Annotated in this window: 46 protein-coding genes and 4 pseudogenes (1 of these 50 only partly in view); 22 read left to right on the top strand and 28 right to left on the bottom strand. The window is 57.8% G+C overall.

Features of this window, described 5'->3' with window-relative positions; genetic code table 11:
* Positions 1-315 precede the first annotated feature (315 nt).
* Both ACM6IR_RS06290 and ACM6IR_RS06285 read left to right on the top strand, forming a co-directional pair.
* Positions 316-1,146, top strand: coding sequence for an undecaprenyl-diphosphate phosphatase (locus tag ACM6IR_RS06290; protein WP_414906896.1), 831 nt, complete (start codon positions 316-318; stop codon positions 1,144-1,146).
* Positions 1,143-1,571: a DUF1294 domain-containing protein gene (locus tag ACM6IR_RS06285; RefSeq protein ID WP_414906895.1), complete on the top strand. Its 429-nt coding sequence runs from the start codon at positions 1,143-1,145 to the stop codon at positions 1,569-1,571. The genes ACM6IR_RS06290 and ACM6IR_RS06285 overlap by 4 nt, the downstream gene beginning before the upstream one ends.
* A gap of 11 nt (positions 1,572-1,582) precedes the next feature.
* Here ACM6IR_RS06285 and ACM6IR_RS06280 read toward each other — a convergent pair whose 3' ends face one another.
* Both ACM6IR_RS06280 and ACM6IR_RS06275 read right to left on the bottom strand, forming a co-directional pair.
* A complete protein-coding gene (locus ACM6IR_RS06280) occupies positions 1,583-1,942 on the bottom strand; it encodes an MmcQ/YjbR family DNA-binding protein (RefSeq protein WP_414906894.1) in 360 nt (119 codons plus the stop codon).
* Positions 1,939-2,847, bottom strand: coding sequence for a LysR substrate-binding domain-containing protein (locus tag ACM6IR_RS06275; protein WP_414906893.1), 909 nt, complete (start codon positions 2,845-2,847; stop codon positions 1,939-1,941). Before ACM6IR_RS06275 ends, ACM6IR_RS06280 begins: the two co-directional genes overlap by 4 nt.
* A 132-nt stretch (positions 2,848-2,979) precedes the next feature.
* On the opposite strand from ACM6IR_RS06275, the gene ACM6IR_RS06270 reads away from it, so the two are divergent.
* Both ACM6IR_RS06270 and ACM6IR_RS06265 read left to right on the top strand, forming a co-directional pair.
* A complete protein-coding gene (locus ACM6IR_RS06270) occupies positions 2,980-3,591 on the top strand; it encodes an FMN-dependent NADH-azoreductase (protein ID WP_414906892.1) in 612 nt (203 codons plus the stop codon).
* Positions 3,592-3,769: 178 nt separating this feature from the next.
* On the top strand, positions 3,770-4,807 hold the full coding sequence (locus ACM6IR_RS06265; RefSeq protein ID WP_414906891.1) for an alpha/beta hydrolase family protein: 1,038 nt from the start codon (positions 3,770-3,772) through the stop codon (positions 4,805-4,807).
* A 50-nt stretch (positions 4,808-4,857) separates the two neighbouring features.
* On the opposite strand, the gene ACM6IR_RS06260 is transcribed toward ACM6IR_RS06265, so the two are convergent.
* Positions 4,858-6,045 carry an MFS transporter gene (locus tag ACM6IR_RS06260; RefSeq protein ID WP_414906890.1) on the bottom strand — a complete coding sequence of 396 codons (1,188 nt, stop codon included), beginning with the start codon at positions 6,043-6,045 and terminating at the stop codon, positions 4,858-4,860.
* 274 nt (positions 6,046-6,319) lie between these two features.
* Positions 6,320-7,909 carry an ABC-F family ATPase gene (locus ACM6IR_RS06255; RefSeq protein ID WP_157713016.1) on the bottom strand — a complete coding sequence of 530 codons (1,590 nt, stop codon included), beginning with the start codon at positions 7,907-7,909 and terminating at the stop codon, positions 6,320-6,322.
* A gap of 496 nt (positions 7,910-8,405) precedes the next feature.
* Here ACM6IR_RS06255 and lpxO point away from each other — a divergent pair, with 496 nt between their 5' ends.
* Positions 8,406-9,305, top strand: coding sequence for a lipid A hydroxylase LpxO (lpxO, locus tag ACM6IR_RS06250; RefSeq protein ID WP_414906889.1), 900 nt, complete (start codon positions 8,406-8,408; stop codon positions 9,303-9,305).
* Positions 9,306-9,424: 119 nt separating this feature from the next.
* Here lpxO and ACM6IR_RS06245 read toward each other — a convergent pair whose 3' ends face one another.
* Positions 9,425-10,273: a Ku protein gene (locus tag ACM6IR_RS06245; protein ID WP_414906888.1), complete on the bottom strand. Its 849-nt coding sequence runs from the start codon at positions 10,271-10,273 to the stop codon at positions 9,425-9,427.
* 193 nt (positions 10,274-10,466) lie between these two features.
* Here ACM6IR_RS06245 and ACM6IR_RS06240 point away from each other — a divergent pair, with 193 nt between their 5' ends.
* From ACM6IR_RS06240 to ilvA, 4 genes and pseudogenes are all read left to right on the top strand, one after another.
* Positions 10,467-10,826: a hypothetical protein gene (locus ACM6IR_RS06240; RefSeq protein WP_414906887.1), complete on the top strand. Its 360-nt coding sequence runs from the start codon at positions 10,467-10,469 to the stop codon at positions 10,824-10,826.
* A 64-nt stretch (positions 10,827-10,890) separates the two neighbouring features.
* Positions 10,891-11,231 (top strand): annotated as a pseudogene (locus ACM6IR_RS06235) (RimK family alpha-L-glutamate ligase); the annotation flags it as partial.
* Positions 11,232-11,413: 182 nt separating this feature from the next.
* A pseudogene (locus tag ACM6IR_RS06230) lies at positions 11,414-11,905 on the top strand (ATP-grasp domain-containing protein); the annotation flags it as partial.
* 409 nt (positions 11,906-12,314) lie between these two features.
* Positions 12,315-13,310 (top strand): annotated as a pseudogene (gene ilvA, locus ACM6IR_RS06225) (threonine ammonia-lyase, biosynthetic); the annotation flags it as partial.
* Positions 13,311-13,341: 31 nt separating this feature from the next.
* On the opposite strand, the gene eco reads toward ilvA, so the two are convergent.
* Positions 13,342-13,824, bottom strand: coding sequence for a serine protease inhibitor ecotin (gene eco / locus ACM6IR_RS06220; protein WP_414906886.1), 483 nt, complete (start codon positions 13,822-13,824; stop codon positions 13,342-13,344).
* A gap of 282 nt (positions 13,825-14,106) precedes the next feature.
* Here eco and ACM6IR_RS06215 point away from each other — a divergent pair, with 282 nt between their 5' ends.
* Positions 14,107-14,376, top strand: coding sequence for a DUF1652 domain-containing protein (locus tag ACM6IR_RS06215; protein WP_414906885.1), 270 nt, complete (start codon positions 14,107-14,109; stop codon positions 14,374-14,376).
* On the opposite strand, the gene ACM6IR_RS06210 is transcribed toward ACM6IR_RS06215, so the two are convergent.
* The 13 genes from ACM6IR_RS06210 to ACM6IR_RS06150 form a co-directional block, all read right to left on the bottom strand.
* Positions 14,373-14,768 carry a hypothetical protein gene (locus tag ACM6IR_RS06210; RefSeq protein WP_414906884.1) on the bottom strand — a complete coding sequence of 132 codons (396 nt, stop codon included), beginning with the start codon at positions 14,766-14,768 and terminating at the stop codon, positions 14,373-14,375. The genes ACM6IR_RS06215 and ACM6IR_RS06210 overlap by 4 nt on opposite strands.
* Before the next feature lie 82 nt (positions 14,769-14,850).
* Complete coding sequence (locus ACM6IR_RS06205) at positions 14,851-15,117, bottom strand: DUF2790 domain-containing protein (protein ID WP_414906883.1); 267 nt, start codon at positions 15,115-15,117, stop codon at positions 14,851-14,853.
* Between the two features lie 180 nt (positions 15,118-15,297).
* Positions 15,298-16,251 carry a carbohydrate kinase family protein gene (locus ACM6IR_RS06200; RefSeq protein ID WP_414906882.1) on the bottom strand — a complete coding sequence of 318 codons (954 nt, stop codon included), beginning with the start codon at positions 16,249-16,251 and terminating at the stop codon, positions 15,298-15,300.
* 13 nt (positions 16,252-16,264) lie between these two features.
* Positions 16,265-17,761 carry a xylulokinase gene (gene xylB, locus ACM6IR_RS06195; RefSeq protein ID WP_414906881.1) on the bottom strand — a complete coding sequence of 499 codons (1,497 nt, stop codon included), beginning with the start codon at positions 17,759-17,761 and terminating at the stop codon, positions 16,265-16,267.
* A gap of 144 nt (positions 17,762-17,905) precedes the next feature.
* The gene (locus ACM6IR_RS06190) at positions 17,906-19,378 is read right to left on the bottom strand and encodes a mannitol dehydrogenase family protein (RefSeq protein WP_414906880.1); all 1,473 of its coding nucleotides are present in this window, start codon (positions 19,376-19,378) and stop codon (positions 17,906-17,908) included.
* Positions 19,379-19,393: 15 nt separating this feature from the next.
* On the bottom strand, positions 19,394-20,497 hold the full coding sequence (locus ACM6IR_RS06185; RefSeq protein WP_414906879.1) for an ABC transporter ATP-binding protein: 1,104 nt from the start codon (positions 20,495-20,497) through the stop codon (positions 19,394-19,396).
* 132 nt (positions 20,498-20,629) lie between these two features.
* Positions 20,630-21,460 carry a carbohydrate ABC transporter permease gene (locus ACM6IR_RS06180; RefSeq protein WP_414906878.1) on the bottom strand — a complete coding sequence of 277 codons (831 nt, stop codon included), beginning with the start codon at positions 21,458-21,460 and terminating at the stop codon, positions 20,630-20,632.
* A gap of 10 nt (positions 21,461-21,470) precedes the next feature.
* Positions 21,471-22,397: a carbohydrate ABC transporter permease gene (locus tag ACM6IR_RS06175; protein WP_414906877.1), complete on the bottom strand. Its 927-nt coding sequence runs from the start codon at positions 22,395-22,397 to the stop codon at positions 21,471-21,473.
* 156 nt (positions 22,398-22,553) lie between these two features.
* A complete protein-coding gene (locus tag ACM6IR_RS06170; protein WP_414906876.1) occupies positions 22,554-23,864 on the bottom strand; it encodes an ABC transporter substrate-binding protein in 1,311 nt (436 codons plus the stop codon).
* Between the two features lie 331 nt (positions 23,865-24,195).
* On the bottom strand, positions 24,196-25,101 hold the full coding sequence (locus ACM6IR_RS06165; protein ID WP_414906875.1) for an AraC family transcriptional regulator: 906 nt from the start codon (positions 25,099-25,101) through the stop codon (positions 24,196-24,198).
* Positions 25,102-25,217: 116 nt separating this feature from the next.
* Positions 25,218-26,114, bottom strand: coding sequence for a phospholipase (locus ACM6IR_RS06160; protein WP_414906874.1), 897 nt, complete (start codon positions 26,112-26,114; stop codon positions 25,218-25,220).
* Between the two features lie 67 nt (positions 26,115-26,181).
* Positions 26,182-27,483, bottom strand: coding sequence for a glycosyltransferase (locus ACM6IR_RS06155; protein ID WP_414906873.1), 1,302 nt, complete (start codon positions 27,481-27,483; stop codon positions 26,182-26,184).
* A 98-nt stretch (positions 27,484-27,581) separates the two neighbouring features.
* Complete coding sequence (locus ACM6IR_RS06150) at positions 27,582-27,947, bottom strand: response regulator (RefSeq protein ID WP_414906872.1); 366 nt, start codon at positions 27,945-27,947, stop codon at positions 27,582-27,584.
* Positions 27,948-28,209: 262 nt separating this feature from the next.
* Here ACM6IR_RS06150 and ACM6IR_RS06145 point away from each other — a divergent pair, with 262 nt between their 5' ends.
* The 5 genes from ACM6IR_RS06145 to ACM6IR_RS06125 all read left to right on the top strand — a co-directional run bounded on the left by ACM6IR_RS06145 (position 28,210) and on the right by ACM6IR_RS06125 (position 34,736).
* Positions 28,210-31,701 carry a response regulator gene (locus tag ACM6IR_RS06145; protein WP_414906871.1) on the top strand — a complete coding sequence of 1,164 codons (3,492 nt, stop codon included), beginning with the start codon at positions 28,210-28,212 and terminating at the stop codon, positions 31,699-31,701.
* A complete protein-coding gene (locus ACM6IR_RS06140) occupies positions 31,701-32,516 on the top strand; it encodes a CheR family methyltransferase (protein WP_414906870.1) in 816 nt (271 codons plus the stop codon). The genes ACM6IR_RS06145 and ACM6IR_RS06140 overlap by 1 nt, the downstream gene beginning before the upstream one ends.
* A complete protein-coding gene (locus ACM6IR_RS06135; RefSeq protein WP_414906869.1) occupies positions 32,513-33,106 on the top strand; it encodes a chemotaxis protein CheB in 594 nt (197 codons plus the stop codon). Before ACM6IR_RS06140 ends, ACM6IR_RS06135 begins: the two co-directional genes overlap by 4 nt.
* Positions 33,100-34,281 (top strand): ATP-binding protein, encoded by a 1,182-nt coding sequence (locus ACM6IR_RS06130; RefSeq protein ID WP_414906868.1) that lies wholly within the window; start codon positions 33,100-33,102, stop codon positions 34,279-34,281. The genes ACM6IR_RS06135 and ACM6IR_RS06130 overlap by 7 nt, the downstream gene beginning before the upstream one ends.
* Before the next feature lie 77 nt (positions 34,282-34,358).
* Positions 34,359-34,736 carry a response regulator gene (locus ACM6IR_RS06125; protein ID WP_010460444.1) on the top strand — a complete coding sequence of 126 codons (378 nt, stop codon included), beginning with the start codon at positions 34,359-34,361 and terminating at the stop codon, positions 34,734-34,736.
* Between the two features lie 99 nt (positions 34,737-34,835).
* Here the strand turns inward: ACM6IR_RS06125 and ACM6IR_RS06120 are convergent, their stop codons facing one another.
* The 4 genes and pseudogenes from ACM6IR_RS06120 to ACM6IR_RS06105 all read right to left on the bottom strand — a co-directional run bounded on the left by ACM6IR_RS06120 (position 34,836) and on the right by ACM6IR_RS06105 (position 38,980).
* Positions 34,836-36,506 (bottom strand): ATP-binding protein, encoded by a 1,671-nt coding sequence (locus tag ACM6IR_RS06120; protein WP_414906867.1) that lies wholly within the window; start codon positions 36,504-36,506, stop codon positions 34,836-34,838.
* Between the two features lie 23 nt (positions 36,507-36,529).
* Positions 36,530-36,679: pseudogene (locus ACM6IR_RS06115) on the bottom strand (circadian clock protein KaiC); the annotation flags it as partial.
* A 269-nt stretch (positions 36,680-36,948) separates the two neighbouring features.
* Positions 36,949-38,004 carry a tetratricopeptide repeat protein gene (locus ACM6IR_RS06110; protein WP_414906866.1) on the bottom strand — a complete coding sequence of 352 codons (1,056 nt, stop codon included), beginning with the start codon at positions 38,002-38,004 and terminating at the stop codon, positions 36,949-36,951.
* A gap of 76 nt (positions 38,005-38,080) precedes the next feature.
* Positions 38,081-38,980: a bestrophin family protein gene (locus ACM6IR_RS06105; protein WP_414906865.1), complete on the bottom strand. Its 900-nt coding sequence runs from the start codon at positions 38,978-38,980 to the stop codon at positions 38,081-38,083.
* A gap of 313 nt (positions 38,981-39,293) precedes the next feature.
* Here ACM6IR_RS06105 and ACM6IR_RS06100 point away from each other — a divergent pair, with 313 nt between their 5' ends.
* The 4 genes from ACM6IR_RS06100 to ACM6IR_RS06085 all read left to right on the top strand — a co-directional run bounded on the left by ACM6IR_RS06100 (position 39,294) and on the right by ACM6IR_RS06085 (position 47,084).
* Entirely contained in the window at positions 39,294-43,640 is a 4,347-nt protein-coding gene (locus tag ACM6IR_RS06100) for a hypothetical protein (RefSeq protein WP_414906864.1), read from the top strand.
* 148 nt (positions 43,641-43,788) lie between these two features.
* Complete coding sequence (locus tag ACM6IR_RS06095) at positions 43,789-45,924, top strand: FUSC family protein (RefSeq protein ID WP_414906863.1); 2,136 nt, start codon at positions 43,789-43,791, stop codon at positions 45,922-45,924.
* Positions 45,914-46,114 (top strand): DUF1656 domain-containing protein, encoded by a 201-nt coding sequence (locus ACM6IR_RS06090; protein ID WP_414906862.1) that lies wholly within the window; start codon positions 45,914-45,916, stop codon positions 46,112-46,114. Before ACM6IR_RS06095 ends, ACM6IR_RS06090 begins: the two co-directional genes overlap by 11 nt.
* Before the next feature lie 4 nt (positions 46,115-46,118).
* Complete coding sequence (locus tag ACM6IR_RS06085) at positions 46,119-47,084, top strand: biotin/lipoyl-binding protein (RefSeq protein ID WP_414906861.1); 966 nt, start codon at positions 46,119-46,121, stop codon at positions 47,082-47,084.
* A 319-nt stretch (positions 47,085-47,403) separates the two neighbouring features.
* On the opposite strand, the gene ACM6IR_RS06080 is transcribed toward ACM6IR_RS06085, so the two are convergent.
* Genes ACM6IR_RS06080 through mexE form a run of 3 tightly spaced genes read right to left on the bottom strand, consistent with a single transcriptional unit; the run spans position 47,404 to position 53,271 of the window.
* Positions 47,404-48,825, bottom strand: coding sequence for an efflux transporter outer membrane subunit (locus tag ACM6IR_RS06080; RefSeq protein ID WP_414906860.1), 1,422 nt, complete (start codon positions 48,823-48,825; stop codon positions 47,404-47,406).
* Positions 48,822-52,001 (bottom strand): efflux RND transporter permease subunit, encoded by a 3,180-nt coding sequence (locus tag ACM6IR_RS06075; protein WP_414906859.1) that lies wholly within the window; start codon positions 51,999-52,001, stop codon positions 48,822-48,824. Before ACM6IR_RS06075 ends, ACM6IR_RS06080 begins: the two co-directional genes overlap by 4 nt.
* A 16-nt stretch (positions 52,002-52,017) precedes the next feature.
* Entirely contained in the window at positions 52,018-53,271 is a 1,254-nt protein-coding gene (mexE, locus tag ACM6IR_RS06070; RefSeq protein ID WP_414906858.1) for a multidrug efflux RND transporter periplasmic adaptor subunit MexE, read from the bottom strand.
* Positions 53,272-53,820: 549 nt separating this feature from the next.
* Between mexE and ACM6IR_RS06065 the strand changes: the two genes are divergently transcribed.
* Positions 53,821-55,143, top strand: coding sequence for a DUF1329 domain-containing protein (locus ACM6IR_RS06065; RefSeq protein WP_414906857.1), 1,323 nt, complete (start codon positions 53,821-53,823; stop codon positions 55,141-55,143).
* 142 nt (positions 55,144-55,285) lie between these two features.
* Here the strand turns inward: ACM6IR_RS06065 and ACM6IR_RS06060 are convergent, their stop codons facing one another.
* Both ACM6IR_RS06060 and ACM6IR_RS06055 read right to left on the bottom strand, forming a co-directional pair.
* Entirely contained in the window at positions 55,286-55,960 is a 675-nt protein-coding gene (locus tag ACM6IR_RS06060) for a DUF3313 domain-containing protein (RefSeq protein WP_414906856.1), read from the bottom strand.
* Between the two features lie 37 nt (positions 55,961-55,997).
* On the bottom strand, positions 55,998-56,267 hold the full coding sequence (locus ACM6IR_RS06055; protein WP_414906855.1) for a hypothetical protein: 270 nt from the start codon (positions 56,265-56,267) through the stop codon (positions 55,998-56,000).
* Between the two features lie 237 nt (positions 56,268-56,504).
* Between ACM6IR_RS06055 and ACM6IR_RS06050 the strand changes: the two genes are divergently transcribed.
* Positions 56,505-57,215 (top strand): response regulator, encoded by a 711-nt coding sequence (locus ACM6IR_RS06050; RefSeq protein ID WP_414906854.1) that lies wholly within the window; start codon positions 56,505-56,507, stop codon positions 57,213-57,215.
* Positions 57,212-57,671, top strand: partial view of a sensor histidine kinase gene (locus ACM6IR_RS06045; protein WP_414906853.1) — the beginning only. 914 nt of this gene lie beyond the right edge of the window; only the first 460 of its 1,374 coding nucleotides appear in the window; it begins with the start codon at positions 57,212-57,214; its stop codon lies beyond the right edge, outside the window. Before ACM6IR_RS06050 ends, ACM6IR_RS06045 begins: the two co-directional genes overlap by 4 nt.

The raw sequence follows: 57,671 nt of genomic DNA, 5'->3' as shown, positions 1-57,671 counted from the left end.
AATGTCAGTTGAACCGCGTGCTCAGGGTTTACGACTGCTGCGCAGCCGAACGCAGCAGCTGCTACAGGTTGTAGTGCCAGGCGCTGGCTGCGCTTGATCGGGCCCACTCGACCCAAGTCACGGCAACAGTAATGAGACTTGTCTGATACGATTTCGTCCCCGCACGATAAACCTGAATCCAGGTTGATTTTTCACAGGTTTTTGACGGTTCTGTGTGGATCCTGTGCGCGGCGGACTTCAGCTACGCTGATCGCAGTGAACGCTCTACATAATATTAACGGGGCATGCCTGGGGGCATTGCTTCTTGGGGGATTGATGGATCTTTGGACCGCCTTGCAGGCATTGATACTTGGCGTTGTAGAAGGGCTGACGGAGTTTTTGCCCATTTCCAGTACCGGACACCAGATCATCGTGGCCGACTTGCTCAACTTTGGGGGTGAGCGGGCTATCGCGTTCAACATCATTATCCAGTTGGGGGCGATTCTGGCCGTGGTCTGGGAGTTTCGTCGCAAAATCCTCGACGTGGTGACCGGCTTGCCGACCCAGCCGAGTGCTCGTCGCTTTACCGCGAACCTGCTGATTGCGTTTATGCCCGCCGTGGTCCTCGGTGTGATTTTTTCCGATTTGATTCACCGGTACCTGTTCAACCCGATTACGGTCGCCACGGCGTTGGTCGTGGGCGGGATAATCATGTTGTGGGCCGAGAAGCGTCAGCATGAAGTGCATGCCGAAACGGTCGATGAAATCACTTGGCAAGATGCTCTGAAAGTCGGCTTCGCCCAGTGCCTGGCGATGATTCCGGGAACATCGCGTTCCGGGTCGACGATCATTGGTGGCCTGTTGTTCGGGCTGTCGCGCAAAACCGCTACCGAGTTCTCGTTCTTTCTGGCCATGCCAACCATGGTGGCTGCTGCGGTGTATTCGGGGTTCAAGTATCGCCACCTGTTCGTGCCGGCAGACTTCCCGGTGTTCGCTATCGGTTTCGTCACCGCGTTCATTTTCGCGATGATCGCGGTCAAGGGCCTGCTCAAGTTCATCGCCACCCACAGCTATGCGGCATTTGCCTGGTATCGCATTGCGTTCGGCATTGTGATCCTGGCGACCTGGCAGTTCGGTTGGGTCGATTGGGTTGCCGTGAAGCCATGAATGACTCCAGCACGCGCCACAATCCCGGGCGCCCATCCAGAGGAGAGACTCAGCATCTGCGGCTAAAGCTGGTGGTGTTTGCGGTCTTGTGCGCGCTGCCGCTGTTTGGCTCGATCTCGCTCTGGCTGCAGCGGGTTTCGGTGATCCCTTTGGCGGCGTACGGGATTGTCAGCGTGCTGGCGTTTTTTCTGTATTGGAGCGACAAGCGCAAGGCGCGCTTCGACCATTGGCGGACACCGGAGAACGTGTTGCATGCGGTGGAGTTCGCGGGCGGTTGGCCGGGTGCCTTGCTGGCGCAACAGGTGTTTCGGCACAAGACGCGTAAAGTTTCGTATCAGCTGGTGTTCTGGATCATCGTGCTGATGCATCAAGTGTTCTGGATCGACCAGCTGTTCCTCGGCGCACACCTGTTCGCTTTGTTCTGAAACAGCGGGTTCTATAGCAGCAGGCCGACCTGAGTGCGCTTGGGCAGCTTGCTCACTACCAGTTGATGGGAGCGCTGCAGTAAGCCTTGTAGCTCTTCGGCGGCCAAAGGGTAGGGCGTTTCCATGATGATCCACTGGGCTCGCGCCAGATAAGGCGCAGGATGGATGCCCGGGCGGTCGCAATGCCCGAGAAACAGGTCCTTGTCGACCTTGAACGCAAGGGACGCGCCGCGCAAGTTCTGCAAGGCGAACATCTTGTTCCCGGCGATCGAAAACACCCGCACACCTCCCCACTTGTAGTCTTCCCGCGCACCCGGCAGCGCGAGACAGAATGTTGCGACTTCCTCTTCGCTCATGCGTCCAGTCTTCATATCAGTCGGTCCCCACAGGCGTTGAATGATTCGATCAAATGGTCGATCCAGGCGCGCACCGCCGGCATCACTCCGCGGCGGTGAGGGTAGACCGCTTGCAACCAGCCGCCAGGTAACGACCATTCAGGCAGCATTTGCACCAGCGAGCCGTTTTCCAATTCCTGCTCGCAATACATCATCGGCAGCATCGTAAAGCCCAGGCCGGCGAGGGTGCAGGCCCGGCGCACGATGAAGTCGTCGATGCCCAGTCGCGCTTCCAGTGCCACGTCGAAGCTTTTGCCCTGTTGATCGAGCATGCGGATATGCACCATGCGGTCGGCTTCCAGTGCGCCGAGCACCGGCACGCCCTTGAGGTCCTCGGGATGATGGATCTCCCGGCCAAGGAGAAAGGCCGGACTGGCCACCAGGAGCGTCTGTGCCTGGCGCAGGCGCCGGGTCACCAGCAGCGGATCTTCATCGCCCGGTTCGCGAACCCGCAAAGCGACGTCGACACCCTCGGTCACCAGATCGACCCGGCGGTTGAGCAGCATGACTTCCAGTTGAACCAGCGGATGCTTTTCAAGAAATCTGCTGATCACCATCGGCAACATTTCGTGGGCCAACCCGACCGGGCAGGACACCCGCAAGCGCCCACGAGGTTCGCTGGACATGCTGGCCACCGCTTCATCGGCCATTTCGGCTTCCAGCAACATCGCTTGACAGTGTCGCAGGTAGCGCTCGCCCACCGCTGTCAACTTAAGTTGTCGCGTGGTGCGTTGCAGCAGGCGCGCGCCAAGGCGTTCTTCGAGTTCAGCGATGCGTCGCGAGAGCCGCGACTTTGGAATCCCCAGCAAACGCCCGGCCGCTGCAAAGCCGCCGGCTTCAACCACTTTGGCAAAATAGTAGAGGTCATTAAGGTCTTGCATGAGAGTGTCAGCCCGATTGTTCTATCAGTAGGACGAACTATCGCATTGTTGCCGTCTAATCAGCTATTGGTTTCGCCTGTAGGATTGTTTCCATCAGATCGCCCCGTGGCGATCCTCACCTGGAGATCCCACATGAAACTGTTGCATATCGATTCAAGCATTCTTGGTGACAACTCGGCTTCCCGTCAGCTGAGCAGTGAAGTCGTTAAAGCCTGGCACGCCGCCGAGCCGTCTGCCGTGGTGACTTACCGCGACCTGGCTGCCGATGCTATCAGCCACTTCTCCGCGACGACGCTGGTTGCCGCTGGCACCACCGCTGAACTGCGTAATGCCGCTCAACAACACGAAGCCGAGCTGAGTGCGTCGACCCTGGCCGAGTTCATCGCGGCGGATGCTGTTGTGATCGCCGCCCCAATGTACAACTTCACCATCCCGACCCAACTCAAGGCCTGGATCGACCGTATCGCCGTTGCCGGTCAAACCTTCCGTTACACCGAAGCCGGCCCTGAAGGCCTGTGCGGTGGCAAGAAAGTCGTGATCGTTTCGACTTCCGGCGGTATGCATGCTGGTCAGGTGACTGGTGTCGCTCATGAAGAGTATCTGAAAGTGTTGTTCGGCTTCCTTGGTATCACTGACATCGAGTTCGTCCGCGCCCACGGTCTGGCTTACGGTGACGAAGTACGTACCAAAGCCATGAGCGACGCGCACGCGCACATTAGCGAGCAATTGTTCGCCGCCGCATAAGGCTTGCGTAAAGTCGTCAATCGGCGCAGGCAACACCTCAAAAACTCTGTATTCTGAACACGCAAGTGTCAGATACGGAGTTTTTTTGTTTCCTGTCATTGCTGTTTGATGAATTGTTGGCCCGAGTTATGCAGTCAAGGGTTACCGTCTCCGGTCAAGTAACAAGGTGGGGCATCCCATGGTGCGTCTTTGTGCAACATTACTGATTTGCCTGCTCAGCAGCCTGAATTCAGTGCACGCTGCGCATGCGCTACGTCCTCAATGGAGCGTCGGTTTCCATGAAATGACCTTTCTCGACCCGTTGGATCTTCAACCCATGCGGGCCATCGCTTTCTATCCCTCCAACGACCGCGAACACACCAGCAAACTCGAGGGTTACTCGGTTGAAGCCGGCGAAGACACCCCCGTCGCCATTGGTCGCTTCCCGATGCTGATGCTGTCCCACGGCAACACCGGAACCCCGCTGGCCTTGCACGACCTGATGACCTCGCTGGCGCGCAAAGGTTTTGTGGTGGTGGCGGTGTTCCATCCCGGTGACAACTCCAAAGATCACAGCCGCCTCGGTACTTTGAGTAACCTTTACGGCCGACCGATCCAGATTTCCGAAGCCATTACCGCGACCTTGGGCGATCGTATGCTCGCACCTTTCGTCAATGCCGATCAGGTGGGCGTGATCGGCTATTCGGCCGGCGGAGAGACAGCGTTGATCCTGTCCGGTGCCACGCCAGATTTGGACCGCTTGCGCCGCTATTGCCAGGAGCGCCCCGATGACCGCGATGCCTGCAACACAAAAGGTGAGTTGATCGTCGACCGCGATGACTTGCAACCGATCGCCGACCCGCGTGTCCACGCGTTGCTGTTGATGGCGCCACTGAGCTTGAAGTTTGGCCGTTCCACGTTGGCCGATGTGCATGTGCCGGTGCTGCTTTACAGCGGTGATGGCGACAAACTGGTGGCGTTCGACAAAAACGCCGCAGCCCTGGCGCGGAAACTACCCATCGCACCGGACTTCAAGTTACTGGCCGGGGCAGGGCACTTCGTATTCATGGCGCCGTGCAACGAAGATCAGTTTATCGTCACGCCTGCGCTGTGCACTGATGCCGATGGCGTCGACCGCGAAGACATTCACCGCAATCTGATTTCCGAAGCCGGGAGTTTCTTTTCCCGCACGCTGGGCAAAGCCACCCGCGCCGGGATGCAAACCGCCGATCAATAAGCAATCCTTGTGTAGGAGCAAGCTCGCTCCTACACAAGGGATTGTGGATGTCAGGCCATTGCGCGACGTTTCAATAACAGGGTCAGGCCCAGCCCCGTCACCGACAGCAACGCTGCGCTGAAGAAAATCCACGAATACCCCAGGTTCAACGCCACCGCGCCCATCAACGGCCCGGCAATCGCCAGCGCCAGATCGAAAAACACGGCGTAAGCACTCAAGCCCGCCCCGCGACTGGAATTGGGTACTTGTTTGATCGCCTCAACTCCCAGTGCCGGATACACCAATGACAGCCCAAACCCGGTCAGCCCCGCACCAATCAGGGCATAGCCGGTCGAAGGCGCCAGCCACAGCAGCCCCAAGCCGACTGTTTCAATGGTCATGCAGGCGATGGCCGAGGTGAAGCCGCCGAAGCGACTAATCGCCGAGATGAACAGCAGTCGCGACAAAATAAAGCAGATCCCGAACACCGTCAGGCAATAGGCCGCGCCAGTCCAGCCTCGGCTGACGTAATACAAGGTAATAAACGTCGTCAGTGTGCCGTAACCGATCGAGGCGAGGCTCAGGCTCGCACCAAACGGCGCGATCCGCCCGAACACTGCCCAGAACGGCAGGCGCTCGCCGCGAATCACCGGCACCGAGGGTTTGTTGCGGATGAGCACCAGCGCCGCCAAGGCCAGCAGCGACAGTACGATCCCCAGGCTGGCAAAGCCATAGTCTGCGACCATCACCACACCCAGCGGCGCACCGATCGCAATGGCACCATAAGAGGCAATGCCATTCCACGAAATCGAGCGTGCGGTGTGTTCCGCACCGACCTGGCCCATGCACCAGCTGATGGTGCCGACGCCGATCAAGCCCTGGGCGACCCCGAGTAACAAGCGACCGGCAATCAGGATCAACAAACTCGGCAGCGCATAGTTTTGCAGCAGCGTAGAAATCAATGTCAGCACGCCGCTCAACACAATCCCCGATAACCCGTAAACAATCGCCCGCTTGGTGCCGATGGTGTCCGACATGCGCCCGGCCATCGGACGGCTGAGCAGCGTGGCCAGGTATTGAGAGCCAATCGTCAGCCCTGCAACAATCGCGCTGAAGCCCAACTGTTCGTGGACATACCCCGGCAACACCGCAATCGGCAGACCGATGCAGAGGAAGGCAACAAAGGTATAGAACACGATGGAGACAATCTGCAGGGTGATCGCCATGGAGCTTTGCGGGGGCAATTGCTGCACTGACATGAGGGCTCGTTCGCGGGCGGCGGTGGGAGAGCTGCATCATGGCTTGGGTGAGAAATAAAAGGAAGCAGGCTAACTATATTCGTTGAATTCGAGGGCCTCCTCGCGGGCAAGCCTCGCTCCTACAGAGTCGAGGTCGCTCACAAGGCTCGGGCACGACACATTTCCTGTAGGAGCGTGGCTTGCCCGCGAAGAGGCCTTTGACACCAAGAACATACGGTCCTGAAATGCAAAAAGCCCCGTCACCAGGACAGGGCTTTTCAGTTTCAGCAGACGCTTAGAACACTACACCCTGGCTACGCAGGTAATCATCATAAGTGCCGCTGAAGTCGATCACGCCGCTAGGGCTGAGTTCGATGATGCGGGTGGCCAGCGACGATACGAACTCACGGTCGTGGCTGACGAAGATCAGCGTGCCCGGGTAGTTTTCCAGCGCCAGGTTCAGCGCCTCGATGGATTCCATGTCCAAGTGGTTGGTCGGTTCGTCCATGATCAGCACGTTCGGCTTTTGCAGGATCAGCTTGCCGAACAGCATGCGACCTTGCTCACCACCGGAGATGACCTTGACCGACTTAAGAATCTCGTCGTTGGAGAACAGCATCCGGCCAAGGGTGCCGCGAACCAGTTGCTCGCCGCCCTGGGTCCATTGACCCATCCAGTCGAACAGGTTGCAGTCGTCTTCGAAATCGTGCGCGTGGTCCTGGGCGTAGTAGCCCAGCTCCGCGGCGTCGGTCCACTTCACGGTGCCGGCATCCGGGGTCAGTTCGTTGACCAGGGTACGCAGCAGGGTGGTTTTACCGATACCGTTCGGGCCGATGATCGCAACGCGCTCGCCAGCTTCAACAACGAAGCTGAAATCCTTGAACAGCGGCTTGCCATCGAAGCCTTTGGCCATGCGCTCGACGATGACCGCTTGACGGTGCAGCTTCTTGGTTTGTTCGAAACGGATGAACGGGCTCACACGGCTCGAAGGCTTGACCTCGGCCAACTGGATCTTGTCGATCGCCTTGGCGCGGGAAGTGGCCTGCTTGGCTTTCGAGGCGTTGGCCGAGAAGCGGCTGACGAACGATTGCAGTTCCGAAATCTGCGCTTTCTTCTTGGCGTTGTCCGACAGCAACTGCTCGCGGGACTGGGTCGCCACGGTCATGTATTCGTCGTAGTTGCCCGGGAACAGACGCAGCTCGCCGTAATCCAGGTCAGCCATGTGGGTGCACACGCTGTTCAGGAAGTGACGGTCGTGGGAGATGATGATCATCAGGCTGGAGCGCTGGGTCAGAATGTTTTCCAGCCAGCGGATGGTGTTGATGTCCAAGTGGTTGGTCGGTTCGTCGAGCAGCAACACTTCAGGGTCGGAGAACAGCGCCTGAGCCAGCAACACGCGGAGTTTCCAGCCCGGAGACACTTCGCTCATCGGGCCGAAGTGCTGCTCGATGCCGATACCCAGGCCCAGCAACAGCTCGCCGGCACGGGATTCGGCGGTGTAGCCGTCCATTTCGGCGAACTCGGTTTCCAGTTCCGCAACGGCCATGCCGTCTTCTTCGGTCATTTCCGGCAGCGAGTAGATGCGGTCGCGCTCGGCCTTGACCTTCCACAGTTCTTCGTGGCCCATGATCACGGTATCGATCACGGTGAATTCTTCGTAGGCGAACTGGTCCTGGCGCAATTTACCCAGACGCACGTTCGGTTCCAGCATGACCTGGCCGCCGGACGGCTCAAGGTCGCCACCGAGGATTTTCATGAAGGTCGACTTGCCGCAACCGTTGGCGCCGATCAGGCCGTAGCGGTTGCCCGCGCCGAATTTGACCGAAACGTTTTCGAATAGCGGCTTGGCGCCGAACTGCATCGTGATGTTAGCTGTAGAGATCAAAGGTTTTTCCTGCGAAGCATTCAGAGTAGCTAGGGTTGCGGCAGTACCGATTCAGTACCCGTTTCCGGTATTCGAACCACAGGAAATGCATCCCGGTCAGAAGCGGAAGGTCCATCTGGCAATAAGTGGACAGCAGCATGTGGAGCGCTTGGCCCGAGTCGAAGTGCGCTGAGACGGGGTTCATTCCCGTCATCAACCAAGGGGGGCGCGTAATGTTTGGCGGCGATTGTACTGGTCTGGCTCTTTAAACGATAGGGCATTGAGGCCACACGGACGTTTTGGCGGTATCAGCGGACAGATTTTCGCATCTGCAGGTTAACTATTGGTTACAAACTTTGGCTAAAATACGATCTATACGCCGCAGGCTAATCGTTGACGCAGACTCGACGACGCGCTTGCGGGACCGCTGTTTCGTATTTAGACGCTGCATAAAAACCCTGGGCCCAATGGCCGGCAGGGAACGCAGTTTGTTCACTTCTGACGTGTGACGACTTTTGTGAAACTCATCATCGCCGTTATTTACGTTGTATCCATTGCGTACGTCCACCTGCGGGGGCGGGTGCGCCATAAGCTGGGCCGCCAACTGAGTGATCACTCCACGTTTCTGGCGCCGGTCAATTGCTTCCTTTATATGTGCTCGAAAATCCCCAGCAAGCCTTATCTCGATCCTGTTGATTTTCCGGACCTGAGTCCGTTACAGGATCATTGGGAAGAGATTCGTGCCGAAGGTCAGAACCTGATCAAGGCCGGAGAGATCAAGCGCTCGAATCAATACGATGATGTCGGCTTTAACTCGTTCTTCAAGACCGGATGGAAGCGCTTCTATCTGAAGTGGTATGGCGACAGCCATCCGTCGGCGATGAAACTTTGCCCTCGGACCACGGAACTGGTGCAAAGCATCGGTTCGATCAAGGCCGCGATGTTTGCCGAGTTGCCACCCGGTTCCAGACTGGTGCGGCACCGCGATCCTTATGCCGGCTCCTACCGTTATCACCTGGGTCTCGAAACGCCCAACGACGCCGGTTGCTACATCAACGTCGATGGCGAGCGCTATCACTGGCGCGACGGCGAAGCGGTGATGTTCGATGAGACGTTCATTCACTACGCCGAAAATACCACTGAGCAGAACCGCATCATTTTGTTTTGCGACATCGAGCGGCCGATGAAGTATCGCTGGGCGGCTGCATTCAATGACTGGTTCAGCCGTCATGTGATGTCGGCCGCGGGCGCGCCCAACGATGTGGGGGACAAGACCGGCGGCATCAACCGCCTGTTCGCCAAAATCTACAAGATCCGCCTGCGTGGCAAGGCGCTCAAGAAGCGCAATCGTAAGCTCTACTACCTCGAGAAGTGGGCGATTTTTGGCGGGTTGCTGGCGGTTTTTGTGCTGATCTGACTTCTGTGCGGTGGCTCATGACGCCTTCGCGAGCAGGCTCGCTCCCACAGTTGATCTGTGTCCAATGTGGGAGCGAGCTTGCTCGCGATGGGGTCGTACCATTCACCACAACCCTCGAATCAACCACGAGAAGTCTTCGTGGCTTTTTTGTGTGCGGCCGGCTTGGATTTACCGGCGCTTTTGCCTCCGAGGCTACGTTTAAGCAATTCGGTCAAATCAATAACATCGGCCGTCTTGCGTTCTTCCTCTCCAGTCGGCGTTTCAACATCCTCAATCTTGCCTTCATTGGCCTTCTTCTCGACCAGCGCCATAATCTTGTCTTCGAAGCTGTCGTGGTAATCCTCAGGTTTCCAGTCTGCGCTCATGTCTTCCACCAGGCGTTTGGCCATATCCAGTTCGCCCTTGGCCAATTCCGGCTTGGTTACCTCGCTGCCCAACTCAAGCGTATCAAGGCTGCGTACTTCCCCCGGCCAGCGCAGCATCACCAGCACCATGGCCGATTCCAGCGGCATCAGCGCGGCCAAGTGCTGACGGGTATGCAGCACGACTTGGGCGAGCGCCACTTTTTTGGTTTTGCTTAACGTTTCACGCAACAACGCATACACCTTGCCACCGCGTTTATCCGGCGCGAGGTAGTAGGGCGTATCGATGTTTTGCAAGGGGATTTGCTCGCTGTCGACGAAGGCGAAAATGTCGATGGTCTGCGTGGACAGCGGGTGCGCCGACTTGATTTCCTCTTCGCTGAGCACGACGTAGCGGCCCTTTTCGTATTGGACCCCTTTGACGATGTGCTCCTTGGTGACTTCCTTGCCAGTGACCTTGTTGACGCGCTTGTAGCCCACCGGGTCCATGCTGCGGCTGTCGAGCCAGTCGAAATCCACCCCGTGTGAGGAAGTCGCCGAGACCAGCGCCACAGGGATGTGCACCAGTCCGAAACTGATTGCGCCTTTCCAGATTGCCCTGACCATCGTTGTCTTCTCCTATGTGATGATCAGGTGACCTGTGGCCTGGCGCAAAAGTTTCAGCGGCGTGTGGCCCCGTCCTGCGGGTAGATCAACCTCGTGTTACATCTTGCCGTGGAGGTTTTGGTTAACAAAACCGAACCCCGGGCGTAGCGTGATATCGAAGACCCTATCCATGCATACGTCGAGAGGCTTCCCCATGAATCGTTTCGTGCTAGGCGTCACGGCGTTGGCATTGACCGGCGCGCTGAGCCATCTGCCTCCGGCTGACGCCGCACTTGGCAGTTCGCCATTGCGGGTTGCCCAGAACCTGCCGGGTAGCACTAACAACAATCCGTACAACAGCCCGATTCACCGGGCCAACCCCAACAGCATGCAGGGGACGCAACCCGGTGCGCCGGTTGTCCGAGGGCCGAACACGGTGCCGGTGCCTCGCCCACCCACCCTGGACAACGGCGGCATTGGCAACCGCTATCCCCAGGATCGGTCGGCTCCTGTCAGCCCACCGAAATTCATACCCAATCCGCCCCCTCGAGACGCAGACGACAACAACCGTTGAGTGTCAAAACGATGTGCGACAGGGATTGTTTAAATCACGTTCGGGCATACAGAATCACCGCCGCGGCGCCTTGCACAAGTTGCGTGAAGGCCAGGAAGATCAGTTTGCCAACTCGCTCGACAGTTTCAGATCGCAAGATCTGGCGCCTGCCACGCTCCCGGCGTTTGGCCCGCTATGACCTCGCGATTCTGCACGACCCGCAGGAAGCGTTGCCGCCATCCAATGCCAAGGCGCTGGACAACTTCGTACGCGTTGGCAAGACGCTGGGCATCGATGTGGAACTGATCGAGCGCAAGGATTACGCGCGCATCGCCGAATACGACGGGCTGCTGATCCGAGAGACGACAAGCGACGACAATCACACCTACCGTTTCGCCAAGAAAGCCGAGAGCGAAGGGCTAATGCCAGTCAGTTAAGCCGTAACGCGATCTGTAGCAGCTGGCGAAGCCTGCGTAGCAGTCGTAAAACACACCGCGCCGCTTGATTTTACGACTGCTGCGCAGCCGAACGCAGGCTTCGCCAGCTGCTACCAAGAGCGTGTTTCGTCTGAGATTTTCTTAACTGACTGGCATTAAGAGCGAAGGGCTGGTTGTTTTTCCCAGGGTGTGATCAAGGTCGAGAGCCAACAAGCATTGCTCAAGGCTACCGCCGAACTGTTCGAGCACTCGGTGCTGTTGCTGGCTCAGGAGTTTTTCTACACGGAATACGACTGGCGCATCGGGGTACTCAATCGTAAACCGATTTTCGTCTGCCAGTACTTCATGTCCAAGGGCCATTGGCAAATCTACAACCACAAGGCCAAGGGGCAGGACATCAACGGCGAATGCCGCACCCTGGCGGTACACGAAGCACCACGTGCGGTGGTGGAGCTGGCGGTGAAGACCGCGAACCTGATCGGCGATGGCCTCTACGGTGTCGACCTCAAGCAGTCCGGCGACAAAGTGGTGGTGATTGAGGTCAACGACAACCCGAACATGGACGCTGGCATCGAAGACGCTTATTTGCAGGACGATTTGTATTCACTGGTGCTGGAAGAATTTGTCCGTCGCCTGGAACTCAAGCGCCGCGGCCAGGCCTGATGAACGGCGGAGTTCAGCGTGATGACGCCGGACGCCGGGCTCAGGCGTTTGGTGAAGGGATGTCGGCGGCTGTGAAATCGCCTTCGCGAGCAGGCTCACTCCCACAATGATCTTTGCCGTTCATCAATGTTGTGTCCATGTTGGAGATTCAATGTGGGAGCGAGCTTGCTCGCGATGGCAATCTCGGCTGCACAATAAATTCCAAGTCCGGCCATTGACTTGCCATTAGCACCCGGCTAGTTTTCAGCCATGACTTCCACCGTATTGCGCTGCCAGCCAAGCATTATTACCGCCATTCCTTATTTGGCGGGCTAGCTCACGACTGCAGCACCCAACCCGCCCTAGAGGCGGGTTTTTACTTTCTGTCTCTGGGGTTTTCCGTGTGAAACCGGACTTCCAGGAGACGACCATGAGCAGCACGCCCGACCAGCAAGCCTTGCTTGAGCACTACGTAAAAAAGATCCTCGCCGCGCCGGTCTATGAGCTGGCGGTGCGGACACCGTTGCAACCGGCGCCCGCACTGTCCCAAAGCCTGGGTAACCAGATCCTGCTTAAGCGCGAAGATTTACAACCGACCTTTTCCTTCAAGATTCGCGGTGCCTACAACAAACTGGTGCAGATGAGCGATGAGCAAAAGGCGCGCGGCGTGATCACCGCTTCCGCCGGGAATCACGCTCAAGGCGTTGCCCTGTCGGCACGGGAGCTGGGGATTGCCGCCACCATCGTCATGCCCTGTACGACACCGGAGCTGAAGGTGTTGGGCGTTCGCAGTCGCGGTGCCGATGCCGTGCTGCACGGCGAGAGTTTTCCGTTTGCGCTGGAGCATGCCTTGCACCTGGCACGGCAAACCGGGCGCACCTTCGTCTCGCCATTCGACGATCCGGACGTGATCGCGGGGCAGGGCACGGTGGCGATGGAAATCCTCCGCCAGCACCAAGGGCCGCTGGACGCGATCTTCGTTCCGGTGGGTGGCGGTGGTTTGATCGCCGGTATCGCCGCGTACGTCAAATACCTGCGCCCCGAAGTCCGGATCATTGGCGTCGAGTCGGAGCACTCCGCGTGTCTGGCCGCCGCCTTACAGGCGGGTGAGCGAGTTGTCCTGCCCAGCGTAGGAACCTTCGCCGATGGCGTGGCCGTTGCACAGATCGGCGCCTATGGTTTCGAGGTCTGTCGGTTTTGCGTTGATGAAGTGCTGACGGTCAGCAACGACGAACTCTGCGCCGCGATCAAGAACATCTACGACGACACCCGTTCGATCACCGAACCCTCCGGTGCGCTGGCCGTGGCTGGGATCAAGAAGTACGTGGCGCAAACCGGAGCCAGTGGCCAGACCCTGGTGGCCATCGACTCGGGCGCCAACATCAACTTCGACAGTTTGCGGCATGTGGCCGAGCGCGCCGCGTTAAGCGGCGCCCCTGTGTGAGGGGATGGCTCGGTTATTCCTGGACGGCGTTTTCGACGTTGCTCGACGCCGACCAGATCCGATACCGCACTTCCACGTCCTTGGGCACGTAGAGCACGATCGGCAGTTTGCTGTTGTAACGCAGCATGAATCCATCACCGACGACCGGCACAAAGTCCTTTTTGCTCTTGCCATCGGGGCAGGCCATCAGCGTACTCATCGGGCCGATCACCTTTTCCAGTCGGTAGAAGGGGTAGCCCCAACCCTCAAGGTTCTTCTCTTCAAGAATCCCGCCGAGGCGTTGACGATTGCAGTCAACGTTCAGCGTCTTGCCAGCGAGGATCTCGACCTGGTAGCTGTCTTCCTGGGTTTGCGGGGTGAGGTGAATGACCTGGCGGGTAAAACCGCTTTCGGGTTTGGGGTACGGCGCGACTGTTTCGAGTTTCGCTGCCTGAGCGAAGGTCGACAGCCCGGCAACAATCAGCCCTACGGTCGTGTTAAAGGTCATAGAACCCATGATGCCTCCTTGCTTGTGTGGGGTGTCAGCGGACACTGAAAAGTATGGCAGCATTCTTGCTGCCGTCCGCCGCTAATGCAAATTGCCGCGCAATCCTTGGTCTTTCTTGCAAATTGCATGAAGCCATTCGCCGGAAGTTTCGCTAAACCGTTGATTTACCGATGAGCTGCACGGCGAAATTCGAGGTATGTTTTATGCTGTATCTGGACTTTAACTGACCGACGTTTTCAGAGTCAGTGTTGAGCTTTGATTGGCAGTCTCACAATAAGGAGAAAGGTCGCCATGTTTCTATCTGCCTTGGAACTTCGCAATATCATCGAAAGCAGTTTTCTGCCAAAACGCTGTTTATGCACACTGACTCCAGACCTGTCGATGACTGTAAAAGTGTTTGCAAACGGTGAAACCGATCACCTTGATCTGATGGTGAGCGGCATCAATGCTCAGCGGCTTAACAGCTGTCGTGAAATTCACGAACTGATCGCCGAGCTGCGTTCTGACATGCGAAATCAAGCGAGCGTCCAGCTTTTGCACCTGAACAGGGCTGCGCCTTAGTTCACGGTTTCGAGTTCTACCGACACGCGCTTGGTCTGGAGAAAAGCCAGGCCCAGCGCCAGTTCGACCACCACCGACACCAGTATGCCCGGTCCGGCATGGCCATTGAGCCATTCGCCGAAGCCCAGTACTGCCAGTCCCCAGGAGCCGGCAATGAAACCATTACTCAGCGCGTTGCGGGTGACAGAGGGCGCCTCGTTTCGAACCCCATATAAGATCATGCCTAACGCTGCGAACAGGATGGCGCTACGCCGGGCGACCAGACCGGTCGCTGTCGAGTACTCAATGCTCCCGATCGCCAGCAACCAGTCGGGCACCAAACCCCAGACCAGGGCCAGCAGCACACACAAGGCGGCGGTAAACGTTGACAACGTACGAAACGATAACTGCATGGCTTATCCTTGCGGCAGTGAGGGAAGGCGCTAGAGCATAGCGCCAGATCCCTCTGAGGAATACCGTCAAGGAGTGTTTCAGTCAGTTTTGAAGACTGCAGGCATCGGAAAGTTTTCGGTAGTAGAGTTCTGCAGGCTTGCCTGTGTTATCGATGTACTTCATGTCAGCCGTCACCACTTTGCAATCCAGGGTCGAGGGCTCGGTCAGTGAGACAACCTTGGCCACATGCAATGGCATACCGTAGTGATAGAGCGCGGGTTGAGGGGATGTGGTGTCGTTGGCCTGGGCAAGCCCGGTAAAACCGGTGCAGGCGAAGGCGGCGGTAACCAGTAATGTGCGTGTGTTCATGAGCGATCTCCGGTGCGGACGGAAAGTCAGCCCGACGTCGTCGACGTCGAACCTGCCGCACTGGGCGTCAGAGGTGCCTGAGGGCGTGCGGTCCAGTAAAGTCTTGGACCGCAACGTTAAGTAATGGTTAACCCGGCTGAACGCCGCCTGTCGCCAGGCCAGCAGCGTCGGCCATCGGTGTTACTGGACAGTTTTGCCATCCAGCTGGTGGCGATACGGCAAATCCGGCCCGGTCTTGCTGCACGTCAATGCCGCCGCCTGGACCGCGAACTTCAGCATCCCGTCGATCTGCTCGCGGCCGAGCGATTGCACACCCTCTACCGAGTCGAGCTGTTGCTCGGTCAACCAGGCAATCAACGCCGCCTGGAAGGTATCGCCTGCGCCCACCGTGTCGGCAATCTTCACCGAGCAAGCCGGCACCGACCACGAACCGTGGCCCTTGCTGAACACCGTCGCCCCCGCGCCGCCACGGGTCAAAAATACCAGCTGGCAGCGATGCTGCAGCCACCCTTCGATGACCTGCTGCGGCGCCTGCTCGGGATACAACAGGCTCAAATCCTCATCGCTGACTTTGATCAGATCGGCCAGCTCAATCAAGGTCGCAACCCGCGAACGCCACAGTTCGATATTCGGTTCAGGATTGAGGCGTACGTTAGGGTCAAGACTGATCAAACGCTGGCCGCTTTCCCGGCGCACCAGCGCCAGCAAGGTGTCGGCGATCGGCTGCACCACCAGCGAAAACGAGCCGATATGCAAGCCGCGCACCTCGGGCCCCAGCTGAGGCAGGTGCTCCGGTTTCAACTGTCGATCCGCGCAACCCTCACCCCGGAAGCTGTAGTGGGGCGAGCCATTGGCGCCGACCGCGACCATCGCCAGGGTCGTGGGCGCGGCGAAATCTACCAGGTAGCCAGCACGCACACCTTCGTCCTGCAGCACTTGCAGCAAACGCCGGCCCAGGTAGTCGGTGGACAACCCGGCAAACAATGCCGAATCCACGCCCAATCGGCGCAATCCCACCGCCACGTTGAACGGCGAGCCGCCGGCAATTGCCTTGAAATTGACTTTTGAAGCCAGGCCGCTGGCATCGTTCTCACTGAAGAAATCAAACAGCGCTTCGCCACACACCAGATACATAGTTGCTCGCTCTTTAAAGGGTTGCGACCCGTTGTTGATAGCGTTCATAGGCCAGCTGACAGGCTGCCACATTTTCTGCGATGGGCAGGGTTTCGCTGGTCAGATCGAGCTTCACGCACCGCTCGCAAAGATCCGCCAGACTGTCTTCGTGCCCGTTTGCCCAAGACGTGCACCATGCCGCCTGAATCGCTGCGCCGAGGGCAGCGGCTTCGCTTTGTTCAGTGCAGATCACGGGGGTGTTCATGATGTCCGCGACGATCTGCCGCCACGCCGGACTTTTCGAGCCGCCGCCGATCAGACAAATGCGCACGCTTTGTAAGCCATTGCGGCGTAGCAGGTCCAGCCCATACCGCAAACCGAAGGTCGTGCCTTCCACCACGGCGCGGCACAGGTTGGCCCGCGTCAGGTTCGTCATCGTCAGCCCCAACAGGCTGCCGGTGGCCTGGGGCAGGGCGGGGACGCGCTCACCGTTGAGAAACGGCACCATGCACACGCCTTCGGCACCGATGGGCGCTTGGGCGACGAGGTCATTGAATGGCTCGATATCCAGCTCGAACAACTCGCGAACCACCCCGGTGGCATTGGTCAGGTTCATGGTACAGATCAACGGCAACCAGCCACCGGTGGAGGAACAGAACGTGGCGACCGAGGCGTCCGGGCTGACCTTCGGTTGGTCGGCATAGGCGTAAACCGTGCCCGAGGAGCCGAGGCTCATGGTGATCGCGCCGGGCTTTATGTTGCCGGTGCCGATGGCGCCCATCATGTTGTCGCCACCGCCGCTGGAGACCAGTGCTTGCGGGTTGATGCCAAGATGCTCCGCGATACCCGGCAGAATCGTGCCGACTGCCTGATGGGCATCGATCAGCTGCGGTAACGCCGCTTGCAGGCGGCCGGTGGGGTCGATGTCGCGTAGCAACTGCAAATCCCACTGGCGAGTACGTACGTTGAAATAACCGGTGCCTGAGGCATCGCCATATTCGCTGCAACTGCGGCCGGTGAGCCAATAGTTAAGGTAATCATGAGGCAACAGAATTCGGGCGATCCGGGAAAAAACATCGGGATGCTGTTCTTTGGTCCAGAGCAGTTTGGACACCGTGTAGCCCGGTGCGATCACCACGCCGAGACGCTCGAGTGAGCCTCTTTCGTCGCCCAGATGCGCGAGCAGCCGGTCATTTTCCGCGGTGGATTCGGTGTCGCACCAGAGCTTCGCTGGACGCAGTACCTTGCCTTGATCGTCGAGCAGGACCAGGCCGTGTTGCTGGCCGGAGACGCCGATGCCGAGGATGTGCTGGCCGTCGACATTGGCGGCAAGCAGGGCGCGACGGGTCGCCTGCGCGAATGCTTCCAGCCACTGATCGGTGTCTTGCTCGCGGCAGCCATTGGCGCCGCTGATGAGCGTATGCGCGGCGGCGCCCAGACCGAGGACCTGACCGCTGTGCGCGTCGAGGACGATGGCTTTGCTGCCTTGGGTGCCGCAGTCGATGCCGAGGAAAAGTTGTTGGGTTGCCATGGAAGATCCTTGGATCGACAGGTCGATATCAGTGAAGCCATTCGCGAGCAGGCTCGCTCCCACAGGAGATCTTCATAGGACACGGAATGATCCCGTGTGGGAGCGAGCCAGCTCGCGAAGACGGCCGCTTCTTTAGCACAGAGCTCAAGCCAGAACCCTCTCCAGCGTCCGCGTCACACCCACCTCGCGCAAGCTGTTGCAACACCACTCAAACGCCGCCACAAACTCGGGCGAATGCGCAATCGCTGTACCAAAAATCTCCTCGACCTCCAGTAACCGCTGTGTGATCAACGCATCATCCGCCACCAGCGCCTGACAAAATGCCGCCCGTGGATCCGCAATGGTATAGGTATCGCCATTCTCATCCATGCCCTTCAAATACAACGCCCAAGCCGCCACCACCAACGCCGCGCGCCGGGTGTCCCGGCCGTCGGCAATCAAGCGGTTAATGGTCGGCACCGTGAACTTCGGAAACTTCGATGAACCGTCCGAACACACCCGTTCCAGTTGATCGGCAATCGCTTGATTGGAGAAACGCTCCACCAGCGTGTTCTTGTAATCGGTCAGGTCGATGCCCGGAACGGATGACAGCTGTGGCGTCACGTCCAGGTCCATGTAGGCGCGCACGTAACGCACAAACAGTGGATCGTTCATCGTCTCGTGAACGTAGCGGTAACCCTTCAAAAAACCCAGATACGTCAGGGCCAGGTGACTGCCGTTGAGTAGTTTGATCTTCATCTCTTCATAAGGCGTGACGTCGTCAGTGAACTGCACGCCGACCTTTTCCCAGGCCGGGCGGCCGTTGACGAACTTGTCTTCCAGCACCCACTGCACAAAGGGTTCGCAGACCACCGGCCAGGCATCGTCGACCGCATGTTTGTCGGCCAGTTGCAGGCGATGTTCGGTGCTGGTCATCGGCGTGATACGGTCGACCATGGCATTGGGGAAGCTGACGTTGTTGGCGATCCAGTCGCACAGTTCCGCATCGCGCAACGCCGCAAACGCCAGCAAGGCTTTGCGGGTGACGGCGCCGTTGTGCGGCAAGTTATCGCAGGACATCAAGGTGAAGGCGGGTGAACCGGCAGCGCGACGTTTGGCCAATGCAGCGCAGAGAAACCCGAACACGGTTTTCGGCGTGTGCGGGTGTGCCAGGTCATGCTGGATCTGCGGCAAGTGCGCCATGAACTCGCCGTTGCTGTCATCGATGCAGTAACCGCCTTCGGTGATGGTCAGCGAAACGATACGGATCTCGGGGCTGGCGAGCTTGTCGATCAGCGCTGTCGCGCCGTCTTCGGCCAGCAGCATGTCGCGAATTGCGCCGATGACCCGGACTTCGGTGTCGTCGGTATCGCCGAGTTCGAACAAGGTGTAGAGGTAATCCTGTTCTTTCAGATCGTCCCGCGCACGGCGATCTTCAGCGCGCAGGCCGACCCCGCAAATGGCCCAATCCAGGCCAACGCCCAAGTTCATCAACGCGTCGGTGTAATACGCCTGATGGGCGCGGTGGAAACCACCGACGCCAATGTGCGCGATGCCTTGGCGAGTGTCGCTCAGGGCATAGGCGGGCAAGATGACTTGCGCCGAGAGGCGGTTGAGGTTCTGTTTATTGAGTTTCATCACATATTCTCGACATCAGGCCGCAGCGCGCAGTGGGCGGGTCAGCGCCACGCCATCGGCATCAAATAAATGGCAGTGTGCGGCGTCCAGGTGCAGGCTCAAGGTTTCGCCATAGCGGCTGGCCAGATCGCCGCGAACGCGCAGGGTCAGCGCTTCGCCAGATGAGGTCAGCACATGGCAGAAGGTGTCGCTGCCCAGGCGTTCGCTGACATCGGCGGTGACTTGCAAGGTGCAGTCGCCGGTGCGTGCCAGCTCCAGGTGTTCGGGACGAATGCCCAGCGTCACCGCACCGCCGACACTCAGGTTGGCGCTACTCAACGGCAGCGTGATGCGGGTGCCGGCATCGAGTTGCACGTCGCAGCTTTGATGTTCGACACGGGTGACTTTGCCCTTGAGGAAACCCATTTTCGGCGTGCCGAGAAAGCCTGCGACAAACAGGTTGGCCGGCTGGTGATACAGGTCCAGTGGCGACCCGACCTGTTCGATTTTGCCGCCATTGAGCACGACGACTTTGTCAGCCATGGTCATGGCTTCAACCTGGTCGTGGGTCACGTAGATCATCGTGGCTTGCAGCTCTTTGTGCAGGCGCAACAGCTCCAGACGCATCTGCACCCGCAGGGCGGCATCGAGGTTGGACAGGGGCTCGTCGAACAGGAAGATTTTCGGGTTACGCACGATCGCCCGGCCGATGGCCACGCGTTGACGCTGGCCGCCAGACAGCTGTTTCGGTTTACGTTCCAGCATCGGCCCCAGTTCAAGGATGCGCGCCGCTTCGCCGACTTTTTTCTCGACTTCAGCTTTCGGTACGCCGGCCAGGTCGAGGGCAAACGACATGTTTTTGCGCACGCTCATGTGCGGGTACAACGCGTAGGTCTGGAACACCATCGCCAGGTCACGCTTGGCCGGGCTGACTTGCGTGATATCACGACCGTCCAGCTCAATGGTGCCGCCGCTGACTTCTTCAAGGCCGGCGATCAGTCGCAGCAAGGTGGATTTACCGCAGCCCGACGGGCCGACAAAGACCACGAATTCCTTGTCGTTCACCTCCAGGTCGATGCCTTTGATGATGGAAAAGCCTTCGAAGTGTTTTTGCAGATTCTTGATTTTCAGGTTGGCCATGGTGATGGGCCTCCGTTTGTTTTATTCAATTGAACCGGGCGAGTTTTTTTGTAGGAGCCAGGCTTGCCGGCGAAGGCGATTTAACGGACGCCTTCGCCGGCAAGCCTGGCTCCTACAGGGATCGGGTGTGCCTTATTTCACGGCGCCGAACGACAGGCCGCGGACCAATTGTTTCTGGCTGATCCAGCCGAAGATCAGGATCGGTGCGCAGGCCAGTGTCGACACGGCCGACAACTTGGCCCAGAACAGTCCTTCAGGGCTGGAGTACGAAGCGATCAGCGCGGTCAGTGGCGCGGCTTTCGACGAGGTCAGGTTCAGTGACCAGAACGCCTCGTTCCAGCACAGGATCAGCGACAGCAGAACCGTGGAAGCCAGGCCACCCTTGGCGATCGGCAACAGCACCCGGACCATTTCCTGCCACAACGTTGCGCCGTCGAGGCGCGCGGCTTCGAGGATGTCTTTGGGGATGTCCTTGAAGTAGGTGTAAATCATCCAGACCACGATCGGCAGGTTGATCAGCGTGTAGATCACGATCAGGGCGATGCGCGTATCGAGCAGGCCGAAACTCTTGGCCAGCAAATAGATCGGCATCAGCACGCCCACCGACGGCAGCATCTTGGTGGAGAGCATCCACAGCAGTGTGCCCTTGGTGCGTTGGGTTTCGTAGAACGCCATCGAGTAGGCCGCCGGCACGGCGATCAGCAGGCACAGCGCGGTGGCGCTAAAGGAAATCACTACCGAGTTCCAGGCGAAGCTGAAGTAATCGCTGCGCTCGTTGATGTGCAGGTAGTTCTCAAGCGTCGGCGTGAAGATGAACTGCGGCGGCGTGGCGAACGCGTCGATTTCGGTTTTGAAACTGGTCAGCACCATCCAGAAGATCGGGAAGAAGATCAGGATCGCGATGGCCCAGGCCAGGGTGCCCAGCAGCAGGCTTTGCAGACGACGGGATTGTTGGAGGGTCATGGCGCAGGCCTCAGGCTTTGTCTGTCAGGTTTTTGCCGATCATCCGCACCAGCACGATGGCGGCGATGTTGGCGATGACCACGGCGATCAAACCACCGGCGGACGCCATGCCGACGTCGAACTGCACCAGTGCCTGGTTGTAGATCAGGTAGGCGAGGTTGGTCGAGGCGTAGCCGGGACCGCCGTTGGTGGTGGTGAAGATCTCGGCGAACACCGACAGCAGGAAGATGGTTTCGATCATCACCACCACCGCAATCGGCCGCGCCAGGTGCGGCAGGGTCAGGTGCCAGAAAATCGCGATGGGCCCTGCACCGTCGAGGCGCGCGGCTTCTTTCTGTTCCTGGTCGAGGGACTGCATGGCAGTCATCAGGATCAGGATCGCGAAGGGCAGCCATTGCCAGGACACAATGATGATGATCGACAGCAGCGGGTAGTGGGCCAGCCAGTCCACCGGTTGCGCGCCGAACAGCTTCCAGACGTAGGCGAGAATCCCCGAGACCGGGTGGAATATCAGGTTCTTCCAGATCAGCGCGCCGACGGTGGGCATGATGAAAAATGGCGAGATCAACATGACCCGCACGATGCCGCGACCGAAGAACTCACTGGCCTCCAGCAATGCACTGATCAAGACGCCGAACACCACGCTGATCAGCAACACGCTGCCCACCAGCAACAGGGTGTTGGTCGCACCGGGGAGGAAGCCCGAGTCGCTGAGGAAGTAGGCGAAGTTCTCCAGCCCGACGAACTCGTTTTCACCCGGATTGAGCAGGTTGTAGCGAATCATCGAGAAGTAGAGGGTCATGCCCAGCGGTACGATCATCCACAGCAGCAACAACGCTACCGAAGGGCTGACCAGAAACCAGCCGGGATTGGCCAGCCGGCTTTTGCGCGCGGGTTGGGGTATGTCCATTTGAGCGTTGGCAGTTGAAATATTCATGGCGTTCGGAACCGATTAAGAACAGACAAATGAAGATCAACTGTAGGAGCGAGCGGTGCGGCGATCCGACTTGCCCGCGAAGGCGGTGTATCAGGCAGACCGCTTTCGCGGGCAAGTCGGATCGCCGCACCGCTCGCTCCTACAGGGGAACGCGGGTTACTTGGGGTAACCGGCGCGCTTCATCTCACGTTCGGTGGTTTGCTGGGCGGCGGTCAGGGCCTGGTCGACCGTGGTCTGGCCGATCAACGCTGCCGAGAACAGCTTGCCGACCTGGGTGCCTATGGCCTGAAATTCAGGAATGGTCACCAGTTGAATGCCGATATACGGCACGGGCTTGAGGGTCGGCTTGCCCGGGGCCGCGGTCTTCAGCGATTCCAGCGTGACCTTGGCGAACGGCGCAGCGCTCATATAAGCCTTGCTGTAGGTCGAGGCCCGCGTGCCTGGGGGGACGTTGGCGATGCCGTCTTTTTCGGCAACCAATGCGCCGTATTCTTTCGACGTCGCCCAGGCACTGAAGGCTTTCGCCGCGTCCTTGGCCTTGGAACTGGTCGGGATCGCCAGCGCCCAGGAATAGAGCCAGGCCGAACCTTTGTCGGTGACTTGGTGCGGCGCGTAGGTAAAGCCGACGTGGTCGCTGACCTTGCTTTGGGACTTGTCGGTGACGAAGGAGCCGGCGACGCTGGCATCGACCCAGATCGCGCACTTGCCGCTGTTGAACAGCGCCAGGTTTTCGTTGAAGCCGTTGCTTGAGGCCCCCGGCGGGCCGGATTTTTTCATGGTGTCGACGTAGAAGTTCAGCGCGTTTTTCCACTCGGGCCCGGTGAACTCCGGCTGCCACTTCTCATCGAACCAGCGTGCGCCATAGGCATTGGCAACGGTGGTAATCAACGCCATGTTTTCGCCCCAGCCGGCCTTGCCACGCAGGCAAATGCCGTACTGTTCTTTATCTTTGTTGGTGAGTTTGGCGGCAAATTCGCCGATCTGCTCCCAGGTCGGATGCTCAGGCATGGTCAGCCCGGCGTCTTTGAACAGGTCGGTGCGGTAGTAGGTGATGGAGCTTTCGGCGTAGAACGGCAGGGCATAAAGCGAACCCTTGACCGACAGGCCTTCGCGGACCGAAGGGAACACGTCGTCGAGGGCATAAGAGGCCGGCAGGTCCTTCATCGGTTCCAGCCAACCCTTGGCCCCCCAGAGTGCGGCTTCGTACATGCCGATGGTCAGCACATCGAACTGCCCGCCTTGCGTCGCGATGTCCGTGGTCAGGCGTTGGCGCAAGACGTTTTCTTCCAGCACCACCCAATTGAGCTTGATGTCCGGGTGCTCGGCCTCGAAGGTTTTCGAGAGCTTTTGCATGCGGATCATGTCGCTGTTGTTGACGGTGGCGATGGTCAGGGTCTGGGCGCCGAGGCTGACACCGCTGAGGGTCATGCAAGAGAGGGCCAGCAGAGCTTTTACAGAAGGTTGCATCGTGCACTCCTTTTCTGCACCCGACGGGTTTGCAGAAGGACAGTTATTGTTTTTGTGTCTTCCGAGGGCAGGAAGAATGTGCACTGATTACAGCGTTCAATTGATGAAGAGACAAATCATCCATCGCACTTTAATCGATACTATTTTGCACTGGGTGGGGGTTGCGCAGATTTTTCGATTGATCACCCTGTAGCAGCTGCCGAAGGCTGCGTTCGAGTGCGCAGCGCTCGCTAGTACAGAACACGCGGTGATTCCGGGAGATCCTGGGGGCAGGGTTTGCGCCTGCTGCGCAGTCGAACGCAGCCTTCGGCAGCTGCTACAGGAATAGCCGTCAGTGCTGATTCTGCTCAGTCAGCCGCTGCACCGCCAGACGGCGGTAGTGCGATGGCGTCATGCCTTTCAATTGCTGAAAGCGGCGATTGAAGTTGGAAATATTGTTGAACCCCGACTCGAAGCACACATCGGTCACCGGTTTGTCGCCATCGGCCAGCAACTCGCAGGATTTGCTGATGCGCAGCCGATTGACGAATTCGATAAAACAGCGCCCGGTGGCTTGCTTGAAGACGCGACTGAAATACGTCGGCTTCATGCCCAAGTGTTCGGCGACTTCTTCCAGCGGCAGTTCCCGGGCGTAATGCGCGAAGATGTAATCCACGGCCCGGTTAGTGCGATCGACATTGTGCTCGTCGGCCAATTGCGGGGTCGTCGCGCCAGAGAGCAACTGATAATCGTCAGAGGCTGCCAGCAACTCCAGCAGAATGAAAAAGTGCCCGAGCCGGGTCATGCCTTGGGTATCGGCAATTCGTTGCATCAAGCCCATCGCCTGCTGGATCGTGCGTTTGCAGCGAAATTCGATGCCGTACTGCGCACGCTCCAGCAAGGGCGCGAGCGTCTTGAGTTCGGCGAACACCGCATGGCCGCTGTCGAACAACTCGTCGGTGAAGTTGACCAGCATGTCGCGCTTGGGCACCACTTCGTTTTCGGCCACCTGACTGATCCAGTTGTGGGGCAGGTTGGGGCCGGTGAGGAACAGGGATTCGGGGTAGAAGTTGCCGATGTAGTCGCCAATGAACACTTTGCCGGAGCTGGCGACGATCAGGTGCAATTCGTATTCCTTGTGGAAATGCCAGCGCACCAAGGGGCAGGGGAACCCGTGCTGGCGATAGATGATGGACAACCCGTTGTGGTCGTCCATCAGTTCGTAGGAAGGATCGGTGACTCTGGCGGCTCGGGTCATGTCAGGCGTGCTTTTTTTGTTATCGCAGTGTGATCATGCCTCTTTCCGGACGTCGAAGGCCAGCCTGCGAATCCCGGACGCGTCTGCGCACGGGTACAAGGCATCGCCCTAAACCGTCATTTGGTATGCGCGTGTATCAGATTGGCCAGCCGGCAATGGCGTACCAGGCTCGATGTTTCAAAAAAATCTGCATTGATAATGCTGCTGTTTATCGCCCAGTCCCTTTTCTCGGGATCAAACCACTGATCAAGATGCTCCGCGATGTTTATCGGACCTAGTGCGACATGATAGCTGGTGGCGGAAAGTGACCATGGCGTGTACCTGCTCGGAGGGTACTTCATGACGTGCGCAATATACGCGTTCAGCTCATTGACACTCGTCGCCTCAATGGCGCTCCATTTGTGCTCGATTTGCCGATGGAAATAGGTCAGGTCGAGCTGCGGATGATACTCGGCAGCCACTAGCACGCGTCGGGCAGGGCTCAAACGCTTGAGCTCATCCAGTGACAGGAGCGCATTTGTATAGGGAATGATCCTGTCACCCAAGTGAGTCAACAGCATCCTGTTGAATTCTTTGTAGTTGAAAGGCCGGTCGCCGGCATTCAACTGGTGAAAATCGAGCACGATGAACTCGTCGGGGTTTTCCTGAAGAAAACGGATCACGCTCGTGATCAGGTTTTCCAGGGATCGAGAGGAACGAAAGCCGTTATGCTCAAACCAGAAAGTACCGACGCCATTACCCGCGACTTCATACCGTAGTCTCAGATCAAGCGCGCGTGCGCCCGAGGTCAACTGATAATAAAAAGAATTGTTTTGGCAGGCGATCCAGTTGCTCGCGCCGGGTACAAAGTAGGAGGCTTTCTTGTCTGCGCCGGCATTATGAGCGCCTGGTAGAGTCAGTTGAGCAAGCGATAAAGAATCGATAACCGGAATATCGCTCATCCAGCTATTAAGTGCGAAGTCTTGGGCGACAGAAATGAAGTGGCTCGCAGTTGTATTGACAGCATTGTTCATAGTGCATCCTTGCACAGTTAATCGGGGTTAAGCGGAGAGAGTTCTCACGCAGGGCTGAGTTTAATCATCAGGCGTCGCCTTGATACCTGTTTTTCGCTTCAATCCATTGCGCCATGTATTGGGTGCTCTTGTGATGATGGTGGCGCAACATACTGCCGGTGAAATTAGCGCGTCTGATCGACGGCAAATGTTGGCGGCAATAGTTGAGTCGTGCGATCAATGCCGGGCCATGAATATGTTGCTGATAACGACTCGCCAGAAGGTCCAGCCCGAGGGTCTGTGCCTTGAGCCACTGTGCCTTGTCCTGGTGGATCTGCACGGCGCAATCGGCGAACGCCTGGGCCGTCCGCGTCACCGCTCCGGGCCATTGCGCGGTGCCGTGCATGCCTTCGGCCCCCATCGGCGTGGTGACGTTCGGCGTGCCACAGATCATCGCGTCGACGATTTTGCCTTTGATGCCGGCACCGAAACGCAACGGCGCCAGACATACCCGCGCCGCCGACATGACTTGCAAGGCATCCTCGGCCCAGTTCATCACATGAAAACCCTGCGCCGCGTTGTGCAGTGCGGTGGCTTTGGGCGGCGTGTAGGCCCCGTAAATATGCAGCTGAGCCGTGGGCAGTTGCTGACGGATCAATGGCCAGATGGTTGTTTTCATCCAGAGCACCGCATCCCAGTTCGGCGCATGGCGAAAGTTGCCGATGCTTAGAAAATGCGCGCGGTCCTCGAAGGCGACGGGCGGCGCGCTCGGTAAATCGACCATGAGCGGGCATTCATGCAACAAGCTGCGTGGGACGTTGAACTGTTCGACCAGCAGCTCGATTTCCACTTCGGAGATCATCAAATTCAAGTCGCAACGATAAATCGCAGCAATCTCCCGCTTGGCCACATCGGTAGTGGCCATGAACTCAAACTCTTCGTGCAACGCCGGTGCGAACAAGTCGCTGAAGTCATTGGCGTCGTCGCTGGCTTTCAAACGCTCCTTGAGTCGTTGCTGGCGTGCATCTCGCAGGCTTTGCAAATCAGAGGTCTCGAGGACGCGCACGGCATCGGGGCAGTGCTTTTCAACACGCCAGCCGAACTGTTCTTCCATCATGAAGCGGTCGAACAGCACAATATCCGGGGCCAGTTCGCTGATGAAGGTGTCGAAACTGCTGCTATTCAATTCGATAGCCATTTCACGAATACCCAACGCCGCAAGATCCGCCCGGTGTTCGCCGGTGCCGGCCGGGCTGCTGAAGGTAATGTCCCAGCCTTGCTGCAAAAACGACTCGAGGATTTGCATCATGTGCCCACCGGCCGCGGAAGAGCGGGGCTCAGGCCAGACGTAACCGATGACCAGGACTTTGGTTGCGCGGGGTTGACTCATGCAGGGTGGTTCCTTGAAGCGGGCAGAGGATGCGGGATAAAAACGGACCGTAATTAAACCACAGCCGATGGCGAACCCAGTGCCCGCACGGCCCGAAACTAGGGTCTTGCGAGAATGCTTTTGACCGTATCTCGCAGCTGGTCGATAGAGAACGGCTTGCCGATGATGAACATGCCCGCCGGTGCCTCGATGTTTTCGGCGTAACCACTGGCAAACAAAATCGGCAAGTCGGGGCGAACCATGCGCGCCTGGGTGGCCAGCTCACGGCCATCCATCACCGGCAAACCGACGTCGGTCATCATCAGATCGATGTATTGGTCCTCATCGTTGAGAAACTCCAGCGCCTGCTCGCAACCGTCCGCCTCGAGTACCTTGAATTCCAGCTCCTCCAGGACATCGACGATAAGCATCCGCACGATCTCGTCGTCTTCGACTACCAGGATGATGGATTTTTCGGCGGACATAATAGGCGTTCTCAACAGTTGGATTCGCGGTTGCCGGTCGATCGAAATTGCCGGGCTCTTGCATGAGTAAGTGGCGGAACCCGACAAGTTCCCACTGCGTTACAAAAAAGAATAGCCACACAAGATTCGGCAAGGATAACCGCTCCTTTGCATCGCCGCGGCTTAATGCAGGTTTTTGCGCGAAAACCTGGCAGAAAGTTGGAACAATGCGCCGTTTTTGGGGCAAACTCCTTGGTTTTCAACAGTTCGACAAGGCCTCCCCATGACCCCTCCGTCTTCCGTTGATGAACAACGATTCCGCAAACTCCTGAGCCGTAACATCAGCCTGCCGTTGGGCCTCGGCGTGCTCAGCGCGGTGTTCTTTGTTTCGTTGATCACGTACTTGCTGTCGGTCATCCAGTGGGTCGAACACACTGACCGGGTGATCAATAACGCCAATGAAGCGGTGAAACTGACGGTTGATCTGGAAACCGGCATGCGCGGCTTTCTGCTCAGCGGTGACGAACATTTTCTTGACCCCTACGAAACAGCCAAGCCGAGAATTACCGTCGTCCTCAATACCCTGCTGGAGTTGACGGCCGACAACCCGGTTCAAACCGATCGTCTGCACAGGTTGGAGGCCATGCAGAAGGAGTGGGCAGATTACGCGCAGTCATTGATCGATTTGCAGCGCAACAGCGGTGATTATCGCAGCGTGGTCAAGGCCGGGCGCGGCAAACGGCTGACCGATGATATTCGCCAACAGTACGAAGACGTGATCGACACAGAGCAGCAGTTGCGCACCACGCGTAACGAAGAAGTGCGCCGCACCACGATCTGGAGTATCGGCCTTTATCTGTTGTTCATTGCCGGTATCAGCGGGTTGCTGGCCTACATCGGTCGTCGGGATTTACTCACCCTTTCCCAAAGTTACAGCACCAACCTCGCGGCTCAACAGGCCAGTGCCCGTCGCCTGGAACAGCAAGCCTGGTTGCGCAACGGCCAGACCGAGCTGGCCGAACAAGTGTTGGGGCAACTGAGCCTGAACGTACTGGGTCGCAATATTCTGCAGTTCTGTGCGCAATACCTCGGCACCGCCGTGGCCGCTATCTATGTGCGTGAGGATCATGGCGGCCTCAATCGCATCGCGTCTTATGGTTTCTCCCGCGAGGAGGAAGCGCGTGAACAGCATATTTACAATGAAGAAGGCATAGCCGGACAGGTGGCGCAACAGGCTCGACTGATACGCCTCGACTCGGTGCCCGAGGGCTACTTCAAAGTCAGTTCCGGTATTGGCGAAGGTCTGCCGCACAGCGTGCTGGTGGCGCCGACCAGCGATGACGATCGCGTCAACGGTGTCATCGAGTTGGGCTTCCTGCGCCCGTTGACCGACCGTGACGTTGAATTGCTCGAGCTGATTACCGGTAATATCGGCACCTCGATCGAGGCGGCCCGCTATCGCCAGCGTTTGCAGGAAGTGCTGGCCGAAACCCAGCAACTCAACGAAGAGCTGCAAGTGCAGCAAGAAGAGCTGAAGACGGCCAACGAAGAGCTGGAAGAGCAGTCGCGGATTCTCAAGGAGTCCCAGGCGCATCTGGAAACCCAGCAGGTCGAGTTGGAACAGACCAACGAGCAGCTCGCCGAGCAGGCGCAGATCCTGGCCGATCAGCGCGACGCCATGGACCTGAAAAACACCGAACTCAATCAGGCCCAGATCCAGCTCGAAGAGCGCGCCGAAGAGTTGCAGCGTTCGAGCAAATACAAGTCCGAATTCCTCGCCAACATGTCTCATGAATTGCGCACGCCGCTGAACAGTTCGTTGATCCTGGCCAAATTGCTGGCGGAAAATCCCCAGGAAAACCTCAGCCCCGAGCAGGTCAAGTTCGCCGAGTCGATTTATTCGGCCGGCAATGACTTGCTCAACCTGATCAACGACATCCTCGACATTTCCAAGGTCGAGGCCGGCAAGCTGGAGATGCGCCCGGAGAACACCAGCGTCTCTCGTCTGGTGGACGGCTTGCGCGCAATGTTCGAGCCATTGGCGGCGGACAAGCAGCTGGACTTCCACGTCGAGTTGCAGCCAGACGCGCCGCTGATGATGTTCACCGACCGCCAGCGTCTGGAGCAGGTCATCAAGAACCTGCTGTCGAACGCGGTGAAGTTCACCGAAAAGGGCTCCGTCAGCCTGACGGTTGCCAGCCAGCCCAACGAAGGTATCGCCTTTATGGTCCGCGATTCCGGGATCGGTATTGCAGATGATCAGCAGGACAGTATTTTTGAAGCCTTCCGTCAGGCCGATGGCACCACCAATCGCCGGTACGGTGGCACGGGCCTGGGGTTGTCGATTTCTCGTGACCTGGCCGCATTGCTGGGCGGTTCAGTCAGCGTCACCAGTGAACCAGGGCAGGGCAGCGTGTTCACCCTGGTCTTGCCGCAGCAATACGTTGAACCGGGCGAATACCCTGTCGAGCCGATGAAAGCTTCGCCGGTTGCCGTAGCGCCGAGAGTGGCACCCGCCGCCCCGGTGCCATTGGTCGCGGAGGCTGCTATTGCGCGTTTCGATGATGACCGCGAGAAGGCACCGTTCACGACGCGCTGCATCCTGGTGGTGGAAGATGAGTCGAACTTTGCGCACATCCTCTACGACCTGGCGCATGAACTGGGTTATCAGTGCCTGGTGGCGCACGGCGCGGACGAAGGCTACGAGCTGGCCAGGGAGTTCCTCCCGGACGCCATACTTCTAGACATGCGTCTGCCGGATCATTCCGGGCTGACCGTGTTGCAACGCCTGAAGGAACAGGCTGAAACCCGGCACATTCCAGTGCACATCATCTCCGTCGAAGATCGAGTCGAGGCAGCCATGCACCTGGGCGCCATCGGTTACGCGGTCAAACCGACCACCCGCGAAGAACTCAAGGATGTGTTTGCCCGTCTTGAAGCCAAGCTGACCCAGAAGGTCAAACGCGTCCTGCTGGTCGAAGACGACGATTTGCAGCGCGACAGCATTGCCCGGCTGATTGGTGACGATGACATCGAAATCACGGCGGTAGGTTTCGCTCAGGAAGCCCTGGACCTGCTGCGTACCACGATTTTCGACTGCATGATCATCGACCTGAAGCTGCCGGACATGCTCGGCAACGACCTGCTTAAGCGTATGTCCACCGAGGAAATCTGCTCGTTCCCGCCAGTGATTGTCTACACCGGCCGTAACCTGACCCGGAATGAGGAGAACGAACTGCGCAAGTATTCCCGTTCGATCATCATCAAGGGCGCGCGCTCACCCGAGCGGTTGCTGGACGAAGTGACACTCTTTCTGCACAAAGTCGAATCCAGGTTGTCCCATGAACGGCAGAGGATGCTCAAGACCGCGCGCAGCCGCGACAAGGTCTTCGAGGGTCGCAAAGTGCTACTGGTGGACGACGATGTACGCAATATCTTCGCCCTCACCAGTGCGCTGGAGCAAAAAGGCGCAGTCGTGGTCATCGGCCGGAACGGTCGTGAAGCGATTGAAAAATTGAACGAGGTTGAGGACATCGATCTGGTGCTGATGGACGTGATGATGCCTGAGATGGACGGTTTTGAAGCCACCCTCGAGATCCGCAAGGACCCGCGCTGGCGCAAACTGCCGATCATTGCGGTGACGGCCAAGGCCATGAAAGACGATCAGGAGCGCTGCCTGCAGGCTGGTGCCAACGATTACCTGGCCAAGCCCATTGACCTGGACCGCCTGTTCTCGCTGATTCGTGTGTGGTTACCGAAGATGGAACGTATCTAGTGGAGCGAAATACCGAAATCGAATTGCGCTTGTTGATCGAGGCGATCTATCTCAAGTACAGCTATGATTTTCGCGATTACTCCGGCGCCTCGATCAAGCGCCGGGTCAGCAACGCATTGAGCCAGTTCGAGTGCGCGACCATTTCGGCGTTGCAGGAAAAGGTGCTGCACGATCCCGCCGCGTTCATGCAGTTATTGCAGTTGCTGACGATCCCCGTCAGCGAGATGTTCCGTGACCCTTCGCACTTTCTGGCGATCCGTCAGGAAGTGGTCCCGCTACTCAAGACCTATCCCTCGATCAAGATATGGATCGCCGGTTGCAGCACCGGTGAAGAGGTCTACTCGATGGCGATTTTGCTGCGCGAAGAGGGCTTGCTGGATCGCACCATTATCTACGCCACCGACATCAATCCGCGCTCACTGGAAAAGGCCAAGCAAGGAATTTTCTCGATGGAGAATGTCCGCGCCTACACTTCTAACTACCAGCAGGCAGGTGGCCAGAGTTCGTTTGCCGACTACTACACGGCGGCGTACGGGTACGCGATTTTCGACAAGACGCTGTGTGAGAACGTGACGTTCGCCGATCACAGCCTTGCAACCGACAGTGTCTTTTCAGAAACTCAGTTAATTTCGTGTCGTAACGTTTTGATTTATTTCAATAAAAAGCTTCAGGATCGTGCGTTTGGCTTGTTTCACGAGTCCCTGTGCCATCGAGGTTTCCTGGTACTGGGCAGCAAGGAAACCCTGGATTTTTCGGCCTTTGGCAACCGGTTCGAGCCCTTGGTCAAACACGAACGGATCTACCGCAAATTATGAGCAGTGCAGCGGGCTTGCCTTCCATAGAGGCTATCGTGATCGGCGCTTCTGCCGGCGGTGTGGAGGCATTGCTGAATATCCTGGGCCCACTGCGAGCAGGGTATGCCCTGCCGATCATTGTGGTGCTGCACCTGCCGGATGAGCGTTGCAGCCAATTGGCTGAAGTGTTTGCACGGCGAGTTTCACTGCCAGTCCACGAAGCCCGCGACAAGACGCGGGTCGAGGCCGGAACGCTGTATTTCGCGGGACCGGGCTATCACCTGTCGGTGGAGCAAGACCACAGTTTTTCCTTGAGCCTGGAACCGCGCGTGCACCATTCGCGACCCGCCATCGATTACCTGTTCGAATCGGCCGCCGACGCCTATGGCGCCAAGCTGGCTGCGGTGCTGTTAACCGGTGCCAATCGCGACGGTGCGCGCGGCCTGGCTCAGGTCAAACTGCGCGGTGGCCTGACCATCGTGCAGGACCCGAACGAGGCTCAAGTCGCGACGATGCCCCAGGCTGCGCTTGACATACTCCAGCCAGACCACATTCTTCCTATATGCGGCATCGGCCGTCTGCTCGGCGAGCTGGAAAAAATCGCATGCTAAGTGACATCCAAGCCAAACTGCTGATCGTTGACGATCTGCCGGAGAACCTGTTGGCGCTCGAAGCGCTGATCAAGCGTGAAGACCGTATGGTCTACAAAGCGCTGTCCGCCGATGAAGCCCTGTCGTTATTGCTGCAACACGAATTCGCACTGGCCATTCTCGACGTGCAGATGCCCGATATGAATGGCTTTGAGCTGGCCGAGTTGATGCGCGGCACGGAAAAGACCAAAAACATCCCGATCGTCTTCGTCAGCGCGGCAGGCCGTGAACTGAACTATGCGTTCAAGGGCTATGAAAGCGGCGCCGTGGACTTCCTTTACAAACCGTTGGATATCCACGCGGTCAAGAGCAAGGTCAACGTATTCGTCGAGCTGTTTCGCCAGCGCAAGGAAATGAAGCTGCAGGTCGAAGCGCTGGAGCAGAGTCGCCGGGAGCAGGAAGCCTTGCTCAAACAGTTGCAGAGCACCCAGCTGGAGCTGGAGCAAGCGGTGCGCATGCGCGATGACTTCATGTCCATCGTCGCCCACGAAGTGCGCACGCCGCTCAATGGCCTGATTCTCGAAACCCAGCTGCGCAAGATGCACCTGGCCCGAAATAACGTCGCGGCATTCACCATGGACAAGATGCACGCGATGGTCGACCGCGACGAACGGCAGATCAAAAGCCTGATCCGTTTGATTGAAGACATGCTCGATGTGTCGCGCATTCGTACCGGCAAGCTGTCGATTCGGCCGAAGCGTTTCGATCTCTCGGCACTGGTTCGTGGCCTGTTGCAGAATTTCGCACCACAGATCGACGCCGCGCAATCTTCGGTCACCCTGGAGGCCGAGCAGCCCGTGGTCGGCAGCTGGGACGAGTTTCGCATTGAACAGGTGATTTCCAACTTGCTGACCAACGCGTTGCGTTACGGTGCCAAGAGTCCGATCACCGTTAAGGTGTACAGTGAGAACGATCAGGCGCGGGTGGAAGTGCGCGATCAGGGGATCGGTATTGGTGAGGAGAACCAGAAACGTATTTTCCAGCAGTTCGAGCGCGTCTCGGCCAAACACGTCGTTGCCGGGTTGGGCCTGGGCTTGTTTATTTCTGAACAAATTGTGGCCGCCCATGGCGGTTCCATTACCGTCGAAAGCCGGATTGGCGAAGGCGCCTTGTTTCGCGTTTGTCTGCCGCTGTAGGAAAACAGCCAGAAAAACGCAACCTCTGAGCGACCTCACGGTCGTATCAGCAGCTACTGACCGAACAAAGGCTTCCCATGAGTGAAGATGCACAAGACGTCGTATTGATCGTTGAAGATGACCCCTCGATCCTGATGGTGCTTTCTGCCTACCTGTCAGGGGAGGGCTACCGGGTGTTGCAGGCCGAAAACGGCGAGCAGGCCTTTGAAATTCTCGCAAGCAAACCGCATCTGGACATGATGATTACCGACTTCCGCCTGCCGGGTGGAATCTCTGGGGTTCAGATCGCCGAGCCTGCGGTAAAACTGCGACCGGAACTCAAGGTGATCTTTATCAGCGGTTATCCGCAGGAAATCCGCGAGACCGATAGCCCGATCACTCGCAAGGCACCGATCCTGGGCAAGCCGTTCGATCTGGATGTGCTGCAAGAGCTGATGCAGGACATGCTCTCGTAAGGCCTTTTGTAGGAGCGAAGCTTGCTCGCGAAGGCGTAAGTCCTGACACACCGCGTTATCGTTCTTCGCGAGCAAGCTTCGCTCCTACAGGGGCACGCATCAGATCCGGATCATCTCTCGCACCTTCGCAGTCAACAGATCGAAGGTGAACGGCTTGGTGATCATCTGCATGCCAGGGTCGAGGAACCCCCCGCGCACCCCCGCGTGTTCTGCATAACCGGTGATGAACAACACCTTGAGGTCAGGCCGGTATTGCCGGCCAATTTCCGCCAGTTGCCGGCCGTTCGTGCCCGGCAACCCGACATCGCTGATCAATAGGTCGATACGCTGCGTGGAATCCAGAATCGGTACCGCGCTGTCGGCATTGCCAGCCTCGACAAAGGCGTAACCCAGCTCGCTCAGCACCGTGCTCACCAATACCCGCACCGCCGGATCGTCCTCGACGATCAACACGGTTTCGCCATTCTGCGCAAAGGGTGCGTGCTGGACATTCACCGGGCTATGCTGCGGCACGTCACCACCGAAACGCGGTAGAAACAGGGTCACGGTGGTGCCTTCGCCGACATCACTGCGGATGGCAACGTGGCCGCGCGATTGCCTGGTGAAGCCATAGATCATCGACAGCCCAAGGCCAGTGCCCTGGCCAATCGGCTTGGTGGTAAAGAAGGGGTCGAAGGCGCGGTCAATGGTGCTTTGCGGCATGCCGCATCCGGTGTCGGTGACGCTCAGGACCACGTAGTCACCCGGTTCCAGGTTGCCCTGGGTTTCGGTGGCGCCGATGGCCAGGTGCTGATTGGAGGTGTTGACCACCAATCTGCCGCCACCGGGCATGGCATCTCGCGCGTTGATCACCAGGTTGAGCAGGGCGCTTTCCAGTTGGTTGGGATCGACCTCGGCGACCCACAATCCTTCGCTCAACTGCATGTCCAGCTGAATACTTTCGTTAATGCTGCGTTGCAACAGCTCACGCATGGACACCACCAGCGTGTTCATCTCCACGGGTTTGGAATCCAGCGACTGGCGCCGGGAAAACGCCAGCAAGCGGTGGGTCAGGCCCGCCGCCCGATTGGCCGACGTCACGCCGAGGTCGATCAGGCTGTCCAGATCGTCTGTACGCCCACGGGCCAGGCGCCTGCGCAGCAGCTCCAGGCTACCGATGATGCCGGTGAGCATGTTGTTGAAGTCGTGGGCAATACCGCCAGTGAGTTGGCCGACGGCTTCCATTTTCTGCGCCTGGCGCAGGGCCTCTTCGTTGTGTCGTAGCTGTGCAGTCCGTTCCTCGACTTGCTGTTCGAGGGTTTCTAGGGTGGTTTGCAGGCGCAGTTCGCTTTGACTCAGGTCGATCAGCCGGTCCCGGGCTTCGTACTGTCGTCGGCGACCACGCAATGCAGTGGTCACCAGACTGATCAACGTCACCGGATGAAAAGGGCGCTCAAGAAACGTGACATTGCCCAGTTGCGGGCCGAAGCGATACGCGGGGTTCTGTTCCGGGCCGCCATGGTGGGTCAGCAATACAATGGGCAGGTCCGACCAGACGGGTTGTCGCTCAATCAGACTGAACAAGGGTTCAAGATCAGCGTCCAGGATTGCTTCGGAGGCGATCAGCAGTAGTCCGGCGCCTTGCACCAACTCGTCGCAAAGCCCGGTCAGATCCTGTGTAACGACGCCGTCGTACCCGGCTTCGTTCAGCATCATCAGCGCAAGCTGGCTGTCGCGTTCCCGCGGCACGAGAATGATCGCGCGTTCGGACATCGCTTCGTCGACCGTCACGGCGTTTCGTCCCCGAGCAATGGTTTGTTCGCACCCGTGCGTTTGTTGATGATCGAGATTGCCCGCCGAACCTTGCCGAGCGCTTCAAAGTAGCGCCGCAGGATGACCGTCTCGGCCAGGTAAGTGATATCGACGGGGGGCTGCATATCGCCCACCAGGCCATGCTGGGCGACGGCGGCTTTTGCACTGAACAACTCGTTTGATGTAGTCAAAAAATGCCTTCTCATGACCAGGGGAAACGTGGCAGCAGGACTTACGCACCTGATTGAGCTGCCTGTTCACTTGACCCTTGGCCGCGACGAGCGTTCAACACTTTTTGATGTTAAAAACCCGTAGGAGCGAGCTTGCTCGCGATGGACTTGAGAGCAATGGGGTTATCCATGAAGAACACGTCATCGTTCACGTTCATCGCGAGCAAGCTCGCTCCCACAGGGGGGATCTTTTAGAGCCCTTGCTGTAACGCCGGATCGTCCGGGTTCATCTGTTCAAGTTGCGCCAGCAGGACCTGCACGTTCTGCAGTTGTCCGCTTTCCTTCCAGTAGTTGATCAATAACACCCGTGCCTTACGGTCGGCCGGATGGCGCTGGACGATTTCCTGCAGTTGCTTTTGCGCCGCTTCAAGTTCTTCCTCGCCATGGAGCGTGGTGGCCAGGTCGTAGCGGTAATCCTTGTTATCGGGCTCAAGCTCCACGGCCTTGGACAGACCGAGCACGGCGAATTCACTTTGGCCATGATGGAGCAACCATAGGCCCAAGGCATGTTGCAGGTAGGCCGATTCGGGTTGAGTCTGCAGTTGCTTGGCCAACAGCTGCTGGGCGGCGTCGCTTTGACCTTGTTTATCCAGCACATCGATCTGCATCACCAGCGCGGGCAGGTTTCCGGGGTCCAGCTGCAATGTCTGTTCGAGCGCCTGTTGCGCTGCTTTCAATTCGGCATTGTGCAGATGCAACCGCGCCAGTTGATAGAAGTTGGCGGCGCTTGGCGGTGCGGTTTTGAGCGCCTGTTCCCAGGCATCAATGGCTTGTTCCAACGGTCCGAAATACAAACCCAGGTCATCCGGCGAGAGTCCTAGCAACGCGTTCACGGCGGCAAGCCGTACGCTTTGTTCACTGTCTTCGAGCAATGGCCCGAGCAATAGGCTGCGTTGCCCGTTGGGCACTAGCTCACTGACGCTTTTGATCGCTGCGATGCGCACCTCGGGCGCCGGGTGTTGCAGGTCCGCGTCCGCCAGTTTCAAGGCCACGGTGCTTGGGTAGTTAGGCAGCTCGGCAAGCAGCCAGATGCGCCGTTTGGGTGAAATGTCGGGGCGGCCGAGTTGCTGGTACAGAACCCGCGCGGCCCCCGGTTGGCCTGCGCGAGCCTTTGTAAGCGCTTCACTGTAGCCGCGCTTGATCGCCTCCGGCACCACAGGGGGGGTGTTGCGCAGGAAAAACCAGGCAAGGCCAATGGCGAACAAGGCGCAGACGCTGATGATCAGGTAGCGGCGGAACTGGGGCATGCAGGAATCCGGTAGCTGGCAAGCTTTTGCAAGGGTGTCAGCTTCGGTCAGGCAAGGCTGTGAGTCAAACCCTGACTCAGTTCAGCACGTACTCAATCGGTTCAAGGGCCGGCGGCAACTCGGTTTGCCCCAATGCCGCCAGTACTTCACGTTCCAGGGTACGCAAAATTGCATTGCACGGCAGATCGTTCTCATCGAAGCCGAACGGATCTTCAAGGTCGTCGCCGATTTCGTCGAGGCCGAAAAAGGTGTAGCTGACAATGGCGGTGAACACGGGGGTCAACCAACCCAGCGGTTCGGCCATGGCAAACGGCAGCAGGATGCAGAACAGGTAAATCGTGCGGTGCAGTAACAATGTGTAGGGGAAGGGCAGTGGCGTACTTTTGATCCGTTCACAGCTGGCTTGAACCTGGCTCAGGCTGACCAGCCGGGATTCCAGTTGGGTGTAACGCCATTCGCTGATGTGGTTATGTTGGGCCAGTGCCGAAAATTGGCCACCGATGCGCTGGAGCAGCGCATCAGTCATGTTCGGGTGACTGGTATCCATGGCGTGTTGCGTCCAGGGTTTGATGGCAGTCAGCTCATCTTCCACGCGCAAACGGGCGATCAAACCATGGGCGAAGCCACAGAGTTCGCGCAACAGAATCGCTCGTTCAGCGGCGTCCATCAGCCCTTGGGTCTGGCGAATCAGCGAGCGCACTTCAATGATCAACTGCCCGAGTTGCTTGCGGCCCTCCCACCAGCGGTCGTAACAGGCGTTATTGCGAAAACTCATGAAGATCGACAGCGACAGGCCCAGCAAGGTGAAAGGTGTGGCGTTGACCTTGGAGAAGTACGCGGGATGCCAGGTCTCCACCAGCACAATCACTGAGGCCAGCAGCGTAACCAATAGACTGCGCAAGGCAATGCGCTTGGCAATCGAGCCTTTTAGAGAAAACAGAATGCCGATCAAGTTCGGCTTGGCACGCACAATCATGGGCAGGGCTTTTTTCAAGTGACGCTTTCGCAGCGGTTGCAGCGTAGGAGCACGGCGAGTGTCTGTCCAATCGCTATGGTTGACGAGTTCATCAATTGCATCTATCAGCGTCAGGACCGTTCAGTAATGCAGATCGCCCATCTGTGCAGCTAGAGAGCATGAACAGCGGTTTTTGCAAGATATAAAAAAGGTAGGTCTTTAGGCTGTTGGAAATGAACTTGCCTGAACGGAAAGAAACTCAATGGTTGGCTCTTGTAATGCAACAGCTCTCGGTGATCAGTTGCAGATACCTTCGTATGGCCACGGTTGCGGAGTGGAAACCCGCCTTTCCAATACGGTTCTGAAAGTTGAGAGTAGCCCCGAGATCCTGCGATTCGATGCTGGTATCTCGGCAGGAGCCACACGACTGAATGCTGAGATAGAGCCTCCGGTACTCGCGTGTAAATCTTTTTTTACATCCCAAGGAGATTTTGTCAATCAGGCGGACCTTGAGCGGCAATGGGCAGCACTCAAGGAGCTATTGACGACTGCAACGTTTGCTGAACAGGAAGTACTCGAGGTTCTGAGCAGCGGCATTCTGCAAACGGAGACTGGCAAAGCCATTGCCGGAGTGTTTGCCGATGCGATCTTGCGATCAATCCGACCGGTTGGGGAGCTGACCACCGCAAGCCTCAGAGAAATTGTAGATGTGCTCTGCCATTTGCCCCCTGGTAAATGGCAAGCAGCGTTTGGGGAAAATGTAAGGTTCGCGAGCGGGCAAAGCTCTGAGGGCGTTGCCGGGTTCATTCAGTCACACCTCAATCATTCAAGTGTGCAACGGGACGAACAGATTGCAAACAATGAGTTGGCTTCGGATTCTCAGTGGGAGGCCATCAAGCAAATTACCGTTAAAGCCCGACAATATATTCATCGTTCAAGCGAAAGCAGTCTAAATAGCGTGCTGATGATGCTCGAAGACGTATACCGCTGCAGACCCACTATGAAGGAAGCTCAATCGCTAATCGCAGATTTTTTGTGTGAACTTGGCCAGCCAGTGCATAGCGATCGAGTGCGTTGGCCTGATCGCTTTTTGAACGAAGTCGAAACCCTGAATGATCAGCTCAAGCCTGTCGAAGACAATAAGGAGACTTGGCTACAGTGGTTGGTGGGTCCTAGCTGGCTGGAAAGTCTGGCGGGGCATCCGGTTTCGTTATCGGCTCCATTGAAGGCGTTGGCAATACCGGTGAGAACACTGTGGGGAAAATTGAGCTCGGAGACAGCACCGGAATCGCCGCTATCGAGTGATCCGTCTACGGCGGATTCCGTGCAGCCCGACTTCAATTTGCCCAAGGCTAAAGCTAGCGCTCCGTCGCTGCTGTCATACCTGCAGAGCTTTGAGCGCAACGCAGACTTTCATACGAGCGTCGCCACTACGGGCCCACGTATTCCTGAGAGTTTCGTCGGCAAGCTGCTGTGGGCTTTCAACATGTTAGATACATTCGGAGCGCTTCGCCTGGATAATAGCCACGTTTCTACTGCGTGCCCGGATCCCAAATCAAGCAGGCACTCCCGGACATATGGCGCAGACGAGTTTCCCGCACCCTCGTTCGATACACTTCCCACGCCTTTGCAAACCAGCATCCGTTCAGCCCCTCAATGGCCTGCGTTGGGGCAGTTCGTTGCACAAGTGGATGATGTTGTCAGCCAGATTGTCCATAACATGATGCCGTGGGACAGTGCGCATTGCTCTGATGTGGAAGAGGTGAGGGTGTTGCTAGAACCGTTTACATCGTTTGATCACCCTCCGGTATATCAACCGCCTAGCGAAACATTAAGCGACCAGCCGTCCGTTTCGCTTGAAAACTCCCTTCTTGCATTAAACGTTGTCGGTGCGCAATTGCAGAGCTGGCTGGCCCGGATGAGCGCGAGCTTGGTGAGCAGCGGGGTTGCCGTATTGAGTCGTACTGGTGATTTGATAGAGCAACATCCGGGTAAAACTGCGGGTGTGTTTGCTGCCTACATGGCGATCAGTAATTTTTACGCCAATTGGTTCCTGCCGGAACCCGAGCAGGCGGTTGATCCTTTGCAGGGACTCGAACTCTATCCTGATGCGGCGCCTGATGAAAACTCAGTGGTTCATGAGTATATAGTCGAGGGCCTTGAGGATTTATTTGAGGTTTTTCCGGAGTTTGCAAGTGAAGTAAAAAAATTGATCAGCAAGTCCGACTACTCTGATCCCACCGACGATCCACAGTTGATTGAGAACCTCGAGACACTTTTGCAGCAGTCTGTACCAGGTAACCAAAATGTGACTTATCAGGATTACCTCCATGAAATCACCGTGCTCGCGGCATCAGACGCTCATGATGAAATTGAGGCAGACCCGGATAGCGAATCAACGAGCGAGACCGCCGTCACAACTGATGCCGACCGGTTAATGGTCGGTATGTCGGAAAATATTCGCAAGAGGCGCAGCTTAGGTGGCGATGGGGTCATGTTCTCCAACGTACAAATGTCAGAAAACGGCGTAGCGGCACATGACTCAGCAAGTTGGCTCATTCAGGCGGGACAACGTTCATTAGATGCCGAGATTTCTATCGGGCCGGGTGAGGAAATCGCTCCCGGTGTCACGATAACCCAGGCGGCAGATTTATTTATCAAGGATTTTGTCGAGCAGCAGTTAATAATGGATCCGTCCTTGTTTGTTTTATCGGCCGTGGAAAGTATTATCGCAGGCTCAGATTTGCCTAAAAAGTTAAAAAAGATCGTCAAGTTTGATACGTTGTTTAGGGTTGAATATATAACACCAAAGCCAAATGGAAAGAATGCTGATTATTTTGTAGAAACCTCAAGAAATAAAAGCTTTACCTTGGCTGAGTTGATAATGGGTCGGCACGAAAAAGAGAGAGAATCACGTGAGGAGATAAAGATTGCCTGGCCTGAGGTATATACAGAGGGCTTCAAGAGTTCCGTGAAAGAATATAATGTTTGGGAGGATTATCAAAAGCGTTCGGATAAAATATTTTCTCAGTCAAAGACTTTTGAGGCATGGAAGGAAAATTTCAAGTTTAAGTTGCATCATGCGGTCAGTGACTATCTCAATGGTACAGATACTTCGGAGTACGGAAGGAATATCGCCGATAAATATTTGAATGGTGAAATTCGGGTAAGGCCTATCGGTATCAGGCAGGGTAAGTACAGTGATACGTTTAGAGTGTCGGACGCTGTTTTTCTGTCCGACGCAACGCGTGTCGTCTCGTCTGACAATCCAAAGGGGTTGTTCATTTTCCTGGATGGAGATCCAGCGGTAATCGAGAGTCCTGCTTCCTTATTTGAAAAGGATGGAAAATCAATAGAAGAATTTCCAGAGCTAAGAAGCGAGTTGTCGAAACGAATCCCTCTCAAAAACCTGTTGGCCAGAGATGAAGATGACTTCAACTACAGTCAGGGTAAATTTGAATGGAGCTTCAATCCTGTTCATATGTTTAAAAATTATAAATGGCCTTATACGCCAATCGTATTTGGTCGCATGGATGGCCCTACCTATTATGGGGAAAATAATGATGCTTTTAAGGATCTATTTGAGGTTAAGGTTGATAAAGCCAAATCTGATATGGATACGATGACATCAACATGGGCCGAGCGCACAACTGATAAATTACTGGGCATTTTGACGGACGCACTGACCGGTTTCGCAATCATATTGGCGTTGCCGGGAGCGCCAACTGCAGGAATTGCCTTTGCGATGGGGGCAGGTGCTTCTGCGAATTCGTATGTGCGGGGAATGATGAGTGACGACCCCCTGGAAGCGTATCGACATAAGGCCAATGCAATAAAAGGTATGATTGGTCAAATCGCAGGCCCCTATATAGGCAGGCAACTGGGAAGGGTTTTTTCCACGGCAGTTGACTCTCGCATTGCCAATAAGATTATTGCGCGCCTGAGGGAGGCTAACTTTCTTCCGAAAGAAATCACCAAGCACTTTCCAGCGTATGGACGCACCGCGTCGCCGCTTTTGGAGAAGGCTAATAAAATAGAGAAATGGATTGCGCCTAGAGTCAGAAATAATTTTATCATTCAGGATAAGATTAATCGAAAATTCACTAATACTATGGTTGTGGGTCGATTGAAGTCTTTGGGTGCAAAAGGTCCGGAGGTAGCCCAGCGACTCATGGATCGCTCGCGTGTTTTGTATTTTTCCGATCCTAAAGCTGGATATATGTATCGAGGGTTCGCAATGCGAGGTGATGCGCGGTCACCACTGGATGTTTTCTCCAATGGCTTCAAGTCTTCTGGCTCCGGGGTGCAAGCGTCAGGTTATTACAACACGAACGGCGCGGGTGCGTTTCACAAAGGAGGAAAACAAGGAGGGTATACTTATTTGATCGATGGTAGAGGGATTGCTGGAAGTGACGTGGCAAGAAATATTAACTGGCGGGCTGGTTCTGGATTGCGAATGGGGTCTAATCCGTATCAATTAAGCTATGCGAAGGATATTCCGGGCTCAATAGTGCTTGGCGCCTACGACAGTGCTGGTAAGTTCATACCCAATCCGAACGCCTTGAGTCGTGCAATTGAAAAGAGTATGCCCAATCCATTTGTGGACGCCATTCCTTTTCCGATAAAAAACATAGTTCAAGATAAAAACTCAACACGTGCACCGATCAAACTTTTTCAATGAAAAAAGGGGGGGGAACGAAGCAGCGCATGTCATGGTTAACCGGTTGCTCCGTAATCTCACAGTTGATTGGATTGGGGCGCGCATAATCTCATCCGCCCCCTCCATGCAGTGACTACGCTTGCTGGAGATGACTCGACGAGCGTTCCCCATGCAACCGTTGCTTCAATATTTCAAGGCGATACTCAACCCCGGGCCCGGTGTGTTGTTGTTTGCCTTGAGAACCATCGCTGCCGGGCTGTTGACGCTGTATCTGGCCTTCCTCTTCGACCTCGACCAGCCCAAGTGGTCGATCATGGCGGTGGTCATCGTCAGCCAGCCTTTGGGCGGCATGGCCTTGGCACGAAGCTTCGGCCAGGTCATCGGCACCACGTTGGGCGCGGTGGTTGCCGTATTGATCATGGCGATTTTCCCCCAGGCACCGCTGCCTTTTATCCTCACCCTGGCTTTGTGGTTGGCGCTGTGTACCGCCGGGGGCACGTTGTTGCGCTACACCAGTTCCCAGGCATTTGTGCTGAGTGGTTACACGGCGGTGGTCGTGGCACTGCTGGCGGTGCCTGATCAGGAGGGCACGTTTCTGCTGGCGGTCACCCGTGTGACCGAAACGCTGCTGGCGGTGGCCTGCGTGTGTGTTGTGAGCTTGCTAACCGCTCGGCCGGAGAGCGTTGCCCGGGATTACTTCGCCAAGATCGATCAAGTGATCAAGCTGCTCGCGACCCACGCGGCCGCTGTCATTCGAACCGAAGAAAGCGAGGCTGATTTCCATCGGCGGCAAATGCAGCTGTTAGGCGCGATCAGTGCCCTGGAAGGTGTGCGTCGGCACTTGTATTTCGATGCGCCACGTTTGCGCAGCGCCAACGGGCTGGTGCAATTGCTGGGTAATCAGTTGGTGCTCCTGACCTCGCGGCTGACGGCTTTGCGCCACCAGCGGGAGCTGCTTACCGAGCGCTGGGAAGGTGCGCTGCCGGTAGAGATACAGCTATTGCGTGCCGAAGAGCTGGCTTTTCTTGATGATTTGGCCCGTCGGGGACGCTCATTATCAGCCGAGGCTCGTCAGCATTTCGGTACGTTGCAACAGCGTTTCGATGACCAGGCCTATAAGGCTGAACAATTGACCGAGACCATGCCTGCCACGCTGCGTTCATTGGCCTGGGCACTGCGCTGGGAGCAAGCGCGGATGTTGGAGCAACTGGGGCAGATTCTCGAATTGAGCGACGCTATTCAGGAGGAGCGCGAAGCGAGCTGTGTGTTTCGCGGCCAGGATAACCCTTTGCATCTGGACTTCACCTTGGCGGCGATGAATGCAATCCGGGCCTTCACCGCGTTACTGGTCGCCGGCCTGATCTGGATCGAGACCGGTTGGGACGGGGCTCGTGGCGGGATGATTGTGGTGGGGATTCTCTGTTCGCTGATGGCGACGTTTCCGCGACCGTTGCTGGCCAGCCAAAGCTTTGCCAGGGGGTTGGCGCTGGCCTTGGTGGTGTCGGCGCTGTATCTGTTCTTGCTGGTACCCATGATCAGTGACTTCGAGTTGTTCGCGTTGTTGCTCGCCCCCTTGCTGTATGCCGTTGCAGTGGGGCTGTCCAGTCCGGCAACCACGGGCACAGGCATTGGACTTGGACTGACGACGATTCTGTTGCTGGGCCCGCAAAACGTCGGCGTCGGCCAAAACACGGCCATTCAGTGGTTCGAGTTTGCCGGTGCGTATATCTGCGCTGCGGCGTTGGCTCTGAGTGTCTACGCCTTGATCTTTCCGTTCAGGCCCGTTTTACGGATGCGCCGTCTGTTCAATGAGAACTGCGAGCAGGTCTACGCTTTGTTGAAGACCCCGGCCACCGACGAGCAGCAATTTGCGTTTGAAAGTCGCCTGGTCGATCGCTTGACCATGATGTTGGGACTATTGCCGGCCACCAGCGACAAACCATCCAGAGATCTGTTCGAAGTCAGCCTCGGGTGCATGGCACTGGGAGTGGCGTTGAACCAACTCCGGCAACAGGGGCAAAACAACACATTGCTCAGTACAGCGCAACAAAGCCGTTTGCTGGCTGCAGTCGGTGAAACCGGACGATTGATCGCCGGGCGATCCGGGATCGACCTTGAGCAACTGCTCGAAAACTTGCGTGTCCTGGGCGATGAAATGGACGACTTGCATCTCGATGTTCATGAACACTTGTGGTCGGTATTCAGGATGCGTGTGGCACTGCTGATTGTGGTGTCATTTCTGCAGCGCTACCGCAATCACTTTCAAACCGCAAACGTGGAAGGAGTACCGGCCCTTGCTCATTGATCTGGAAGTGGGTGGCGTTTACATGCCGCCAATCGCCCAGGCGCTGCTGCTGGCCTTACCGATTTTCCTGCTGCTGGACTGGACCCTGCGCCGCTTGGGCGTGTTGCGGTTTGTCTGGCATGAAGCGTTGTTCGAAGGCGCGTTGTACGCCTGCGTTTGCGCGACGCTGATTCTGGTGATGGGAGCTTGATGCTTTGAAGAAGATCCTTTCCCGACTGGTGACAGTGGCGGTGGTGTTGCTGGCCTTTGTCCTGGGCTGGTTTGCCTGGGAACATTACACCCGCGATCCCTGGACCCGGGATGCGCGGGTGCGTGCCGACGTGGTGACCCTGTCCGCCGATGTCTCGGGACGCATCGTCAGCCTGAATGTCCAGGACAACCAGCATGTGGACAAGGGCCAGTTGCTGCTGGAGATCGACCCCGCGCGGTATACGCTGGCGGTTGAGCATTCCAGGCGTTCTGTGGAAGTGGCGAAAGCCACGCTGGGTCAGTCCGAAGCATCGATTGTTTCCAGTCAGGCGCTGCTCCGGCAGCGCCAGAGTGAGGAAGTCAGGCGACGGACCCTCAAGCAACGGTTTGCGATCTCGGGTGAGGAGTGGGAAAAATCCAGCACCGAGGTGGCGGTGGCTCAGGCCGAATTGCTGCGAAATCAGGCGAACCTCGGCCTTGCTCAGGCCAATGTGCAATTGGCCATCACCGCGCTGACCCAGGCTGAACTCGATTTGCAACGTACTCGGGTCGAATCGCCTGTCAGTGGTTATGTCACCAACCTGCTGACCCGTCAGGGCGACTATGCCGCCGCCGGTGGCGCCCTGTTGGCGTTGGTGGACAGCGACTCGTTTTACGTCAGCGGCTACTTTGAAGAAACCAAGTTGCCACGAATCGAGGAGGGCGATCGCGTCAAAATCGAATTGATGAGCGGCGAGACCTTCGGCGGCACTGTGCAAAGCATCGCCTTCGCCATTGCCGACCGGGAAAACCTGCCGGGTGGTCGATTGTTGGCCAACATCAACCCCAGCTATACCTGGGTCAAACTCGCGCAGCGGGTGCCGGTGCGGATACAGATCGACGCCGATTACGCCGCCAAAAACCGACTGCGTGCCGGGACCACGGCCACGGTGACAGTCCTGGATACAGGCCGGACTGAAGATCAGCGCTAGTCCCCCCTGTGGGAGCGAGCCTGCTCGCGAAGACGATTGCACATTCAATAATGATGGCGACTGATACACCGCTTTCGCGAGCAGGCTCGCTCCCACAAGGTTCCACACCGACGCCGATTACGCCGCCGGGACCACGGCCACGGTGACAGTCCTGGAAAATCGAGAGCCACCCTCCACACCATGACCTTTGTAGGAGCGAGCAAGCTCGCTCCTACAGGGGGGCAGGTGTTTTTATCGGGCAAAAAAAGCCCCGCGACCGAATGAGGCGCAGGGCTAAAAAAAATGGTCGGTTGCGGCCAACCACGGAGCTGGATAAAGCTTACTTGCTGGCGACGGTCTCTGGTTGCCAGCCACCGCCAAGGGCTTTGTAAATCGCGACAATGCCGCTATACAGTTCGACTTCGGCCTGGGCCTGAGTGTCTTCGGCCGCCAGACGCTCGCGTTGTGCATCGAGCAGGACGAGGAAGTCCACGGTGCCTTCCCGGTAGCGAATTTCGGCCAGGTCGGCTGCGGCGCGACTGGACTCGCTCTGACGAATCAGCGAAATCAGGCGTTGCTGACGTTTGCCGTAATCGCTGAACGCATTTTCTGATTCTTCCAGCGCCAACAGTACTTGCTGTTCGTAGGTTGCCAGGGCGCCTTCGGCATCTGCATCGGCGGCACGCAAACGGGCGCGCACGCTGCCCAGATCGAACGCCGCCCAAGTGATGCTGGGCCCAAGCGTCCAGGCGTTGGCTGCCGGGGTACCGATCTGTGAACCCCGTCCAGCGGTAAAGCCAAGGAAACCGCTGAGGCTGACCTGAGGAAACAAATCAGCTGTGGCCACGCCGATACGGGCCGTCGCGGAGGCCAGTTTGCGCTCGGCGCTGAGGATATCCGGGCGACGTTGCAGCAGTTCGCCCGGATTACCGATGGGCAGCGCCTTGGCAATTGCCGGCAAGGCTTTCGGGCTCAGGTCGACGCTCAGTTTGTCCGGACGTTCACCCAGCAGGGTGGCGATGCGGTTTTTCTGCCGAACCTGTTCAGCCTGCAATTTCGGCACGCTGGCTTCGACGGACGCCAAGCGGGCATCGGCGCGCTCCACATCGAGCTGATCGCCAACGCCGGCATCACGCAGGCTTACGGTGATCTTGCGCGACTCCTGCTGGTTGCTCAGGTTGGCCAGCGCAATTTTTTCCCGCAGTTGCGCACCGCGCAGTTGACCGTAGGAGTCCACCAGTTCGGCAATCATCGTGACTTGCAGTTGGTACAGGTCGGCTTCGAAGGCCTGCTGTTCGGCGTTGGCCGATTCCAGATTGCGCTGGATACGGCCAAACAGATCGATTTCCCACGCCATGTCCAGACCCAGGTCATAGCGTTCGCTGTTGACCCGTTGGGTGGTGGTGCCAGGAATCTGACCCTTGGCCAGTTCGCTGCTGGCACGGCTGGTGACGGTCGGCATGGCGTTATTGCTGACGTCATCGCGAATCGCCCGGGCGGCTTTCCAGCGAGCGAAGGCCACGCGCAAATCACGGTTGCCTTTGAGCGATTGAGTCACCAACTGGTTGAGCGTCGGGTCTTCGAACTGCTGCCACCAGATGCCTTCGAAACGCGAGCGGTCGAAGTTCTTCTGGCCGGCGGCGCCATCGGTGGCTGTCGTGATGTTGGCCGGCGCAGTGGCGGGCGTCTTGTAGTCCGGTCCGACGGCACAGGCACTCAGGGCCAGTACCAGCAGGCTCGGCAGGAAGGCTTTCAGGCTCATTGTTGCGCCTCCAGTTTCAGGGCCCTGGCTGCTTTGCGCGCTTCACCGCGCTCCACAAAGTTGCGAATCAATACGTAGAACACGGGCGTCAGCAACAGACCGAAGAAGGTCACTCCGAGCATCCCGGAGAACACCGCCACACCCATGGCGTGACGCATTTCGGCACCGGCACCGCTGGAGAACACCAGAGGCACAACCCCCATGATGAACGCGAAGGAGGTCATCAGGATCGGCCGCAGACGCAGGCGGCACGCTTCGAGCACCGCCGCCAGCGGGTTCATGCCTTCTTGCTGTTTATCCTTGGCGAACTCGACAATCAGAATCGCGTTCTTACAGGCAAGCCCTACCAATACGATCAAGCCGATCTGGGTGAAGATGTTGTTGTCACCGCCCGAGGCAATCACCCCGGTAATGGCTGACAGCAGGGTCATCGGTACGATCAGGATCACCGCCAGTGGCAGGCTCCAGCTTTCGTATTGAGCCGCGAGTACCAGGAACGCCAGCAAGACGCAGAGCGGGAACACGAACAGCGCGGTGTTGCCGGACAGAATCTGCTGGTAGGTCAGGTCGGTCCATTCGTAGGTCATACCGTTCGGCAATTCTTCCTTGAGCAGTTTCTCGATGGCTTTCTGGGCTTGGCCGGAGCTGTAGCCTGGCGCTGCCGCACCGTTGATTTCAGCGGTGATGAAGCCGTTGTAGTGCATCACGCGGTCCGGACCCGAGGTGTCGCTGACCTTGATGAAGGTCGCCAGCGGGATCATCTCGCCTTTGTTGTTACGTACTTTCAGCTGGCCGATCTGGTCCGGCTCGAGACGGAACTGCTGCTCGGCCTGGACGTTGACCTGATAAGTACGACCGAAGCGGTTGAAGTCGTTGGCATACAGCGAACCCAGATAGATCTGCAAGGTGTCGAAGATGTCACTGACGGCCACGCCGTGGGTCTTGGCTTTTTCACGGTCGATAGCGGCATCGACCTGTGGCACGTTCACGGTGTAGCTGGTGAACAGGCCCGCCAGTTCCGGCACGTTGTGACTTTTGTTAATGATGTTCATGGTTTCTTTGTACAGCTCGTCATAGCCCAGGTTGCCCCGGTCTTCGATCTGCAGGCGGAATCCGCCGATGGTGCCCAGGCCTTGTACCGGCGGCGGCGGGAAGATCGCCATGTAGGCTTCCTGAATCCCGGCGTACTTGCCGTTCAACGCACCGGCAATGGCACCGGCAGACATGCTCGGGTCTTTGCGCTCATCAAACGGTTTCAGGGTCACGAACACGATGCCGGCGTTAGGACTGTTGGTGAAGCCGTTGATCGACAGGCCCGGGAAGGCCACCGCACTTTCCACACCAGGCTGTTTCAGTGCCAGGTCGGACATGCGTTTGATCACGTCTTCGGTACGGTCCAGGCTCGCGGCGTCCGGCAGTTGCGCGAAGGCCACCAGGTATTGCTTGTCCTGGCCAGGGACGAAACCGGTCGGGGTGTTGGCGAAACCGAAGAACGTCAGCACCATCAGGCCTGCGTACAACAGCAGGGCGATGCCGCTGCTGCGGATAACCCGGCCTACAGTGCCGACATAACCGTGGCTGGCTTTATCAAAGAAGCGGTTGAATGGACGAAACAGCCAGCCGCCGAAGATCTTGTCGAGGACCTTGGAGAAACGGTCTTTCGGCGCGTCATGGCCTTTGAGCAACACCGCAGCCAGGGCCGGCGACAGCGTCAGCGAATTGAAGGCCGAGATCACCGTCGAGATCGCAATGGTCAAGGCGAACTGCTTGTAGAACTGCCCGGTCAACCCGGAGATGAAAGCCGCCGGGATAAATACTGCACACAGCACCAATGCTGTCGCGATGATCGGGCCGGTCACTTCACGCATGGCCCGTTTGGTCGCTTCGACCGGGCTCAGCCCCAGCCCGATGTTTCGCTCGACGTTCTCCACCACCACGATGGCGTCGTCCACCACAATACCGATGGCCAGTACCAATCCGAACAGTGACAGGGCGTTCAGCGAGAAGCCGAACAGGTGCATCACCGCAAACGTACCGATCAGCGAAACCGGCACCGCCACCAACGGAATGATCGAGGCGCGCCAGGTTTGCAGGAACAGGATTACCACCAGTACCACGAGGATCAGTGCTTCGAAGAGGGTGTGAACCACCGCCTCGATGGAACCGCGCACGAAGATCGTCGGGTCATAGACGATGCTGAAGTCCATGCCTTCCGGGAAACTTTTCTTCAACTCGGCCATTTTCGACCGCACTTCGTTGGAGATCTCGATAGCGTTCGAGCCTGGGCGCTGGAAGATCGGGATGGCCACCGCCGGTTGGTTATTCAGCAAGGAGCGCAGGGCGTATTGGCTGGAACCCAGTTCGACCCGGGCGATGTCCTTAAGGCGTGTGATTTCACCGTTGTCGCCGGTGCGAATGATGATGTTCTCGAACTCTTCCTCGGAAACCAGACGACCTTGGGTGTTGACCGACAGTTGGAACGCGGTGGCATTCGGCGCAGGCGGCGCGCCCAGGGCACCGGCAGCGACCTGGCGGTTCTGCTCACGGATCGCGGTGACCACATCGGTCGCAGTCAGGTTGCGCGAAGCGGTTTTGTTCGGATCAAGCCAGACCCGCAGCGAGTAGTCGCCCATACCGAACAGCTGCACATCGCCGACACCGCCCAGACGTGCCAGCTCATCCTTGATGTTGAGCAAGGCGTAGTTGGACAGGTAAAGCATGTCGTAGCGTTTGTCCGGCGAGGTCAAGTGCACAACCATGGTCAGGTCGGGCGATGCCTTGTCCACGGTGATACCGATGCGCGTCACTTCTTCCGGAAGTTTCGGCTCGGTCCGGGTCACACGGTTCTGTACCTGCACCTGGGCGTTATCCAGGTCAGTGCCCAGCGCGAAGGTGATGGTCAGGGTGATCTTGCCGTCAGCGGTGGACTGCGAGGACATGTACAGCATGTTCTCGACGCCGGTAATGGCTTGCTCCAGCGGGGCGGCGACGGTTTCACCGATGACTTTAGGGTTGGCACCCGGGAAGTTGGCGCGGACCACAACGGTCGGCGGCACGACTTCCGGGTATTCGCTGATCGGCAACTGGAACAGCGAGATGGCGCCGGCAATCAGGATCAGCAGCGACAGCACCGCTGCAAAGATCGGCCGTGAAATGAAGAATTGGGAAAAATTCATCGCAGTTGTTGCTCCCTTAACCGCGTGGAGTCGCAGCAGCCAGTTTCACAACCGAACCCGGCGCGACCTTGGCAGGCGCGACTTGGGGCAGGTTGCTGGCTTCCAGCGCTTGTCGTTGTTGTGCGAGTGCCGCGAGGGTTTGCTCGCTGGCCATCGGGATCACTTCAGGGGTGACCGGTGAACCCGGACGAACCCGTTGCAGGCCTTTGACGATGACGGTGTCATCCTTGTTCAGGCCGCTGCGCACGATGCGCAAACCTTCGATCTTCGGACCCAGTTCAACCGCGCGGTACGCCGTTTTGTTGTCGGCATCCATCACCAGCACAAACTTCTTGCCCAGATCGGTCCCGACCGCTTCGTCGTTGATCAACACCGCGGAGTAGGTGCCGCTGCCAACCAGTTTCAGGCGTGCATACAGGCCAGGGGTGTAAGTGCCGTCGGTGTTGTCGAACACGGCGCGACCACGGATGGTGCCGGTTTTCGGGTTGACCTGGTTATCGACGAAGTTCATTACGCCCAGGTGCGGGTTACCGTCTTCATTGGACAGGCCGAGGTAAACCGGGGTAGTTGCACCGCGTTTGCCCTGGCGAGCGAGCTCGGTGTACTTGAGGAAGACACGTTCGTCAGCATCGAAGTAGGCGTAGACCTTGTCGGTGGACACCACACTGGTCAGTGCGGTGGTGTCGGCGGTCACCAGGTTGCCGGCGGTAATTTCCGCCCGGCTGACGCGCCCACTGATCGGCGCGGTAACACGGGTGAAGCTCAGGTTCAGTTTGGCCAGGTCCAGTTGCGCCTGGACGGCTCCGACCGCGGCGCGGGCTTCTTGAGCAGCGCTGGTGCGCGAATCGGCCAGCTCGGCGGAGATCGCGTTGCTGGTACGCAGGCGTTCACCGCGCTGGGCTTCGTTTTCGCTGCGAATGGCATTGGCGCGGCCCTGAGCGACCAGCGCTTCAAGGCGGCGAACCTCGGCCTGGAACGGGCGTGGGTCAATCTGGAACAGCAAGTCGCCTTTCTTGACCAGTGCGCCTTCGGTGAAGGCGACTTCATCGATCTGGCCGGAGACCCGTGGACGGATTTCTACGGTTTCCGGCGCTTCAAGGCGCCCGGTGAATTCGTCCCACTCGTTAACCGGTTGTTCCAGCACCTTGGCCACGCTGACTTTGGCTGCGGGCGGCATGGCGGCGGTCGCTGGCGCCTTGCCGCAAGCGCTCATCACCATCACGGCCAACAGGGCCAACGGGAAGCGCAAATGTTTGAATGACTGTTCCATGGATGCATCCGCCAATGTATTGAGAATGGGCGGATGATGCTCGGCGGGGGGAGATCTCACGAATCGAATGAAGCAAAGGTAACTATCATTCGGAATGATATAGGCGCCGGGCGAGCCCTCTAGCCTGCGCCCTGGATTGGAACGCGATCAACTCGACTGATGACAATTCAGTGTTGCCGAGGGTGCAAGAATAAGACCTCAGACCGAGTCGCGGCCTTCGCGAGCAGGCTCGCTCCCACAGGGAAACGCTTTCCAAATGTGGGAGTGAGCCTGCTCGCGATAGGGCCAGGCGCCTTCGTACAGATCAAGCCAGACCGTCCGGCCCCCTAGCCGTTGGTCGCAACAGAACCCGTTACGGGGCTCCAGCCCGGGACAAATTCAAATCTGTCATCAATAGCGAAGTCGATGACGTCAAATGAGAAGCGCCCCCCGGTGGGGTGACTCTTAATGACAGCACAAATGAAAAACCGCTGGCGATTGAAACTGATACGCCCGACTGCACCCTCTGGTTCACGGGTTGTTCAGTTCGCTAAGCAGGAGAATAACAATATGATATTCGTTAAAAAATTACTGCCTGCTTCGTTCATCATGGCACTGGCCATCGGTGCCCAAGCGTCCGTTCCGAGTCAAGAAGCCGCCAAGCTGGGTGTCAGCCTGACCCTGGTGGGGGCCGAAAAGGCCGGCAATGCCGATGGCTCCATCCCGGCCTATAACGGTGGCCTGAGCACCGCGCCTGCCAGCTTCAAGGTGGGCGATAACATGCGCCCGGACCCGTACGCCGGCGAAAAACCGCTGTTGGTGATCAATGGCAAGAACCTCGACCAGTATGAGGGCATGCTCACGGCCACCACGGCGGAGCTGGCCAAGCGTTTTCCCGGCTACCGCATCGACGTGTATCCGACCCACCGCAGCGCAGCACTGCCACAGGCGGTGCTGGACAACAGCCGGAAAAATGCCACCGCTGCCAAGTCCCTCAACGGCGGGTTGGCCATCGACAACGCACTGCCCGGTGTGCCGTTCCCGATCCCACAGTCGGGTGCCGAGGCAATGTGGAATTTCTTGCTGCGCTACCAGGGCGTCACCATCACCTCCAAGTATGACTCCTGGAGTGTCGACTCGGCTGGCGTGCCGAGCCTGATGGTCACCGGCCAGGCGCTCATCTCCTTTCCGATTTACGAAAACATGTCCAAGCCCATCAACGACACCGACATCTACTATCAGATGAAGTTGTCCTACACCGGCCCTGCACGCCGGGCCGGCGAGTCGATCATGCTTAAAGACGCCGCCAATCCGACGCAGCAGCCGGGTCGTGCCTGGCAATACTTGCCTGGCCAGCGTCGCGTCAAACTGATATCAATCCTGGCCTACGACACGCCTAACCCCGGTACCGCTCGCGCATTGGAACTTTACGACTGGACGCTTAAGGGCAAGCAAGAAATGATCGTGCCCTACAACACCTACAAGTTGACCTACGTCCAGGATGCCAAGTCATTGACCACCCCCAATTACCTCGCACCCGATTTTGTACGTTGGGAGAAACACCGCGTCTGGGTCGTGGAGGGTAACCTCAAGCCCGGCGCGCAGCACATCTATAAGAAACGTCGCTTCTACCTGGATGAAGACAGTTGGGCCGCTCTGGCCTCCGATCAGTACGGCACGAATGGCCAGCTTTACCGCGGCTCCTTTGCCTTCCTCAGCCAGAGCTACGACCATAAGGTGCCCGATGCCACCCCTTTCATGACTTACGATCTGGAGCGCGGCTCTTACAACATCAATGGTGTGGTCGGCCCTCACGGCGGCATCAAGTACATCGACCCGTTGTCGACTGCACAGTGGTCGCCGGATTCCATGGCGGGTGCCGGCATTCGCTAAGCTCACGGTGGTGAACCCAGGCGCAAAATACCGCGCACTTGTTGCGGATCAGCTCGGCGCCGAGCGCTTCGATGTCAAGCGAGGTCGATGGCTACAGCATTGAACTCCGCCCGGCAGCCGAGGCCAGGCGGGGTGTCTGGCGTTAGCGGAAAAACGCCTGCAAATCGCTGCTTACTGTGTTGATCGCCACTTTGAAGTCATCGGTGGTAACGGGTTGGCTGGCGTTTTTCAGGGTTTCACCAAAGACTTTACGCACGACTTTGGCCACAATTTGGCCGTTGCGCGCATCGATCAATTCGGCTTCGATATAAAGCTCGGTGTCCTGGTCGCGGTGGCCCGTGGCAGCACTCACACCGCCGACGAGGGCGGCGACCGGGACGACCTCATACCAGTGCATGCCTTCGTTCGACGCCGTCACGCCTGTGATGGCGGCGCGGATGATCAGCGTGCGCGAACCGGCAGGCGCAGAGTAGGCGTTCGATACGATCGAGTATTTCTGACCCAGGACGTTCTTGGCGCTACGGGTCATGTACGCCTGCAGCTCTTGAAGGGTCTTGAGGTTGACCCTGTCGTCCGGTTGATGTGCCGGGTAGAGTTCAAATTGCTTGAAAGCGATTGTGTCGTAAGCGTCCGGGTTCCACGAAGGGGCGACCCAACGCATCGCCTTCTGGCCGCTGGTGGTAGTGACTTCTTGCAGGTTGCTGGAGTCGCCCAGGAAGTCGGTGTACTGCTCTTTCTGGGTGATTCGCGAGGTGCAACCACCTAGCATCAAGCTACCCAATACGACACCTAGTAAAAGTTTATTGACGCTGTTCATGTGTTTCTCATTTTTGCGTTGGTTGCTGTCCGCCCCATCAAACGGTGCGTGACGTATCGTTACCCTGTACCTGGGCTTGCGGCTCGCCATGGCTGGTCAGCCAATTCAGCATGTCGGTCACTGACACCCGGTGGCTGCTTTCCACCCACTCTACGTCGTCGTGGCTGTAATGCTCGACATAGCGGCTGAGGATCACTTCACGCTGGTCGTCCGACAGTTTCAGGCTGGTTTCGCGAACGTGCAGGGCAGCGTTGGCGTGTTTCTCTACCCGTTGCTCCAGTAGTAGTGACTGATACTTGGGCGGCATGGGTTGTGGCCTCTTCACTGGAAGGGTCGGTTGACGGATGAGGGCAGGGGCGTGCTTGGGCGAAGGCATGGCAAACCGTCTTGGCAGGAAAGGAATCAAATACTGGCATTCGCTCCTTGCTTGAGAATGTCTGTTTTTTTACCGGGCCGACACTTTGTTACCGAGTTGAAATATATGACGGATCGCATCGAATGGTTTTAGATGTGAGGTCTTACAGAACTGAAGTGATACGCGCCGGTGAGCAGTCTTTTGATCGTGGACGATGACCTTGAGGTCCTTGCTCTGCTGAAGAAATTTTTTGTGCAACACGGCTATTCGGTGGAGGTCGCCACCGATGGCACCTCACTGTGGTCGGCCATGGAACGTCAGGCACCAGACTTGATCATTCTCGACCTGATGCTGCCGGGGGAAAACGGGTTGACGCTGTGCCAGCGCCTGCGCCAGCAATACCCCACGCCGGTGATAATGCTGACCGCCATGAGCGAGCTGAGTGACCGGGTAGTGGGGCTGGAGATGGGGGCCGACGATTATCTCGGCAAACCCTTCGACGCTCGTGAGCTGTTGGCCCGGGTGCGCGCGGTGTTGCGCCGGGCCGGGGAGAGCCGGCCGTTGTCCGGGCAGATGCCGCGGCCGCTGATCAAGTTCGCCGACTGGCAGCTGGACCTGACCCGGCGGGAGCTACGCTCGCCGGATCAGGTAATGATTCCGTTGTCCGCCGGGGAGTTCGATTTGTTGCTGGTATTTGTCGAGCACTCGCAGCGCATCCTCACCCGGGAACTGTTGCTGGACCTGGCGCGAGGTCGCAGCCATGAAGCATTCGACCGGAGCATCGACGTTCAGGTCAGCCGCTTGCGACGCAAGTTGGCGTTCGACAGCAAGCGCGTGGAGATCATTCGCACTGTGCGCAACGTCGGCTACCTGTTCACTCCCGATGTGACCCGCCAATGACGGGGGGCAAGGCAGGCCGGCATCTGCGCGCGCGCGATACAATAGCTCGCTGGGTCGCCCTGACTACCATCGCCGCCATGCTCACTTCGCTGGGCTTTAACGCACTGTTCACCCAGCTGGCGGGCGTCTGGGCGTATCCGCCGCTGACCGAGACCGGGTTGCTGGAGAAGGTTTCCTTGCTGAGCAAGCTGATCGAAGCTTCACCCGCCGCGCAGCGCGAACACCTGGCCGCCACCGCCAGTGACAGCAACTTGAGCATCAGTTGGCACGCCAGCCGTGAAGAACTGGATGTGCCGACCGTCCCCGACGCAATCCGTCGTGCGGCCGCACCTCAGGTGCAGCGCCTGTTCGAGGCCCCTAAGCGCCGACTTGAGGCCTATCAGCCCGGCGACTGGCCACAGCAAAATGGCCACTACACCTTGCTGGTGCAACTGATGGATGGTTCCTGGCTGATGT

The organism is Pseudomonas sp. IT-P253 (genome assembly GCF_949768125.1).
Taxonomy (GTDB): domain Bacteria; phylum Pseudomonadota; class Gammaproteobacteria; order Pseudomonadales; family Pseudomonadaceae; genus Aquipseudomonas.
The sequence above is the reverse complement of the archived record's forward strand: the minus strand, read 5'-3'. Positions and strand labels throughout refer to the sequence as shown.

Coding starts and splice junctions, on each gene's coding strand:
- ACM6IR_RS06290 (WP_414906896.1), top strand. CDS start 316: ATGGATCTTTGGACCGCCTTGCAGGCATTGATACTTGGCGTTGTAGAA.
- ACM6IR_RS06285 (WP_414906895.1), top strand. CDS start 1,143: ATGAATGACTCCAGCACGCGCCACAATCCCGGGCGCCCATCCAGAGGA.
- ACM6IR_RS06280 (WP_414906894.1), bottom strand. CDS start 1,942: ATGAAGACTGGACGCATGAGCGAAGAGGAAGTCGCAACATTCTGTCTC.
- ACM6IR_RS06275 (WP_414906893.1), bottom strand. CDS start 2,847: ATGCAAGACCTTAATGACCTCTACTATTTTGCCAAAGTGGTTGAAGCC.
- ACM6IR_RS06270 (WP_414906892.1), top strand. CDS start 2,980: ATGAAACTGTTGCATATCGATTCAAGCATTCTTGGTGACAACTCGGCT.
- ACM6IR_RS06265 (WP_414906891.1), top strand. CDS start 3,770: ATGGTGCGTCTTTGTGCAACATTACTGATTTGCCTGCTCAGCAGCCTG.
- ACM6IR_RS06260 (WP_414906890.1), bottom strand. CDS start 6,045: ATGTCAGTGCAGCAATTGCCCCCGCAAAGCTCCATGGCGATCACCCTG.
- ACM6IR_RS06245 (WP_414906888.1), bottom strand. CDS start 10,273: ATGGTCAGGGCAATCTGGAAAGGCGCAATCAGTTTCGGACTGGTGCAC.
- ACM6IR_RS06240 (WP_414906887.1), top strand. CDS start 10,467: ATGAATCGTTTCGTGCTAGGCGTCACGGCGTTGGCATTGACCGGCGCG.
- eco (WP_414906886.1), bottom strand. CDS start 13,824: ATGGGTTCTATGACCTTTAACACGACCGTAGGGCTGATTGTTGCCGGG.
- ACM6IR_RS06215 (WP_414906885.1), top strand. CDS start 14,107: ATGTTTCTATCTGCCTTGGAACTTCGCAATATCATCGAAAGCAGTTTT.
- ACM6IR_RS06210 (WP_414906884.1), bottom strand. CDS start 14,768: ATGCAGTTATCGTTTCGTACGTTGTCAACGTTTACCGCCGCCTTGTGT.
- ACM6IR_RS06205 (WP_414906883.1), bottom strand. CDS start 15,117: ATGAACACACGCACATTACTGGTTACCGCCGCCTTCGCCTGCACCGGT.
- ACM6IR_RS06200 (WP_414906882.1), bottom strand. CDS start 16,251: ATGTATCTGGTGTGTGGCGAAGCGCTGTTTGATTTCTTCAGTGAGAAC.
- xylB (WP_414906881.1), bottom strand. CDS start 17,761: ATGGCAACCCAACAACTTTTCCTCGGCATCGACTGCGGCACCCAAGGC.
- ACM6IR_RS06190 (WP_414906880.1), bottom strand. CDS start 19,378: ATGAAACTCAATAAACAGAACCTCAACCGCCTCTCGGCGCAAGTCATC.
- ACM6IR_RS06185 (WP_414906879.1), bottom strand. CDS start 20,497: ATGGCCAACCTGAAAATCAAGAATCTGCAAAAACACTTCGAAGGCTTT.
- ACM6IR_RS06180 (WP_414906878.1), bottom strand. CDS start 21,460: ATGACCCTCCAACAATCCCGTCGTCTGCAAAGCCTGCTGCTGGGCACC.
- ACM6IR_RS06175 (WP_414906877.1), bottom strand. CDS start 22,397: ATGAATATTTCAACTGCCAACGCTCAAATGGACATACCCCAACCCGCG.
- ACM6IR_RS06170 (WP_414906876.1), bottom strand. CDS start 23,864: ATGCAACCTTCTGTAAAAGCTCTGCTGGCCCTCTCTTGCATGACCCTC.
- ACM6IR_RS06165 (WP_414906875.1), bottom strand. CDS start 25,101: ATGACCCGAGCCGCCAGAGTCACCGATCCTTCCTACGAACTGATGGAC.
- ACM6IR_RS06160 (WP_414906874.1), bottom strand. CDS start 26,114: ATGAACAATGCTGTCAATACAACTGCGAGCCACTTCATTTCTGTCGCC.
- ACM6IR_RS06155 (WP_414906873.1), bottom strand. CDS start 27,483: ATGAGTCAACCCCGCGCAACCAAAGTCCTGGTCATCGGTTACGTCTGG.
- ACM6IR_RS06150 (WP_414906872.1), bottom strand. CDS start 27,947: ATGTCCGCCGAAAAATCCATCATCCTGGTAGTCGAAGACGACGAGATC.
- ACM6IR_RS06145 (WP_414906871.1), top strand. CDS start 28,210: ATGACCCCTCCGTCTTCCGTTGATGAACAACGATTCCGCAAACTCCTG.
- ACM6IR_RS06135 (WP_414906869.1), top strand. CDS start 32,513: ATGAGCAGTGCAGCGGGCTTGCCTTCCATAGAGGCTATCGTGATCGGC.
- ACM6IR_RS06130 (WP_414906868.1), top strand. CDS start 33,100: ATGCTAAGTGACATCCAAGCCAAACTGCTGATCGTTGACGATCTGCCG.
- ACM6IR_RS06125 (WP_010460444.1), top strand. CDS start 34,359: ATGAGTGAAGATGCACAAGACGTCGTATTGATCGTTGAAGATGACCCC.
- ACM6IR_RS06110 (WP_414906866.1), bottom strand. CDS start 38,004: ATGCCCCAGTTCCGCCGCTACCTGATCATCAGCGTCTGCGCCTTGTTC.
- ACM6IR_RS06105 (WP_414906865.1), bottom strand. CDS start 38,980: ATGATTGTGCGTGCCAAGCCGAACTTGATCGGCATTCTGTTTTCTCTA.
- ACM6IR_RS06095 (WP_414906863.1), top strand. CDS start 43,789: ATGCAACCGTTGCTTCAATATTTCAAGGCGATACTCAACCCCGGGCCC.
- ACM6IR_RS06080 (WP_414906860.1), bottom strand. CDS start 48,825: ATGAGCCTGAAAGCCTTCCTGCCGAGCCTGCTGGTACTGGCCCTGAGT.
- ACM6IR_RS06075 (WP_414906859.1), bottom strand. CDS start 52,001: ATGAATTTTTCCCAATTCTTCATTTCACGGCCGATCTTTGCAGCGGTG.
- mexE (WP_414906858.1), bottom strand. CDS start 53,271: ATGGAACAGTCATTCAAACATTTGCGCTTCCCGTTGGCCCTGTTGGCC.
- ACM6IR_RS06065 (WP_414906857.1), top strand. CDS start 53,821: ATGATATTCGTTAAAAAATTACTGCCTGCTTCGTTCATCATGGCACTG.
- ACM6IR_RS06060 (WP_414906856.1), bottom strand. CDS start 55,960: ATGAACAGCGTCAATAAACTTTTACTAGGTGTCGTATTGGGTAGCTTG.
- ACM6IR_RS06055 (WP_414906855.1), bottom strand. CDS start 56,267: ATGCCGCCCAAGTATCAGTCACTACTACTGGAGCAACGGGTAGAGAAA.